This window comes from Cognatundibacterium jejuense, assembly GCF_014284255.1.
Taxonomy (GTDB): Bacteria; Pseudomonadota; Gammaproteobacteria; order Burkholderiales; family Burkholderiaceae_D; genus Undibacterium; species Undibacterium jejuense.
The window spans coordinates 1-57671 of record NZ_JACOFV010000016.1 but is presented as its reverse complement, the minus strand read 5'-3'; the positions used below and the strand labels follow the sequence as shown (position 1 = coordinate 57671).

At 46.0% G+C, this 57671-nt stretch carries 44 protein-coding genes and 2 riboswitches (1 of these 46 running past the window's edge); of the genes, 17 read left to right on the top strand and 27 right to left on the bottom strand.

What is annotated here, in order from left to right; all coding sequences use genetic code 11:
- Positions 1-219, bottom strand: partial view of an FAD-binding oxidoreductase gene (locus H8K32_RS16155; RefSeq protein ID WP_186913584.1) — the start only. 1398 nt of this gene lie to the left of the window's left edge; the window shows 219 of its 1617 coding nt (coding positions 1-219); it begins with the start codon at positions 217-219; the stop codon falls past the left edge of the window.
- A gap of 132 nt (positions 220-351) precedes the next feature.
- On the opposite strand from H8K32_RS16155, the gene H8K32_RS16150 reads away from it, so the two are divergent.
- The 4 genes from H8K32_RS16150 (at position 352) to H8K32_RS16135 (ending at position 7396) form a co-directional block, all read left to right on the top strand.
- On the top strand, positions 352-1410 hold the full coding sequence (locus H8K32_RS16150; protein ID WP_186913583.1) for an AraC family transcriptional regulator: 1059 nt from the start codon (positions 352-354) through the stop codon (positions 1408-1410).
- Between the two features lie 356 nt (positions 1411-1766).
- Entirely contained in the window at positions 1767-2798 is a 1032-nt protein-coding gene (locus H8K32_RS16145) for a M29 family metallopeptidase (protein ID WP_186913582.1), read from the top strand.
- Between the two features lie 294 nt (positions 2799-3092).
- The gene (metG, locus tag H8K32_RS16140; RefSeq protein ID WP_186913581.1) at positions 3093-5195 is read left to right on the top strand and encodes a methionine--tRNA ligase; all 2103 of its coding nucleotides are present in this window, start codon (positions 3093-3095) and stop codon (positions 5193-5195) included.
- A 377-nt stretch (positions 5196-5572) separates the two neighbouring features.
- Positions 5573-7396 carry an aminopeptidase P family protein gene (locus H8K32_RS16135; RefSeq protein WP_186913580.1) on the top strand — a complete coding sequence of 608 codons (1824 nt, stop codon included), beginning with the start codon at positions 5573-5575 and terminating at the stop codon, positions 7394-7396.
- Positions 7397-7519: 123 nt separating this feature from the next.
- Here the strand turns inward: H8K32_RS16135 and H8K32_RS16130 are convergent, their stop codons facing one another.
- The 10 genes from H8K32_RS16130 to pstS (H8K32_RS16085) all read right to left on the bottom strand — a co-directional run bounded on the left by H8K32_RS16130 (position 7520) and on the right by pstS (H8K32_RS16085) (position 20428).
- Positions 7520-11089, bottom strand: coding sequence for a PAS domain S-box protein (locus H8K32_RS16130; protein ID WP_186913579.1), 3570 nt, complete (start codon positions 11087-11089; stop codon positions 7520-7522).
- Complete coding sequence (locus H8K32_RS16125) at positions 11089-12237, bottom strand: FIST signal transduction protein (RefSeq protein ID WP_186913578.1); 1149 nt, start codon at positions 12235-12237, stop codon at positions 11089-11091. Before H8K32_RS16125 ends, H8K32_RS16130 begins: the two co-directional genes overlap by 1 nt.
- Before the next feature lie 112 nt (positions 12238-12349).
- Positions 12350-13429: an HD domain-containing phosphohydrolase gene (locus H8K32_RS16120; protein WP_343068047.1), complete on the bottom strand. Its 1080-nt coding sequence runs from the start codon at positions 13427-13429 to the stop codon at positions 12350-12352.
- A 151-nt stretch (positions 13430-13580) separates the two neighbouring features.
- Positions 13581-14876, bottom strand: coding sequence for a phosphate regulon sensor histidine kinase PhoR (phoR, locus tag H8K32_RS16115; protein ID WP_186913577.1), 1296 nt, complete (start codon positions 14874-14876; stop codon positions 13581-13583).
- Positions 14877-15119: 243 nt separating this feature from the next.
- The gene (gene phoB, locus H8K32_RS16110) at positions 15120-15806 is read right to left on the bottom strand and encodes a phosphate regulon transcriptional regulator PhoB (RefSeq protein ID WP_186913576.1); all 687 of its coding nucleotides are present in this window, start codon (positions 15804-15806) and stop codon (positions 15120-15122) included.
- The gene (gene phoU / locus H8K32_RS16105) at positions 15806-16525 is read right to left on the bottom strand and encodes a phosphate signaling complex protein PhoU (RefSeq protein WP_186913575.1); all 720 of its coding nucleotides are present in this window, start codon (positions 16523-16525) and stop codon (positions 15806-15808) included. The genes phoB and phoU overlap by 1 nt, the downstream gene beginning before the upstream one ends.
- Before the next feature lie 38 nt (positions 16526-16563).
- Positions 16564-17343 (bottom strand): phosphate ABC transporter ATP-binding protein PstB, encoded by a 780-nt coding sequence (pstB, locus tag H8K32_RS16100; protein ID WP_186913574.1) that lies wholly within the window; start codon positions 17341-17343, stop codon positions 16564-16566.
- Between the two features lie 13 nt (positions 17344-17356).
- The gene (pstA, locus tag H8K32_RS16095; RefSeq protein ID WP_186913573.1) at positions 17357-18229 is read right to left on the bottom strand and encodes a phosphate ABC transporter permease PstA; all 873 of its coding nucleotides are present in this window, start codon (positions 18227-18229) and stop codon (positions 17357-17359) included.
- On the bottom strand, positions 18229-19161 hold the full coding sequence (pstC, locus tag H8K32_RS16090) for a phosphate ABC transporter permease subunit PstC (protein ID WP_390311783.1): 933 nt from the start codon (positions 19159-19161) through the stop codon (positions 18229-18231). The genes pstA and pstC overlap by 1 nt, the downstream gene beginning before the upstream one ends.
- A 223-nt stretch (positions 19162-19384) precedes the next feature.
- The gene (pstS, locus tag H8K32_RS16085; RefSeq protein ID WP_186913572.1) at positions 19385-20428 is read right to left on the bottom strand and encodes a phosphate ABC transporter substrate-binding protein PstS; all 1044 of its coding nucleotides are present in this window, start codon (positions 20426-20428) and stop codon (positions 19385-19387) included.
- Positions 20429-20627: 199 nt separating this feature from the next.
- Here pstS (H8K32_RS16085) and ppk1 point away from each other — a divergent pair, with 199 nt between their 5' ends.
- Complete coding sequence (gene ppk1 / locus H8K32_RS16080; protein WP_186913571.1) at positions 20628-22850, top strand: polyphosphate kinase 1; 2223 nt, start codon at positions 20628-20630, stop codon at positions 22848-22850.
- Positions 22850-23329 carry a phosphohistidine phosphatase SixA gene (gene sixA, locus H8K32_RS16075; RefSeq protein ID WP_186913570.1) on the top strand — a complete coding sequence of 160 codons (480 nt, stop codon included), beginning with the start codon at positions 22850-22852 and terminating at the stop codon, positions 23327-23329. Before ppk1 ends, sixA begins: the two co-directional genes overlap by 1 nt.
- Before the next feature lie 95 nt (positions 23330-23424).
- Here sixA and H8K32_RS16070 read toward each other — a convergent pair whose 3' ends face one another.
- The 3 genes from H8K32_RS16070 to H8K32_RS16060 all read right to left on the bottom strand — a co-directional run bounded on the left by H8K32_RS16070 (position 23425) and on the right by H8K32_RS16060 (position 25722).
- Positions 23425-24297 (bottom strand): UDP-2,3-diacylglucosamine diphosphatase, encoded by an 873-nt coding sequence (locus tag H8K32_RS16070; protein WP_390311769.1) that lies wholly within the window; start codon positions 24295-24297, stop codon positions 23425-23427.
- Between the two features lie 2 nt (positions 24298-24299).
- Entirely contained in the window at positions 24300-25064 is a 765-nt protein-coding gene (locus tag H8K32_RS16065) for a GNAT family N-acetyltransferase (RefSeq protein WP_186913569.1), read from the bottom strand.
- Between the two features lie 175 nt (positions 25065-25239).
- Positions 25240-25722, bottom strand: coding sequence for a hypothetical protein (locus H8K32_RS16060; RefSeq protein ID WP_186913568.1), 483 nt, complete (start codon positions 25720-25722; stop codon positions 25240-25242).
- A gap of 183 nt (positions 25723-25905) precedes the next feature.
- Here H8K32_RS16060 and pstS (H8K32_RS16055) point away from each other — a divergent pair, with 183 nt between their 5' ends.
- The gene (pstS, locus tag H8K32_RS16055; RefSeq protein WP_186913567.1) at positions 25906-26946 is read left to right on the top strand and encodes a phosphate ABC transporter substrate-binding protein PstS; all 1041 of its coding nucleotides are present in this window, start codon (positions 25906-25908) and stop codon (positions 26944-26946) included.
- 93 nt (positions 26947-27039) lie between these two features.
- On the opposite strand, the gene H8K32_RS16050 is transcribed toward pstS (H8K32_RS16055), so the two are convergent.
- Positions 27040-28359, bottom strand: a complete 1320-nt coding sequence (locus H8K32_RS16050; RefSeq protein ID WP_186913566.1) for a cytochrome c — start codon at positions 28357-28359, stop codon at positions 27040-27042.
- Positions 28360-28460: 101 nt separating this feature from the next.
- Positions 28461-29198: a c-type cytochrome gene (locus H8K32_RS16045; protein ID WP_246447422.1), complete on the bottom strand. Its 738-nt coding sequence runs from the start codon at positions 29196-29198 to the stop codon at positions 28461-28463.
- Between the two features lie 546 nt (positions 29199-29744).
- On the opposite strand from H8K32_RS16045, the gene rpoD reads away from it, so the two are divergent.
- Positions 29745-32714: an RNA polymerase sigma factor RpoD gene (gene rpoD / locus H8K32_RS16040; RefSeq protein WP_390311774.1), complete on the top strand. Its 2970-nt coding sequence runs from the start codon at positions 29745-29747 to the stop codon at positions 32712-32714.
- An 811-nt stretch (positions 32715-33525) separates the two neighbouring features.
- Here the strand turns inward: rpoD and H8K32_RS16035 are convergent.
- Together H8K32_RS16035 and pnuC are read right to left on the bottom strand one after the other, a co-directional pair.
- Positions 33526-34095 carry an AAA family ATPase gene (locus H8K32_RS16035; protein ID WP_186913565.1) on the bottom strand — a complete coding sequence of 190 codons (570 nt, stop codon included), beginning with the start codon at positions 34093-34095 and terminating at the stop codon, positions 33526-33528.
- The gene (gene pnuC, locus H8K32_RS16030; protein ID WP_186913564.1) at positions 34083-34673 is read right to left on the bottom strand and encodes a nicotinamide riboside transporter PnuC; all 591 of its coding nucleotides are present in this window, start codon (positions 34671-34673) and stop codon (positions 34083-34085) included. The genes H8K32_RS16035 and pnuC overlap by 13 nt, the downstream gene beginning before the upstream one ends.
- 180 nt (positions 34674-34853) lie before the next feature.
- Between pnuC and H8K32_RS16025 the strand changes: the two genes are divergently transcribed.
- Both H8K32_RS16025 and H8K32_RS16020 read left to right on the top strand, forming a co-directional pair.
- Positions 34854-35342: a pilin gene (locus H8K32_RS16025; RefSeq protein ID WP_186913563.1), complete on the top strand. Its 489-nt coding sequence runs from the start codon at positions 34854-34856 to the stop codon at positions 35340-35342.
- 360 nt (positions 35343-35702) lie between these two features.
- A complete protein-coding gene (locus H8K32_RS16020) occupies positions 35703-36302 on the top strand; it encodes a response regulator (protein WP_186913562.1) in 600 nt (199 codons plus the stop codon).
- 69 nt (positions 36303-36371) lie between these two features.
- On the opposite strand, the gene maiA is transcribed toward H8K32_RS16020, so the two are convergent.
- Both maiA and H8K32_RS16010 read right to left on the bottom strand, forming a co-directional pair.
- A complete protein-coding gene (gene maiA, locus H8K32_RS16015; protein ID WP_186913561.1) occupies positions 36372-37028 on the bottom strand; it encodes a maleylacetoacetate isomerase in 657 nt (218 codons plus the stop codon).
- 86 nt (positions 37029-37114) lie between these two features.
- Positions 37115-37810, bottom strand: a complete 696-nt coding sequence (locus tag H8K32_RS16010; protein WP_186913560.1) for a fumarylacetoacetate hydrolase family protein — start codon at positions 37808-37810, stop codon at positions 37115-37117.
- Between the two features lie 106 nt (positions 37811-37916).
- On the opposite strand from H8K32_RS16010, the gene H8K32_RS16005 reads away from it, so the two are divergent.
- Both H8K32_RS16005 and H8K32_RS16000 read left to right on the top strand, forming a co-directional pair.
- Positions 37917-39239 (top strand): TRZ/ATZ family hydrolase, encoded by a 1323-nt coding sequence (locus tag H8K32_RS16005; RefSeq protein WP_186913559.1) that lies wholly within the window; start codon positions 37917-37919, stop codon positions 39237-39239.
- An 84-nt stretch (positions 39240-39323) separates the two neighbouring features.
- On the top strand, positions 39324-41108 hold the full coding sequence (locus H8K32_RS16000) for a M14 family metallopeptidase (protein ID WP_186913558.1): 1785 nt from the start codon (positions 39324-39326) through the stop codon (positions 41106-41108).
- A gap of 118 nt (positions 41109-41226) precedes the next feature.
- Here the strand turns inward: H8K32_RS16000 and H8K32_RS15995 are convergent, their stop codons facing one another.
- A complete protein-coding gene (locus H8K32_RS15995; protein ID WP_186913557.1) occupies positions 41227-41883 on the bottom strand; it encodes a DUF1345 domain-containing protein in 657 nt (218 codons plus the stop codon).
- 343 nt (positions 41884-42226) lie between these two features.
- Between H8K32_RS15995 and H8K32_RS15990 the strand changes: the two genes are divergently transcribed.
- The 3 genes from H8K32_RS15990 to H8K32_RS15980 are packed head-to-tail and all read left to right on the top strand — an operon-like array spanning position 42227 to position 44417.
- Positions 42227-42547 carry a hypothetical protein gene (locus H8K32_RS15990; protein ID WP_186913556.1) on the top strand — a complete coding sequence of 107 codons (321 nt, stop codon included), beginning with the start codon at positions 42227-42229 and terminating at the stop codon, positions 42545-42547.
- Positions 42544-43398 (top strand): HDOD domain-containing protein, encoded by an 855-nt coding sequence (locus H8K32_RS15985; RefSeq protein ID WP_186913555.1) that lies wholly within the window; start codon positions 42544-42546, stop codon positions 43396-43398. The genes H8K32_RS15990 and H8K32_RS15985 overlap by 4 nt, the downstream gene beginning before the upstream one ends.
- 47 nt (positions 43399-43445) lie before the next feature.
- The gene (locus H8K32_RS15980) at positions 43446-44417 is read left to right on the top strand and encodes a GGDEF domain-containing protein (protein ID WP_246447421.1); all 972 of its coding nucleotides are present in this window, start codon (positions 43446-43448) and stop codon (positions 44415-44417) included.
- A gap of 192 nt (positions 44418-44609) precedes the next feature.
- On the opposite strand, the gene gcvP is transcribed toward H8K32_RS15980, so the two are convergent.
- The 4 genes from gcvP to H8K32_RS15960 all read right to left on the bottom strand — a co-directional run bounded on the left by gcvP (position 44610) and on the right by H8K32_RS15960 (position 51987).
- Entirely contained in the window at positions 44610-47498 is a 2889-nt protein-coding gene (gene gcvP, locus H8K32_RS15975; protein WP_186913554.1) for an aminomethyl-transferring glycine dehydrogenase, read from the bottom strand.
- Positions 47499-47592: 94 nt separating this feature from the next.
- Positions 47593-47970: a glycine cleavage system protein GcvH gene (gene gcvH / locus H8K32_RS15970; RefSeq protein ID WP_186913553.1), complete on the bottom strand. Its 378-nt coding sequence runs from the start codon at positions 47968-47970 to the stop codon at positions 47593-47595.
- Between the two features lie 60 nt (positions 47971-48030).
- Entirely contained in the window at positions 48031-49158 is a 1128-nt protein-coding gene (gene gcvT / locus H8K32_RS15965; RefSeq protein ID WP_186913643.1) for a glycine cleavage system aminomethyltransferase GcvT, read from the bottom strand.
- Between the two features lie 74 nt (positions 49159-49232).
- Positions 49233-49363: riboswitch (glycine riboswitch) on the bottom strand.
- Between the two features lie 11 nt (positions 49364-49374).
- A riboswitch (glycine riboswitch) is annotated at positions 49375-49500 on the bottom strand.
- Positions 49501-49590: 90 nt separating this feature from the next.
- Positions 49591-51987 (bottom strand): penicillin acylase family protein, encoded by a 2397-nt coding sequence (locus H8K32_RS15960; protein ID WP_186913552.1) that lies wholly within the window; start codon positions 51985-51987, stop codon positions 49591-49593.
- A gap of 449 nt (positions 51988-52436) precedes the next feature.
- Between H8K32_RS15960 and H8K32_RS15955 the strand changes: the two genes are divergently transcribed.
- A complete protein-coding gene (locus H8K32_RS15955) occupies positions 52437-54248 on the top strand; it encodes an ABC transporter transmembrane domain-containing protein (RefSeq protein WP_186913551.1) in 1812 nt (603 codons plus the stop codon).
- 218 nt (positions 54249-54466) lie between these two features.
- Positions 54467-55999: a transglycosylase SLT domain-containing protein gene (locus tag H8K32_RS15950; protein ID WP_186913550.1), complete on the top strand. Its 1533-nt coding sequence runs from the start codon at positions 54467-54469 to the stop codon at positions 55997-55999.
- Positions 56000-56095: 96 nt separating this feature from the next.
- On the opposite strand, the gene H8K32_RS15945 is transcribed toward H8K32_RS15950, so the two are convergent.
- Both H8K32_RS15945 and H8K32_RS20455 read right to left on the bottom strand, forming a co-directional pair.
- Positions 56096-57349, bottom strand: a complete 1254-nt coding sequence (locus tag H8K32_RS15945; RefSeq protein WP_186913549.1) for a hypothetical protein — start codon at positions 57347-57349, stop codon at positions 56096-56098.
- 173 nt (positions 57350-57522) lie between these two features.
- Positions 57523-57671 (bottom strand): ExbD/TolR family protein (locus H8K32_RS20455; protein ID WP_425507617.1); only part of this gene is annotated, 149 nt, incomplete at its 5' end.

Genomic DNA, 57671 nt, shown 5'->3' with positions numbered 1-57671 from the left:
CAAACTCTGGCCCAAACTATGTTGCACCCGCACCTCCGGACTGGTATCAATCAATGGATGCGGTGTTAAACGCGACGTCGGTACACTGGCGATGACGCTAGCTTTGCTGGCATCCTTTTGCAGCACACCCTGCCCGATGCGTTCTTGCAAAAAACCCAGTGCATCAGCATTCACTGCAAATTCGATACTATCGTCACCCCAGCCGTTCCATCGTCGCATACATGCCCTTTTGAATTGATCTGTGGGAAATTTACACAAATGACGCAGATTTCCCTTGTTATACTTGTCGGCTAGCTTACCTAGCGTAGCAACACACGTATTGCGCTTTTATGACAAGGATCTTGTGGAAATATGCCAAACAACCTGACCAGTTCTTTGCACCGCAGCCCGCCTGACGGTCGGGTAGCAGCTGCGTATGTACAACCACTATTGGAACTGGTCACAGAACGCGGCCTATCTTTAATCGCGCTGGCGGAAAAAGCGGAATTGCCACCGCAGTCGCTAACTAACATGGGCGAAAGCATCGCAGCCAGCGCTTACGTGCGTTTGCTCGACGCTGGTGCGGCGCTATGCAATGACCAGCACTTTGGTCTGCATGTGGGTGAGCGTGTCAAACTTGGTACCTACAATGTGTACGGCATGATTTTGATGAGCTGCAAAGATTTCCGGCAGGCATTCCAACAGACGATGCGCTACGAAGGATTAGCGCATGATCTGGGGCGTTCAGTATTAATTGAAAATGCCACACAGACCGAATACCAATGGCATAGCCACTTCCCGCACGCCAGCCGACATCTGGCCGAAAGTGTGTTTGCTGGAATCCGAGTATTTGGCAACTGGTTTGCTGGCACGACTTTACCTGCTGTTCCAGTATTTTTCAGGCACAGCGCACCATCGGACATCAGCGAGCATCATAGAATTTTTGGTGCAGACGTCGTTTTTGGAAAGCCACTTGATTGCTCAACGTTTCCAACGGCGCTACTGGACTGGGCCGTTCCCAACGCAGATGTCAGCATGTACCCCCTGCTTCAGCAGCATGCGGAACAACTTTTAAAACAAAAGCAAGCTGCGGAGCATGACGGTAGCATCATGGCCTTAGTGCGGGTCGCGATTCGTAAAAACTTATCACGCGATCTGGCGCGCTTACCTACGATCGCACTGGAATTAGGTGTCAGCCAAAGAACATTGCAACGTAAGCTGGCCGACGCAGGCTTCAGTTTTCAACAGTTACTCGATGAAACCCGCCTCTCCGTCGCGCAAGAGTATTTAAGGCAAGCAGCGTTCAGCCTCTCAGATATTGCGTTTATGCTTGGCTATCAAGAACAAAGCGCGTTCCAACATGCGTTTAAGGAATGGACAGGCATGACGCCTAAGTCTTATCGTGATCAACAATCAAAACGTAGCGGATAAAAGTTAAATGCGGAGACTGGTTTCCCAGCTCCGCATTCATGTCAGGACGGCGGCTTGTCCACTAAACGCAGACAAAGCACACCTCGCTGCCGTCATACATATCAGTTGTATGTACAGCAGGTACGAAGAATCATATCAAAAAAATATGACATTGGCATGACTAAAATCAAGAAAATAAGTATTTTTTGGTATCAAAGTTACATCTCAACGTAGCAAATCGTAAAATACGCAAAAACCATGACAGGGAGCCTTGCATACCACTCTGGTAAAATGCTGGTCCGGCATTCGACATTTCGATGTTACTAAGAAATGTGCCCCGCTCACTACGTAATCCGCTTATTTTTAAGAAATACCTCATGTCATCACTCAGCTCCAACTTTGAAACCCGTGTCGCCAACAGCCACGCACATTTACAAAACGTGCTAGAACATGCTTTTCAACATACGGCTGCACACAAAGCGGTTCTGGTATATGACGAAAGTTGTGAATTAGCGCGGGTATTAGCAAGCGCCTATCGTCTCTGCCTGCCGGAAGCCCTGTGTATCAACTTTGATGAGACAGCGCCCTCTGATATTTTAGAAACGCTGGCTACACTGCAAAGTGGCGATCTGGCGATTCTGGTGCAGTCTACAAATTTCCGGCTGGAAGCCTACCGATTGCGGGTCGAATTATTTAAGCAGGGTCTGAAAGTCATCGAACATCCGCATCTGGGACGCATGGAAGGTGCTGAAATCGATTATTACATTGATGCCCTTGCCTATGATCCGGATTACTATCGGGTGGTCGGTCGTAAGCTGAAAGAAAAAATTGATCAGGCCAGCCACGGCGTAGTAGACAGCGACGGTGCGCAATTGATTTTCAGCGGAAAATTTGAACCCGCCAAGTTAAACGTCGGCGATTACAGCGAAATGAAAAACGTCGGCGGCCAGTTCCCAATCGGTGAGGTATTTACCGAATCAGTCAACCTGGAAGATGTCTATGGTCGGGTGCGCGTATTCATCTTCGGCGACACCACGTTCAGCATTAATCAGCCTGAAACACCAATCACCTTGATCATAGAAAAAGGCCAGGTCGTTGCCACTGAAGATTCCACACCAGAATTTGATCAGGTATTGACCAACATCCGGGCGGACGACGGCGTGGTCTGGGTCAGAGAACTCGGTCTGGGGATGAACCGCGCCTTCAACAAAGAGCGCACGGTGCGTGATATTGGTACTTATGAACGCATGTGTGGCATTCACTTGTCGTTGGGTTCTAAGCACGGCAGCTATGCCAAACCCCATATCAAACGCGGCGAAGGCCGTCACCACGTGGACGTCTTTGCAGTGACAAAATCAGTCAAATTTGGTGACGATGAAGTGTATCGTGATGGGCAATGGGTGGTCTGATACGAGCCGTATTTAACGACAAGATGTGCTCCCCTACGACGTTAAAGGCTATTTTCAGAGTCAAATCAACAACACATTAAAAGTAGCTTGAGCGTTGTTGGTTGCCGTAGAAAGGTATTTTCTGCACGATCAGAGAATCAAGGCAGCGGCTTTACCTCAATATTTCGCCTAAATTAGCGCAAAAATAATCGTTTATGCCCTCTGAGCGCAGACTTCTGCGCTGACGGGTGTTCTCTGTCAGAGATTCGCTGTTAAAATAATGCCCTTGTCCGTTAATCCTAAAAGTGCATCAACATGACTCGTAAGCTGTTCGTTACCACTGCTCTTCCATACGCTAACGCGCCCTTCCACCTTGGCCATATCATGGAATATATTCAGGCTGACGTCTGGGTAAGGCATCAGCGAATGTCGGGTAACGAGGTACACTTTGTTGGTGCTGATGACGCGCACGGCGCACCGATCATGATTGCCGCTGAAAAAGCAGGCATTACGCCACAAGAATTTGTGGCACAGATTGCGGCTGGCCGTAAGCAATATCTGGATGGCTTCCATATTCAATTTGACAACTGGCATTCTACGGATGGCCCTGAAAACCATGCTTTGTCACAAGACATCTATCGTAAATTAAAAGCTGCTGGTTTTATCACTAGCAAGACGATAGAACAGTTTTACGATCCGGTAAAAAATATGTTCTTGCCTGATCGCTACATCAAAGGCGAATGCCCAAAATGTGGCGCCAAAGATCAATATGGCGATTCTTGCGAAGTGTGCAGTGCTGTGTATGCGCCAACGGAAGTTATCAATCCTTATTCCGTCCTGACTGGTGCGACACCTGTCATGAAGTCTTCTGAGCATTTTTTCTTCAAATTGTCGGATCAGAAGTGCGTTGACTTTCTACGTGGCTGGGCTTTGCAAGACAATCGCTTGCAGTCAGAAGTTGCGAATAAATGCAAAGAATGGCTGGAAGGCGAAGGCGGTCTGGGCGACTGGGATATCAGCCGCGATGCACCGTACTTTGGTATTGAAATTCCTGACCAACCAGGCAAATACTTCTATGTCTGGCTCGATGCGCCAGTCGGTTACCTCGCTTCATTAAAAAATTACTTCGGCAAAACTGGTCGTGATTTTGATGCGTTTATGGCAGACCCGACGACCGAGCAGATTCATTTCATCGGTAAAGATATTACCTATTTCCATACGCTGTTCTGGCCAGCAATGTTGAAATTCTCTGGCTATAAAACACCTGACAATGTGTATGCGCATGGTTTTGTGACGGTATCTGGCGAAAAAATGTCGAAATCCCGCGGCACGGGTATTTCACCTTTGCGTTATCTGGAAATCGGCATGAACCCAGAATGGCTGCGCTACTACTTCGCCGCCAAACTGAACGCAAAAGTCGAAGATCTGGATCTGAATCCCGATGACTTCGTGGCGCGTATCAATTCCGATCTGATTGGCAAATACATCAACATCGCTTCACGCGCCGCTGGCTTTATCAGCAAGCGCTTTGATGGTGTGGTTACCACTGACTGGGCACATGCAGATGATGCATTCCTTGGCAATTTGTACAAAGCGGCACCAGAAATCAAAGCCTTGTATGAGGCGCGCGAATATGGCAAAGCCTTGCGCGCTGCCATGGAGCAAGCCGATCTGGTCAATGCCTACGTGGATGCCAACAAGCCTTGGGAACTGGCGAAAAAACCAGAGAACGATGCCAAATTACAAGAAGTATGCAGCCGCCTGCTCGAAGCTTTCCGTATTCTGACGATCTTCCTGAAACCAGTATTGCCACAGCTCGCAGCTCAGGTCGAAGCACAACTGAATATTGCGCCATTGCAATGGGCTGATGTGACGGTAGCAATGCCGCATCAACATAAGATTCATCCTTATGCACACTTGATGCAACGTGTAGATCCTAAGATTTTTGATCAATTGTTTGATGCGCCGGTAGTGGCACCTGCCACAACTGCTGCGCCCGTTACTACGGAGGCTTCTGCTGTCGCCAATACAAACAGCACAGTTGCTGGTAACCCGAACGATATCGAGCCGTTGGCAGAAGAAATCAAAATCGATGACTTTGCCAAAATTGATCTGCGCATTGCAAAAATCGTCAATTGTGAACATGTTGAAGGCTCAGACAAATTATTACGCCTGACTTTAGATGTCGGCGAAGGTCGCACCCGCAATGTATTCTCTGGCATCAAATCAGCATACCAACCTGAACAGTTGATTGGCAAATTCACGGTGATGGTCGCCAATCTGGCTCCACGCAAAATGAAATTCGGCATGTCTGAAGGCATGGTACTGGCAGCTTCCGCCGCCGATGAAAAAGCCAATCCAGGTCTGTACATCCTCGAAGCCTGGCCAGGTGCACAGCCTGGTATGCGCGTAAGATAAGTATACCTTACACTGAGTAATTAGTTCTCATAAATTGGCGGTCCGAATAGACAATTCAGACCGCCAATTTTTTTATGTCTGCGTGTTTAAAAAGTACAGCGGTATTTTCTTGCCACTTCAATAAGTGCAAAATCTGCACGGCGGGTGCAGCCTTCGCTGAGCTTACCGATTAGCTTATATTGGTAGGTTGTACCCGCCCTTGGCTTTCAGCATTAAATTAGGCGCATCCAGAAATTTTTCCACTGCAATTCAGAAGTTATGCGTGAATACTTAAGAAAATGACGAAATTGGCATATTCGGCGCATCAAAATTCACTTCAAGTATACTAGTCCACTTGAATAAGCATTTGTAGATACGTACTCCTGAAAGAACATGTCATGAACAGCCCAAGCAGCCCTAACGCCATCACCTCGTCGATTCCTGCCCGCTTGCTGCAATTGCGCAGCGCCATGAAGCAACATGGTATTGATGCCACCATCATTCCTTCTGCAGATCCGCATTTATCTGAATATCTACCGGATCGCTGGCAGGGACGTAGTTATTTTTCAGGCTTCACGGGTTCCGTCGGCACCTTGATCGTAACAGCTGATTTTGCTGGCTTATGGGTCGATAGCCGCTACTGGAGTCAGGCAGAAAAAGAACTTGCGCCAACTGGCATACAGATGATGAAAATAGCGTCCGCTGGCTCAACCGCGCATATAGACTGGTTGACGGAATCGCTCCTGGCAGGACAAACCGTTAGCGTTGATGGCATGGTGCTGGGGCTCATGACTGCACGGCTTCTTGAGCAAAATTTAAAAGCCAAAGCAATACATTTAAAAACGAATATCGACTTACTGCAAGAAATCTGGAGCGACAGACCTGGCTTACCCTCGTCACCGATTTTTGAACATCTTGCTCCGTTCGCGGTCATTTCTCGTCAGGAAAAATTAGTACTGGTACGCGAACAAATGCGCGCCAAAGGCACTGAATGGCACTTCGTTTCAACCGTCGATGATCTGGCGTGGCTATTCAATTTACGCGGCAGCGATGTCAGCTATAACCCAGTATTCGCGGGACACGCATTGATAGGAATGAATGACGCAACTATCTTTGTAGCGGACGACAAAATACCTCCTGCTTTACAAGCAATTCTTGCGCAAGATCATGTCAAGATCGCCAGCTACAATAACGCAGCAGATGCACTTAAAGCTTTGCCAGCCAATAGTAGCATTCTGATCGATCCACGCCGTATCACACTAGGATTTCAGCAAGCGATTCCAGCGGGTATGCGTGTAGTCGATGCGATCAATCCCTCCGTTTTTATGAAGTCACGCAAAAATGCACAAGAAGCAGCATTTATCCGTGAAGCCATGGAACAAGATGGCGCCGCCTTGTGCGAATTTTTTAGTTGGTTAGAAGGTGCTTTAGGTAAAGAGCGCATCACTGAACTCACCATCGATGAAAAAATCTGTGAGGCACGTGCACGCCAACCCCACTTTATTTCACCAAGCTTTGGCACTATCGCTGGCTTCAATGGCAACGGCGCCATGCCGCACTACAGAGCGACACCAGAATCACACGCAGTCATTGAAGGCGATGGCTTACTGTTGATCGACTCTGGTGGTCAATATCTGAATGGTACGACGGACATTACCCGTGTCATGCCTATTGGAACAGTTTCAGAGGCACAAAAGCGTGATTTCACGCTCGTTCTGAAAGGGATGATCAATTTGTCCAGAGCAGTGTTCCCACGTGGCACACCATCACCGATGCTGGACTCATTGGCACGGGCTCCGATCTGGGCTGAAGGTATCAATTATGGCCACGGCACTGGTCACGGTGTTGGCTACTTCCTCAACGTTCACGAAGGCCCACAATCGATTTCAGCAGCTCTTCCGGAAGCACATACCGCAATGGAAGAAGGCATGATTACATCGAATGAACCTGGCATTTATCGCCCTAATCAATGGGGTGTTCGTATCGAGAACCTTCTGCTGAACATTTCTGCTATGCAAACTGAGTTTGGTGAATATTTACAATTTGAATCGCTGACCCTCTGCCCTATCGACACGCGCTGTATGAACATCGGCATGTTGAGAGAAGATGAAATTAAATGGATCAACGGTTACCACGCACTGGTATTTGAACGTTTAAGCTCACGCGTTTCAGGTGCCGCACTGAACTGGCTAACGGAGCGTACTCAGGCAATCGTCAAATAAAATCTACACTCACTAAAAATGCCACAGCGGTTATTCAGCTGCGGCATTTTTATTAAATGACATACGCAACTGTGATGCAAGCGGGACAATTTTGGAAGATAAATTGACCTAAAAAAATGCTCATTATTCAGAAGCCAGATTGGCGTAAGCATCCAGAAATTTTTTCAATTCCACGGTCAACAGTTTTAATTCTCCAGCAATTTCAGTCAGTAATTCTGATGTGCCTTCGAAATTCTTATCCTTACCTTTCTGCTCTAACTTAAAGGCTAATTCCTCTATGGGATAAGCACAAAAATTACCCACGACGCCTTTCATCGTATGTGCGGAGCGATGCAAGAGTTCTGGATCCTTAGCTGTGACAGCATCAGAGAGTTCTGCAATATACTTATTACACACGTCAAGAAATGAATGTCCAATAATGTGAACAATCTCTGAATCCGCTGATTGCAAAGCATGTGCATAATCAAAATGGGGGAACTCCGCTGTGCGCTCATACGATACTTCAGTCATGTTTATATTCCTCTCTATTACCATCGGTGACGCGAGCTGCTGGTACTGACTCAAGAAGTTTTGCAAAAGTGCGGCTTTAATCGGTTTGGATAGGTAATGATCCATCCCTGCGTCAAGACACCTCTCCCAGTCACCGGGCATTGCATTTGCAGTCATAGCAATGATAGGTGTATGTTTGCGATCTTTTTGCTGCACCTCTAACGATCTTATCTGTTGAGTTGCTTCTATTCCACCCATTTCGGGCATTTGCATGTCCATTAAAATCAGATCAAAATTTTCTTGCTGAAACTTCTCCAAAGCGACCAGACCAGTCTCAGCAAGCACAGCGGTATGGTTCCATTTTTTCAACAAAGACAAAACCAGCTTTTGATTGACCAGATTATCTTCAACTACCATTATTTTTAACGGTGCCAAGCCAGGCGATATTTCCGAAGCCGGCACTTGTTTTCTGATACCTCGTGACGCATTGCCGGACATAGCGGTAACAATTGAATCCAACAGCTCATGCTGACTAACAGGCTTAGTTACGTAATCTCGTATTCCCATATCCCGACATTTACGTGCATCATCCGGTGACCCCGCAGAAGACAAGACAACGACTTTTTGCCGTACACAACCATTAACGGCTTGTAGCTCCTGTATAAAATGGAATCCATCCATCTCTGGCATGCAGACGTCGAGAAGAATAAGATCAAAACAATTTTCACCTACTTTTTCGTCAGATAGTCTCGCCAAGGCATCAGCACCGGAACTCACTGCAACCGTATGCATACCCCATTTTTTTAAAGTGTCTGAGAAAAAATGTCTGTTAATCGCATTATCGTCAACAATTAACACTCTCAAACCAGAAACATTTGGCACTGCAACTTCAGATATAAAGCCTACGCCCTCTTCAAAGCGAGCGGTAAAATAAAACGTACTCCCCTTACCGAGCACGCTATTGACCTCTAATATCCCGTGCATACTTTGCACCAGACGAGAGGAAATAGTAAGCCCGAGACCGGTACCACCATATTTACGGGTCGTCGATGCATCGGCCTGGCTAAACGCACTGAAAATACTTGCTTGCTTATCCAAAGGGATACCAATACCGTGGTCCGTCACCGAGAAGTAAATATCGAGCGATTCCGTGCTTTGATGGACAAGCTGAACGTCAAGGATAATTTCACCTTGCTCACTAAATTTAATGGCATTCCCAACTAAATTAGTAATAATTTGATGCAAGCGCCCGGGGTCACCAAGAATAACATCAGGAATTGCACCGTCAATTTTATAAACTAACTCGATGCCTTTTTGAGAAGCTCGGATTGCCAACGCCTTAAGGCAAGAGGCAAGTAACTCACGGATTTCAAAATCGATCTTTTCAAGTACTACTTTGCCCGATTCAATTTTGGAAAAATCCAAAATATCATTGATGATGCCGAGTAAAGAATAAGAAGAAAATTTAACTAACTCGAGATATTCTCTTTGCTCAGGTGCAAGATAAGAATCCAAAGCCAGTTCGGTCATTCCTATGATGCCATTCATGGGCGTTCTGATCTCATGACTCATCATGGCCAGGAATTCACTCTTGGCGGTGTTGGCCGCCTCCGCATCTTCCTTTGCCTGTATCAATGCAGACTCAAATCGCTGACGCTCAGTAATATCACGACAAGAACCATAGATGCTGCCATCGGGAAGTAAAGCAGCATTTAACTCCACTGGAACTAATTCGCCATTTTTCTTTAATAGTGAAATTTCTATACGTATAAATTTTTGTTCTAACAGGCGATGCAAGAAACTTTTTTGTATTTTTTCACGCTGTTCGCGAGGAAGTAAATCATAAATACTTTGACCAATTAACTCTTCCCTAACGTAACCTAACATATTAAGCGCAAGGTCATTCACATAGGTCCAACGCTCTTGTGTATTGGCGACAAACACTGCATCGGCGGCGTGATCAAGTAACATGCGTTGCTTAGTTTCACTTTCGCGTAGCGCCTTATCAGCTTTAATCCGACTGGAAACATCTTGAAAAGCCGCCACCGATCCAACAATAATGCCATGTTCAAAAATAGGCGAAACAACAATCGCTACCGGAAACAAAATGCCGGATCGGTGCTGAAAATACTCCAACTCTGATCGGAATACCTTACCCGCTGACACTGCCTGATCAATTGCGCAGTCTTTCATTTCCACACAGCGACCATCTGGTTGAATCGCATGAATAAGGTCATGCATACGCTGACCAAGTAGCTCAGAGGCGTGATAACCGAGTATTTTTCCTGCCTCAGGATTTACGAACGTACAGAATCCTTTGGCATCGAGGGTATAGACGCCCTCCCCAAGGGTATCCATGACGTTTTGCAACAATTGCTGGCTAGTCTGAATTTTTTCACGTAAGCGTAACTGCTCAGTAATATCAGTGCGAATTGAGATGTATTGATAAGGCTGATTATCCTGATTCAGGAAAGGCACGATGGTTGCATTGGTCCAATAAAATCCTCCTTCTTTATCGACATTGCGGATTTCACCATGCCACACATTACCGGATTGAATGGTGTGCCACAGATTTTGGAAAAATTCTTTGCTGTGGAAACCAGAATTGACGATGCGGTGATTTTGACCGATCAATTCTTTCGCTTCAAATTTACTGATGGTGCAAAATTTTTCATTTGCATAGATCAAGGTGCCTTTTGCATCTGTGATGCTGACAATAGCATGCTGATCAAGCGCAAATTTTTGTTTTTCAACCTCTGCTAAGGCACGTTGAACATCTTTTCTGGCGTCGAGTAACTCGGTAACCAGGCCGGACAATAATTGCGACAAGCCTTCAAGACTACGATCATCATCAAGATGTTTACCCAATTGAGCAAGAACTTGATTGGTGGTATTGCGTAAAGTTACCAGCACCTGCTGACGTGCCTCAGCATCTTGCCTTAAGGTTTCATTCGCCTGACTCAATTCATTGGAACTCAACTCCAGACTAAGTTTTCCCAACGCCAAATCGCGATCGGCCTGATGGTAGGTTTCCTCAACATGCGATAAAAACTGCCGGAAACCTGCAAGCGCGTTTTTTGCTGAAGCACTGATTAACTCAGTAGACGCCAGCGTTTCAAATTCTGACAATACAGCTTCAAGTTGAACTTCATCTGCGATGCCAAGCAACCTTTTGTACTGGCGTGAAGATAGCTTGTGTGGCATCAGCTTAACTCAGCCAAATAGGTTATGGTCATCGTCTGATTATGTAGGCTACATGCTTCCAACTTATATCCGGGGCAAATCTCACCGTTCGAATAAAAACCACACAGGACTGTATTTTTTCCCAGGATGTCCTGAACAGCTTCAACCTCTTCGTCGACGCGTCCACCCATCACTAATTTTCGCCCTACACAACTAACCAGCAAACCCAAACTCTGTCCGCTTGGGCTTGGTAAGCCATCTACTGTTGCATGCGCTGCCATTTCAGCCCCATCGACCAAATCATTGGTATGCGCGTGCATTAAACGCAGGTAACCGTCGGGGTTAATCGCACCAGCTAAAATCAAACTTCCATCACCTTCGTTGATGCCAAGAATAGTGCGTATTTGCCCCAATGATTCGCGACTATCACCTAGCATTTCGAATGGGAATAACAAACCCGAACCAGGCAAATCCTTTGCATAGTCGCCCAAATAGCGCTTATACACATCGAGTGCAGGATTGCCATCAAGTTCATATAGAACGTTACCCACACATTTTGTTACTTTCCTGGTTGGACCAAAAGCCCTCCACCCGCCGAAGCTACCATGTGAGAACAGTAATTTTTCGCCTTTCAAGCCAATTGCTACGACATCAGACGTCGACACACCTTGAGGTGAAAGAATGAACGTTTTAGAAAATGCCCCATCATCACCAGCCAAACCACCGGTAACCGGCAAGCTGGTCCCAAGAACATTCACCATTCCCTCAATCAAGGCGCTACCATTGATATTTACCCCTTGCCCGAACAACATAACCGCCTTTAAATCTGACGATTGCAATTGATGTGCCAATACCTTACCGGCCTGAAAGGATGCATCCATCTCCTTGAGTTCAGCCGTTGCCACCTGAAAACTCGCTGATTCAAAATGTATTGCCGTAATGATTGATGTCGAATTGCTGACTACCGCGGAAGATATTTCCCCAGCCGTGGTGCAGCCGACCATCTCTGCCGCAGGAAACGCAGATTTCAGTATTCGAAAAAAATCCGGATGAGAAAAATGCTCAACGCAGCCAAAGACCAGTATTAACTGCGGAGAGATTTCTGCTAAGTGCGATAGCTTTCCAACGATCCCAGAAATATCCTGAATTGCGATTTGTGATATTTTCATATTCAGCTCACGAAATTGAGAGATTTGACGCAGACCATGATCTACATCGTTTTTGCATAGGGTATTGCCACAGACACGATAAATTTTGATAATTTTTGAAAAATAGAAACGATTACAAATTCCACTCAGCGCCAAAAGTTTTTTTGTCGTCGTTTTCTTCGCGGTAGCGATTTTTAATTTCGAGAATTTGTTCCAAGCCAGCATTAAAAGCTGCAATGCACTTGGGATCAAAATGATGTCCTGCACCTTCTTCGAGAAAAGCAAGGGCTTTATCTATTTCCCACGCTGCCTTATAAGGACGTTCGGAAGTAAGTGCGTCAAATACGTCCGCAACGGCGACTATTCTCGCAAACAAGGGAATATCATCGCCTTTCAAACCTCCAGGATAACCACTGCCATCATATTTTTCATGGTGAGCTAAAGCGATAACGGCCCCCGCATTTAACATCTCCGAGCTACTACCAGCAAGAATTTCATAACCCAGGCTAGCATGCCGTTTCATGATCGTGAATTCATCGACTGTGAGCTTGCCAGGTTTCAGCAAAATACTATCAGGGATACCTACCTTGCCAATGTCGTGCATGGGAGCGGCTTCCAGCAACAATTGCTGATCAGCTTCTGACAATCCAAGATGTTCGGCAATGATTCTGGAATAATTCGCCATACGCAAAATATGGGCACCGGTTTCTGGGTCGCGGGAGTCTGCGGCTTTGGATAAACGGAAGATCGTTTCTCTCTCTCGAGCGCGAATTTCAGACGTGGCCTTTTTAACTTCAACGTCCAGCCAAATGGCTCGATCTTCAAGGAAGCGTTGACTCTTGCGCAATGCCAGCATATTTTTGGTGCGTGCCAAAAATTCGATTTTATCAATAGGCTTGATCAGGAAATCATTTGCGCCAACATCTAAGGCTTGATAACGCAATGCCAACTCGTTATTGGCAGTAATCATCAACACGGGGATATCATGGCATCCGGGTAATTCACGGAAACGTCGTATAAACTCAACGCCATCCATGGTCGGCATCATGTAGTCGACCATGACTAAATCAGGGACATTACCAGCACACCAGAGCAAAGCAGGCTCAGGCTCTATAAAAGAAACAGAATTACAATTGTCTATTTTCTTTAGTAAAAGACACAACAGGGTCACGTTGATCTGCGCATCGTCAAGCACTAAAACGTTCATCTCCATTGAACATCCTCCCACGCCGAACCCAGTTCGCCAACGACCTGTTTAATAATCTCAAATTAGTTTGAGTGTACCGTATTTAGAACCCATAACAAGCCAGGTATAACAAAATTTATACATTCTGGCATGCTTGAATAACAACGATTTTATATTTTTAGGCGTCAATGACAATTGCCGGTGGGAATTGAACTGCAAATTTACTACCTTGATCAGGCACGGAATCAATGAATAAATTCGCGTTATGTCTCAATAAAACGTGCTTGACAATCGCCAAGCCCAAGCCTGTTCCCTGAGTTTCACGCGAGCGGCTTTTATCGACGCGGTAAAAGCGTTCAGTCAATCGCGAAATATGCTCCGGACTAATTCCTATGCCATTATCGATCACCAGAAATTTAGGGCCTTGCGGGGCATTGCACCACTGAATTTGGATTTCACCGTGCTCTGGAGTGTAACGGATTGCATTTGTGACCAGATTGGTCAATGCGCTACGAATTTCATCGGTGCTTCCACGAATATCCGGCCCCTGACAATCAAGCGTGATTTTGTGTCGACCAGCAGAAAGTGCATGAGCTTCTTGTAAAATTTGCTCAAGCAGCCCCCGCATATTAATTGATTCCGTCCTCAACAGATGATCCATCGACTCGAGCCGTGTCAATGTCAGCATATCCTCAACCAGACGCTGCATACGCTCGCCCTGTTCGGACATCAACTTCAAATGCGCATTTCTGGTAGGAATATCGAGATCCGGCTGCAATGAAGCAATTTCTAAAAAACCGTTGATCACCGTCAAAGGGGTACGCAATTCATGCGAAGCGTTGGCAATAAAATCGCGCCGCATCATATCAATACGCTCAGACTCTGTAACGTCATGCGTGACCAGAATTTGCCGGCGGTTTTCAAATGGAATAATGTGCGCAATCAGCTTGCGGTCGCGAAATGATAAGGTCAAAGGAGTGTCGTAGCGCCCCAGAATAATATAGTCCATGAACTCCGGACTGCGCACCAGATTGGTTACGCGCATACCCTTGTCTTTTGTCAGACTCAATCCAAGGTGGCGTTCAGCGGCGGGATTACACCATTCTAGAAACAGAACGTCATCCATAATCACCACGCCGTCAGGCAACAAGGTCATCGCCTGCCGGAAACGCGCTAACCATTCAGTGAGTTCTGTTTGATTTTTTTCGTCGCCACGGCGTAGTTTATACAATCTGGAAAAAATATCAGTCCATGCACCCCAGCCGTCTGGTAAGCGGGAACTAGTGGGATGATCGAGCCAGTCTGCCAGTCGTTGCAGATAAAAGAGTTGCACAAGTACCAACGATGCCATTGCCAGGATACCCAACAACAAACCTATAACGGTACCCCACATATAACAAGCAGCCGCAGTGCCCATTGCCACTAACAAAATACGTACTGAATTCGAAATCCAGAATATAAGGCGAGACGACATGTAATATCCCTGATATTTTTTTAATTGGGAGTATGGATAGAGAACTAAAAGAACAATATGTCTTCTTAAATAAGTCTTATCAGTCTGAAGATCTTAATGTCTTAAGATTCAGAGGGATCGTAATGCAATCAACAATAGCCAGTAGATTGCATTAGCGCTCATTTACAACTCATCTACATTTAATAGAATGCGAGCCAGGAGGATTTAAAGTAAGCACAGCATCCCCCCGACAGAATTTTAAGATTACTTCTCAGACAACATATAGCCGACGCTCCGTACTGTTTTAATCAAAGACTCGGCTGATTTCAATACTTTTCTCAAACGCAAAACGTGAACGTCTACAGTCCGCTCTTCAATCACCACGTGATCACCCCAGACTTTATCGAGCAATTGGCTGCGTGAGAATACACGCTCAGGATGCGCCATAAAAAACTTTAATAGCTTATATTCAGCATGCCCGATATCGACTTTTTGTTCTTCGATTTTTACTGTACAACTGACCGGATCAAGCACAACAGTTCCTGCAGTTAAAGCTGTCTGTGAATGTTCAGGGCTCTTGCGTCGCAAAAGAGCTTTAATGCGGGCAGTCAGCTCGCGCGGTGAAAATGGTTTTGTAACGTAGTCGTCAGCGCCGTGATCGAGACCGGCAATCTTATCTTCTTCCATGCTTTTAGCAGTGAGCATGATGATAGGAATTTCATTGAACTGACGATCAGAACGAATTTTAGATAACAAGCGTAAACCGCTTTGGTCAGGCAACATCCAGTCCAGCAAAATCAGTTGTGGCGTACGACGCTGGATAAAATCCCAAGCGTCTGCCGTGTTGTTGACGGAAAATGTGTTCCATCCGGCAGCACGCAAGGTAAAGCTCACCAGCTCAACAATTGCAGGCTCGTCTTCGACGATTAATATTGTGGTATCAGCAGCCATTATCCGTTATCAACTTTTTGATCTTGTTTAATTGCGACATAATCAGAATGTCGGATATCTTTACCTTCAACGATATAAATCGTATGTTCAGCAATATTTTTTGCGTGATCTGCAATACGCTCAATGGCTTTGGCAACCCACAAGGTATTCAGAGAAGATGTAATCGTGCTTGGATCTTCCATCATGAATGTGATCAGATTACGCATGATAGAACGGAAATCATTGTCAATAATTGCATCTTGTGCGATTAATTGCACCGCTTTGGCGTCATCCAGTCTGGCAAACGCATCCAATGAATGATGCAACATGTCGGCGACACTGCCAGCCAGCACGCGCACTGTTTCATAACCATTAAACATTGCAGTACCACGGCGATTAGCATGCGCCTCTTTGGAAATCCGAGCAATCTTCGTTGATTCATCACCAATACGCTCGAGGTCGGTAATCACCTTTCCTGTCGCCATTACTGTGCGCAAATCATTTGCTGCAGGTTGACGCTTAACAATCAGGTGGCTACACATATCGTCAAGGGAAACCTCAAGGCGATTGACTTCCAGATCGGATTGAATGACCGCCTCGGCCTGATCAGCATTACCAGTGCGAAAACATGACATCGCATCATGGAAATGACTTTCCACGAGCCCGCCCATTAACAATACCTTAGAGCGTATCGTCTCAAGGTCATGATCATATTGTTTTGAAGAATGTTCGCCAGTCAAGGTAGTCTCCTGAATTCTGTATCACTAAGGATAGGTTATTAACCGAAACGGCCGGTAATGTAATCTTGAGTTTCTTTTTTCACCGGATTCATGAAAATATGATCCGTCTCGCCAAACTCAACCAATTCGCCCAAATACATATAGGCAGTATAGTCAGAGCAACGTGCCGCCTGTTGCATGTTATGTGTCACAATGGCGATTGTATATTCTTCTTTCAACTCACTGATCAGTTCTTCGATTTTTACCGTAGAAATAGGATCCAGTGCTGACGTCGGCTCATCTAACAATAAGATTTCTGGTTTCACAGAAACGCCACGAGCAATGCATAAACGTTGCTGCTGACCACCGGATAAGCTCAAACCACTTTTGTGTAATTTATCTTTCACTTCAGTCCAGATCGCTGCTTTTTTTAATGCCCATTCAACGCGTTCGTCCATTTCGCCTTTCGACAAATTTTCATAAAGACGCACACCGAACGCAATATTGTCGTAGACAGACATAGGGAAAGGTGTTGGTTTTTGAAACACCATACCAACCTTGGCGCGCAACAGATTAATATCCTGATCAGCGTCCAGAATATTTTTACCTTTATAGATAATTTTTCCCTCGGCACGTTGACCTGGATACAAGTCATACATGCGATTCAAAGTACGCAACAAAGTTGATTTACCGCAGCCTGAAGGCCCGATAAATGCCGTCACTTTTTTATCAAAAATATTTAAATTGATATCGCGCAAACTACGGGTAGCTCCGTAGAAAAAATTCAGCCCATCAATCTCGATTGCTTTTTTTTGTGTATTTGCTGGTGTAGTAGTCATATCGATGTCCAGATTAATGCTGTGATTTTTGATTAAATAATGTACGTGACAAAATATTCAGACCCAGAACGCTAAACGTAATGAGTAAAGCACCGCCCCAGGCAAGGTCACGCCAATTATCGTAAGGACTCATTGCAAACTGATAAATTACCACTGGCAAGTTTGCCATGGGCTTATTCATATTTCCATTAAAGAACTGGTTATTCAACGCGGTAAATAACAATGGCGCTGTTTCACCGGAAATCCGCGCAACAGCCAACAAAATGCCGGTAATCACGCCCGCTTTTACAGCACGCAAACGTATCATCAGAGCCACCTTCCAACGTGGCGCACCAAGTGCAAATGCTGCCTCCTGGAGACTAGCTGGCACCAGCCCCAACATATTATCAGTGGTGCGAACAACTACAGGAATCGCAATCAAAGAAATCGCAATACTCCCTGCCCAACCCGAGAAATGCTTGACGTTTGCAACGTAGATTGCGTACACAAACAGGCCAATAACGATCGACGGTGCAGACAACATAATGTCAGTAACAAAACGTGTAACGGCACCAAACATGCTCTTGTTGCCGTATTCCGCCAGATAGATACCAGCAAGAATACCGATAGGAGTAGAAATCAATGTAGCACTGCCGACCATCATAAAACTACCAACGATCGCATTCATCAAACCACCACCTTCGCTACCAGGCGCTGGGGTGCTTTCGGTGAACATCGCAAAATTAATTGCCGACACACCTTTAATTAACAATGTAAATAAAATCCACATCAAGAATGCGACGCCCAGTGCCATCGCTGCAGATGATAAAAAGATCCCAACTCTATGCACCCACAAACGGCGACGGTAGACCGGGTTATCAGGTGACTGTGTCAACGTGTCGTTCATTATTTTGTTCCTTCTTTACGGCTCAGACCCAACAACATTAATTTAGCGGCAGACAACACAATGAATGTGATCACGAACAAAATTAAACCCAACAAGAATAATGATGACACGTGTAGTGGAGTCTCAGCTTCCGCAAATTCATTCGCCAATGTCGATGCGATACTATTACCGGCGGCGAAAAGTGACCATGACAATTGATTCGCGTTACCGATCACAAACGTAATCGCCATGGTTTCACCCAAGGCACGCCCTAAACCCAACATGACGCCACCAACTACACCGATTTTGGTATAAGGCAAAACAATTTTGCGAACCACTTCCCATTTTGTACAACCCAGACCATAAGCAGATTCTTTCAACACTGGTGGAACAACTTCGAACACGTCGCGCATGACTGAAGAGATGAATGGAATGATCATAATCGCCAAAATAATACCGGCAGACAAAATACCGATACCTATCATAGGCCCTGAGAACATAGCGCCAATGACCGGTAAATTACCCAATGTCGCGTGTAAGACTGGCTGAATATATTTCGCAAAAAGGGGTGCAAAAATAAACAAACCCCACATGCCGTAAATAATACTTGGCACGCCAGCCAATAGTTCAATCGCAGTGCCCAATGGACGCTTGAGCCAGGCAGGGCAAATCTCAGTCAAAAACAAAGCAATACCAAAGCTGACCGGAAAGGCAATCAACAACGCAATGATAGAAGTTGTGAGCGTACCAACAATCGCAATCAAACCACCGTATTTATCATTAACAGGATCCCACTCTACGGTAGAGATAAATGCCAGACCAAATTCCTGCATCGCAGGAATGGCGCGCATAAACAACGAGAAAATAATTCCAAGCAAAACCACCAACACAAAAGCGGCGAAACTCAGAGTTAATTTATGGAAAAAGAAATCTTGCCAACGTTGGCGACGCATCACTTTAGCCAGCTTTTCATCACTGAGTTGGTTACTTTGTGAGTAATCTGGACTGGAAATGCTAGGACTTGCTGAAGGTACGGTCATATTGACAGAGGACATTGGAGTTGGCATAGGTGCTTTTTCACTGAAAGGCAATTCAACACGGATCGAATTGCCTTTGCAAGAATCGTTCAACTAAATACAAAAATAAACTTGACCACTAACTATGGTGAATCCTGATTTACCAGACAGCTTTACCAGATGCATCCTTGATATTTGCTTTCCAGCCTTCTTGGATTTGCTTCACCAGTGCTGGAGGCAATGGAACATAATCCAATTCAACCGCCATTTCTGCACCATTTTTAAAAGCCCAGTCAAAGAATTTCAATACTTCTTTTGCTTCAGCTGGTTTATCCTGAGATTTGTGCAACAAGATAAATGAAGCACCAGTCACAGGCCAGGATGCTTTACCTGGCTGGTTGGTGAGCACCAAGAACATACCAGGTGCTTTCGCCCAATCAGCATTTGCTGCGGCGGCTTTAAAGCTATCATCTTCTGGCTCGACAAACTGACCATCTGCATTTTTCAGCTGCGTATAAACCATTTTATTTTTCTTCACGTACGCGTACTCAACATAGCCAATGGTGTTTTTGATACGCTGAACGTTAGCGGCCACGCCTTCATTACCCTTACCACCCAAGCCAACAGGCCATTTAACTGCAGTGGAAGAACCGATTGTGGATTTAAATTCCGGGCTTACTTTACTCAAAAAATCTGTCCACAGGAACGTTGTACCAGAACCATCAGAGCGGCGAACGACGGTAATGTCTTCCGCTGGCAGCTTCAGACCCGGATTGATTGCAACGATCTCTGGTGCGTTCCACTTGGTAATTTTGCCTAGATAGATGGAAGCCAGAACCTCACCCGTCATTTTCATCTTGCCTGGTGCAACACCATCCAAGTTTACGATAGGCACGACTCCACCGATAATTGCCGGGAACTGAATCAAACCTTCCGTATTCAATTCATCTGCCTTCAGTGGCATATCTGAAGCACCGAAATCAACCGTTTTTGCTTTAATTTGCTTAATACCACCACCAGAACCAATAGACTGATAATTCAATCCGTTACCTGTTGCTTTTTTATAAGCATCAGCCCACTTTGCATAAATCGGATAAGGGAATGTTGCTCCAGCACCAGTAATATCAGCAGCTTGCGCAACATTGATTGACGCTGCAACACCTACCATAGCGACTAAAGTTTTAATAACACGATTGATTTGCATATTCACCTCAAGATTCGATTGCAAGGGGGGATTTTCTAATGCCGCAACTCTACAATCCAATTATGACAATACGATGACTTCATGAAATATTTGTGAAATATTTAATTTTCTTATCACGTTTTTTGTCATAAAATTGTCATGCGAAGCAACTAAAATAAGGTCGTATATATATGCAAGCCTTTATGACAAGCAGGGAAATATGCCAAATCAAGAAGTAAATCCATCGACCGCAAATATTGTGACAAAAAAAACAACTCGGGAAGATGGCGCCGTCATTACCAATTCTGGTGAGCAAAAAAAGTCATCAAAAAACACCCCCCTTGCCACCACACAAGCGGCACCCACGGAACTATCAAGATCAGTGATATTTCTCGATCGTGAGATGTCGCAAATTGCCTTTAATTGGCGCGTTCTGGCACAAGCTGAAGACCGTACTATTCCATTATTAGAGCGCCTGAAATATCTTTGCATCGTTGGTAGTAATCTGGACGAATTTTTTGAAGTCAGAGTAGCCAGCCTCCTGGCGCAAAATACCGTAGATGGAGAACTAGTCCAGCACCCAAATTTTCAAGCCAGCCTCAAACGCATCAGTACCGAGTGCCATCAACTCGCACAACGTCAATACGAATTACTGAATCAAGAAATTCTGCCGCAATTATCCAAAAAAGGCATTAACCTGCTGCGTCACTCGGAACGAAATGAGGCGCAGCGTGCATGGGTAAAACAGTATTTTGAACGAGAAGTACGCCCACTTTTAACACCAATCGGTCTTGACCCAGCTCACCCTTTCCCGCAAGTCGTTAATAAGAGTCTCAATTTCATCGTTTCTCTCGCAGGAAAAGATGCATTTGGGCGCGGCACCGGAATTGCCATCGTGAAAGCACCGCGCGTGTTACCGCGGATTATACGGTTGCCAGATGAACTCTCTGAAAAGGGCATGTCATTTTGCTTGCTCTCTTCTGTTATTCACTCGCACATTGCCGACCTGTTCAATGGTCGCGAAGTGATTAACTACTCTCAGTTCCGCGTCACCCGCGATAGTGATTTATGGGTAGATGAAGAAGAAGTAAAAAACCTTCGTCAAGCTTTGCAAGGAGAACTGCAGACGCGTCAGTTCGGTGCTGCAGTCAGGCTCGAGGTTGCCAAAAACTGTCCCGACGATTTGGCACGCTTTTTATTGGAACAATTTTCACTCAGCGAAGATCGCTTGTATCCAGTCGACGGTCCGGTCAATATGGTTCGCCTCGGCGAATTGGTCGACCACGTTAAGCAAGCTAATTTGCGCTTCCCTCCTTTTTCTCCAAAGGCGATTGCGAAATACTCTCACACAGATATTTTCACTCTGCTGCGCAAACAAGATATCTTATTGCACCACCCGTTCCAACCATTCCAGACGGTCATCGATTTTATCCGTTCCGCCTCGCTCGATCCTAGCGTCGTAGCGATCAAGCAAACCATTTATCGCACGGGAATGAACTCGGATTTGATGGAATCCTTGATTACCGCGGCGCGACTGGGCAAAGAAGTCACCGTCATTGTTGAATTGATGGCGCGCTTTGATGAAGAAGCGAATATTAATTGGGCAGATAAATTACAACGTGCAGGAGCACAAGTTGTGTATGGCGTCGTAGGACTCAAAACGCATGCCAAACTCGCACTGGTTATTCGCCGTGAAGAAGGCGGAATCCTGCGCCACTACGCTCATTTAGGAACGGGCAACTACCACCCGTCCACTACCCGTTTTTACACGGATTTTGGTTTACTTACTGCCCATCCAGCAATGGCGGCGGAAGTCAATGAAGTGTTCATTCACTTAACTGGCCTGACCAAACCAAAGAAATTAGATTACCTATGGCTGGCACCGTTTGCATTGCAGCCGCAATTAATCAAAGCGATACGAAACGAAGCGCGCATTGCCCGCGAAGGCCGCCCAGGCAGAATCATTGCTAAAATGAACTCCCTATCTGATGAATCTGTCATTCGCGCTTTATACGCCGCCTCCGCTGACGGGGTGAAGATAGACCTGATTATTCGTGGCGCCTGCACTTTGCGGCCTGGTGTGCCAGGATTATCGGAAAACATCCGGGTACGCTCGATCATCGGACGCTTCCTCGAACATAGCCGGATTTATTATTTCCGCAACGACCTGGCACATGACATTTATCTGGCCAGCGCCGACTGGATGAACCGCAATTTGTTCCGCCGCATTGAAGTAGCGTTTCCGGTATTAGACAAATCGCTGAAAAAACGTATTCTTGCTGAAGGACTTGATCCCTATCTGAAGGACAATATGAACGCTTGGGTGCTCGACTCCAATGGCCATTACGAACGCAAGAAAGCACGCGGACAGCAAGCCAACTTCTGCGCCCAGCAATACCTGATGCAACAATTAGGCTCCCTATCAACTGCGGATAATGAATAATGGACTTGATACTCTGGCGACATGCGGAAGCCGAACCGGCAACGGAAGAAATCACAGATGAATTCCGGAAACTCACCGGCAAGGGATTAAAGCAGGCCAGTAAAATTGCTTACTGGCTTGACAGTACATTGCCAGAAACTTGTCGCATTCTGGTCAGCCCAGCTGTACGCACGCGCGATACCGCCGAAGCGCTGAATGCCAGTGGAAGAAAATTTAAGGTTGCACCTGAGCTGGCCCCTGACGCAAAAATCGAGGATGTGCTACGCCTGGTGAACTGGCCGAATAGTCGCGAACCAGTCATGATCATTGGCCATCAACCCTACCTCGGCCAAGTGGCAGGTGAGTTGCTCGGACACCCTTTACAAGAATACAGTATTCGCAAGGGCAATGTCTGGTGGATCTCACAAAAGCAAAGGCAAGGTGAACAATTACAAACCTACCTTAAAGCGATCATGTCGCCAGATTTGGTTGTTAAGTAAAATATAGGTAACCTGCTAACCGAATTTATTCGAAGCATACAAAATAAAACGCCCCAAAAAATGCAGGGGCGTTTTACTTTAGAAGACTTGTATTTTTATACCGCGATGCTTATTTCACCATCTATTTCAACATCCGCATCCATATCTCCAACTGGCAGATTTGCAGGAATCGCATGCATAATGTCATGCCAGGTTACTAAGCTCAATTGTCCCTGAGCATCCTCAACCAATGCCGATAAACTCTCGACCCAGTCACCATCATTGCAATACAAAATGCCGTTAATGTCTCGAATTTCGGGCTTATGAATATGGCCGCAAATAATGCCATCCACTCCTTTTCTACGCGCCTCGTCAGCTAATGCATCCTCAAACTGAGTGATATAACTCACCGCATTTTTTACTTTTAACTTCAGATATTGCGACAGCGACCAGTAAGGCAAGCCGGCTCGGGCACGCCAGTTATTGAATACCTGATTGAATTTCAAAATTACCGTGTAGAGACTATCCCCAACATACGCCAGCCATTTAGCACAAGCAATTACGCCGTCAAAACGATCGCCATGCAGCACCAACATACGGCGACCATCTGCCGTCGTATGAACCAGCTCATCTCTGACTTTAATGCCACCAAAATCCAAGTCGATAAACTGGCGGATAGACTCATCATGATTACCAGGAACAAAAATAACGTTGGTTCCTTTTTTAGCTTTCTTAAGAACTGTTTGCACAACATTGTTATGCGTCTGGTCCCAGTACCATCGGCGTTTCAATTGCCAACCGTCAATAATGTCACCCACCAGGTACAGGGTTTCAGATTCAGTTGCGCGCAGAAACTCTAACAGTTTTGCTGCCTGACAACCGCTAGTCCCAAGATGCAAATCAGAAATCCAAATCGTCCGGAAGCGAGTAACATCTCGCTTCCCTGTTTTGTGCATTTTCTTACTCAGGAACTGTTCTGCTGGCTTCACAATTACTGATCTCCTGTATTGTAATGACGCGCATAACGATCATCCAGATTCGCCAATGGCAACATCACAAACAAATCAGCACTATGGAAATCAGGATCCCATGCAGGATCTCCGCACACCCACGCGCCTGCGCGTAAATAACCTTTTAATAACGGGGGTATTCTCGCTTCGATGTTGCTAGTATCGATTTCGTCCAGTGGGAAAGGGACATGTGGTGTCACGCGATACTCTAAGGGACAAAAGTCTTTTTCAGTTAAGCTACGATAAATCGCAGCGGCATTCTGACCGCCGTCAGTAAGGCTGATACTTGCACAACCAATCAAATGCGAACAACGTTCACGACGCATATAAGCTGCCAGGCCTGCCCACAGCAGCATAATCACAGCACCGCTACGATAATCCGGGTGAATGCAAGCACGCCCCGCTTCAGCGATAGAATGACGAACGTTTTGCAGACGGGACAGATCAAATTCGGTTTCCGAGTAATAGCGACCAATTTCACGCGCGGCGTTAGGCCCCAAAATCCGATAAGTGCCGACTACCTTCAGTGTTTTGGTGTCACGCACAATTAAATGGTCGCAATGAGCATCAAACTCGTCTTTATCCAGACCATCTGGATTGGAAAGGGCTGATAAGCCCATACTTTCAATGAATACTTTGTAGCGCAAACGCTGCACTTCTCTCACTTCTTCTGGCGTCGTCGCCAGGCTTAGATTGAGTTTGGAAAAACTGGGATTAGCATCCGCGGGTATCGTGAGTAATCGCATTCATCGTCCTTGTTATGTCTCAAGATGTCGTTGGTTCAACGAACGAAGAATAGAGGACGATTACTTCAACAAGATGACAGATTCATGTCGGTTTTATGACAAACAAAAAAACAACAAGCCTTCAAAACAGAACATGTCTTGAAGGCTTTTCAGAAAAAAACTCTGAACAAAAATATTATTTTTCTTTTTTCGGACGACCAGCCTTAAGAGGAGCTAATTCGCTAATGAGTTTTTTCAACGCAGGCACATCGGTTTTATTTAACAATGCCAAACCTATGCGCAATAACTGACTTTTCTTGACTTCAACACCCGCTTTCAGGCATGCGCGTTTAACGTGCCCCAATACAGCGTATTCAGCCTCTGGCATAGTGAAACTATCCCGTATCAACTTGGCTTTTTTTACCTTGTCGACAACTTCAACTGCCGATTTAGGCACATCAGCTTTCGCCGCGACTCTTCTGACAGTTGCCTTGGCAACGCCATTTGCTTTTGATATTGGTTTTTCCTGCGCATTTTTTTTCTCAGAAGCAACAACAGGCTTCTTTGCAACGACTTTTTTTGCTACAGGTGCTTTTACAGCTGCAACCTTCACTGCAGGTATTTTTACTGCTGTTGCTTTTGCTATCGGTGCTTCTTTTTTGCTTGTAACGGTTGCCATTTGAGCCTCCAAGTTAAATGCGTATAAACAATATAAACAATATGTGCATAAACAACAAGGCTTAAGCATAACCGCTTCAGATGACAAGCACATTACCAAAAATACACTCAAGCAATTCATTTACTGTCATGCGATAATCGCGCCGACAATTCTGCCACTATTGCTTTTTATTATCAAAAAACTATGAAATATTCATACTACCTACTCTCTGTTGCCCTATTGCTTACGCAATCAGTACAGGCTATCGAATTACATGGTGCAGGGTCCTCTGCTGCTGCACCACTGTATAAGATATGGGCGGAAGCATATGCTAAAAATGTTGACAGTAATATCGCTTATGAAGCATCCGGTTCGTCTTCTGGTATAAAAAAGATAAAAGAAAGCAGCATAGACTTTGGCGCAAGTGATGTTGCCTTACCACAGGCAGATCTGAAAAAATCCAAACTTATCCAATTTCCTTCGGCAATTTCTGGCGTAGCGGTCGTCATCAACCTGCCCGGCTTAAAATCAGGTGATGTAAAACTAAATGGCGACATCATCGCTAAAATTTTCTCAGGTCAAATCGACCAATGGAACGACCCCGCAATTGTTGCATTGAACCCGAACACCCGCTTACCATCAAAAACAATTTTGCCTCAGGTGCGTCAAGATGGATCAGGCACTACCTACAACTTCACAGATTATCTCTGCAAAGTAAGTAAAGCATGGCAATCTGGATTCGGTAAAAACTTTACTATCACCTGGGATCCCAAATTTACTCAAGTCAAAGGTAGTACCGGAATTTCTGCCGCGATTCGTAAAAATCCTTACACCATCAGCTACATCGATTACAACTATGTGCTCCAAGATAAACTCGATGTAGTGCAAATTCAAAACCACGATGGTCGTTTCGTGATGCCTTCACCTGAAGGTTTTTCAGCTGCATTAGCAGCGAGCAGCTGGAAAGCACAAGGGACGTTTGAGGAAATGTTGACTGATAAGCCAGGTCCAAAAACCTGGCCAATTACGATGGGCACCTTCATTATTCTGCAACAGGCGGCCAAAAATATCGACAAATCAACTGCCACCTTGAAGTTCTTTACTTGGGCATTTATGAATGGCGATCGTTTCGTTAATACCGTTGACTTTGTGCGCCTTCCAGATCCGGTACAAGCCCGCGTGTTTAAGGAAATGACCACTGTAACCGATACAACTGGCGTTCCATTGAAGTGGAGTCTGCAATAAGTTGATGCCATCCATACCCAATTAGGCTAAGTGAATGACGAAAAAAAGGAGAGCGATAATTATTCGCCCTCCTTTTTTTATTTCACTTGCTCCTTAATTCACAGGCGCATTCCGATAACGATTTACTTCCGCCACAGTCACGGCACCTGCCTGATTCCCCCAACTATTACGAATATAAGTGAGTACCAGCGCGACTTCATTATCATTGAGCACCGGACCGAAGGGAGGCATGCCATATGGCCTGGTATATTGCCTGGAAACAGGTGGAAAGCCACCAGTCAAAGTAATACGAATCGAATTCGCGATATCAGGCATAGTGACAGAGTTATTTTGCTTCAGTGCTGGGTAAATACCGCTAACTCCCTCCCCCGAAGTTCCATGACAATCAGCACAATGTGTCTTATATAAAGCAGCACCCTGCGTCATCAATTGGGAAAATACTTGCTGAGAATATTCGGTTTTATAAGATTGTGTTGAGTCTGGCTTTGAAGCTAAAGACCTTAAATACGAAGTCAACGCTTCCAGATCAGTAACCTCCAAATATTGCAAACTATTGGCAAACACTTCTGCCATCGGTCCGGACATCGCGGCATTGTTTGCAATCGCGCGATTAAATAAATTACTGGATTCAGTCTCACTCAACTTTGCCAGATGTGCTTCATTCATGCGCAACAAGGAAGGCGCGTACCACGCAATCCCTGGCATTGGACCACCATCCAAATCCTGCGTTCCGGCATTGGCACCAAGCGTATTGCGACTACTATGACAAGCACTACAATGTCCTAGCCCATTCACCAAATAGGCGCCACGATTCCATGAGTTGGATTTTTCGGGAACAGTTTCGTAAGCGTGAGGCTTAAAATACAAGGTTCGCCAAACAGCCAGCAAAGCACGCTGGTTGTACGGAAATGCCAATTGATGCGACTGTGATATCTGACTTACTGCAGGAATACTTTTGAGGTAAGCAAACATAGCGTCAGAATCACCACGCGACACCAACGTGTAATTAGGATACGGAAAAGCCGGGTACAACAAACTACCATCGCGAGCCTTACCAAAATGTAGCGCACGCCAGAAGTCATCCGCCGTCCAACTCCCTATTCCTGTTTGTACATCGGGGGTAATGTTAGGAGAAATAAAATTACCAAATTCTGACGGTATTAACTTCCCACCAGCATAAAGTGAAGCACCACGGGCAGTATGGCATACCATACAATTACCAACCCGCGTTAAATATTCGCCACGTTTAATCTGCTCACTAAGTGCAATATCGTTCGTCAAGGTAGACTGACGCTGAGCATGATCTTCATTGACATCATCATGGATAAGATAACCGACTTCGTAAACATACCACCCCAAACCGAATACCAGCATCACCATTCCTGACATAAAATACTTTATCGCTTGTGTCATCACTTATCCATCTCTGTGATTGTATTCAAATTCATGGCATTCATTACGCGCATAAATCGCCCCTAAAAACGTCTCTAAAAATGCTGGCTTAGACGGATAAATCAACTGCCCGGTATACTGCCGCAAGCCAGAGGAAAGTGGCCTTTAACTTTATCGCTGAAGGCCTCCGCTATACCATCGTCAGCCACGTATTGCATTGCCAACCAACCTGATAGTGCGCCAATATCTTCGGGTCGCAATTTTTTTGCAATCGACTGCATACAATCGGGTACAGCAGCATGTCTGCTCCCTGTCTGCCACGCACCTATTTGGGCAATCAGATAGTCCCTGGGCAATCCTGAAATACCTGGGACAAACGGCGCCAGCCCTGTCAATTTTTGACCGTGACAACTAATACAAGCCGGTATCTTTTTTTGCTCATCACCATGCAGCACCAATTGACGCCCACGCTCAAGCAAACCGGGCTGTATATCTGGCTTTTGCGGTGCTGCATATGGCGGATGTAGATTCGAAAAAAAAGTTGCAATTTCATGAAGATAGTCATCACTCATATTTACAACCATGTAAGTCATCATGGGGAATGTCCGCTTACCATCGCGGAAATTTTTGAGTTGATTAAACAAATACCCTTCTGGCTTACCAGCAATTCGTGGATAGTAACCATCGGTTCCTGCACGTCCTTGCGCTCCGTGGCACGAAGTGCAAGCCTTTAATCGCTGTTCAAGTGTATCGGGTACATTTTGCGCACTCGCTGTGATTGAAAACAACAGCGCTATCGACAGAAAAGAAAGCCGATACGAGAAACGACGCACGGATAGAAAGTTGACAAAATTTGACATTGTTGAATGCGCAAAGAAAGAAAGAATTAAAAAAAAACAGATTAGCAGCTTATCAAAAAAGCCATGCGAGTTTTTAACGCCGCTAACTTGAGACCAATAAAATGACGTCTCCGCTCACATTAAAACCTTTTCAGTGTCAAAAAAACTTATACATCCAAACAAGATCCAGACAATATTTAATAAAAAATAATGTGTATTTTATTTATGCCAGATTACGTCATTTTTTAGCAAAGCCTTATTTCACAAGGCTTTTGGAGCAACAACTAATATCGATACACAATATTGCATCAATTTTCTTTTCAAGAAATGCAGACAATCCTTGTCAAGAAGTGCTAAGCCGAGGATAATTCTGCCCTCGCGTCTCTTTCCGAGATCTAGTTTGAGCAAGATGAATGAATCGCCTTCATCAGCGTGGCCCGCTTTTACCAGCGGGCTTTTTCGTCCGTGTCGGCCGTTGATCAGAAAATATGATCGTCAACAGCCTATCGCCATTGCCATCGCCATATACTATTGACAAGCTTTTGTTGTCGCACTCGATTTTGTTACATGAAAAACAGCTTAACTGACTCAACTATTTCTATTCCAAAAACAGGCTCTACTCTCACTTTAGGTAAAAAAACCCTCCAGTTGAATCGTCCTGCTACTGCCTCGCAGCCAAGTGCTGTGAAGCCAGTCGACGTCCCAAAAGTGCAGAACGAACAACCACAACAGACCGAACCCCTGTTGGAAGTGGATGCAAGCGCATCCGCCGTTCCCGCAATTACCGTGATGACCAAACGTCGCTCACGTATGCAGGCAGTCACGACTGAGGCCATCATCGCGCCAGCAAAAGCCTGGACAGCCGAGGATATTGAAGCCATGGCCGCCATGCCTTTTGACGCTGCTGAACTAACAGCAGAGCCAACTGCAAATGATGAACCTGTCACGCAAAATGACAACGAAGTAACCGCAGCAAGTGACGTAGCTACTGACGTAACAGAAAATTTTGCCAAGCCAGAAATCAAAGCGGAAGTAAAAGCAGAAATTCGGGCCGACTTAAAAGCTGGATTACAGACACTCTCAGGTGCTGACATCGCCAAACCGCGTGCCGCTGTTATACGTAAAACGGCACCAAAAGTCGCAAAAAAATTATTGCTATCCGATCAGCAAGCGTCCAAACCTGTTGTGCCAACAATCAAACGTGAAGCGCGCATAGGATCAGGTAAATTTGCACCTGCAGCGCCTGTCACAACATTAAAGCCAATGGCAGCTACCACCACTATTCGTGCTGCAGCACCTGCGGAAAAAGTGATGGCAACCCAAGCAGTTGCAGCGACACTGATGTCCAAACCTGCTGCTGTTCCGGTAATGACTCGGGATACTACTCCAGTTGTCGCGGATAAATCGTTTTTCGCAGAATCAATGAATGCAGTACCCGTCACCAAGACGATGGCTGCGCCTTCGATCGCAGTTGAAAAAATCAACGTCGTCTCAACAGAAAATAACATTAACACCGTTGACACTTCAAAATACGTATTACAAGCCAATAAAGAGCCTGCAAAACGCGGTCGCAAGCCTTCTGAATTTCAATTTGAAAATGATGAAATCCAGGCCTTAAATGCAGCCGAATCTGCCGAGTTAAAACGTGCTGCCCGTGCCAAGTCAAAAAAACCAGGTACATCAGCCAACACCGAAGAACAACTCGAACAATATCGCAAGCAATTAACAAAATTAATTCGCTTAGGTAAAGATCGCACGTATTTGACTCACGCTGAAATCAATGACCATCTGCCAGAAGAATTAGTTGATCAGGAAACGATACAAGACGTTATCAGCACCCTCAACGATATGGGTATTGCAGTCTACGATCGCGCCCCTGATGCCACCATGATGCTGCTCACCGACAACGTCGCAACCGCGGTCAGTGATGATGAAGCCGAATCCGTGGCCGCTGCAGCGCTGGCGACCGTCGATTCCGACTTCGGTCGTACTACCGATCCGGTACGTATGTATATGCGTGAAATGGGCGGCGTCGAATTACTGACACGCAGCGGCGAGATTGAAATCGCCAAACGCATAGAAGAAGGTCTCAAAGACATGGTGCAGGCAATTTCTGCCTGCCCGGGTACGATCAAAGAAATTCTGATCATTGCCGATAAAATTTCGGCTGATGAAATACGTATTGATGACATTATTGATGGCTTGATCAGTCCGGAAGATAACGATGCAATGGCATTGGCAATCGCCGACAATGACGAGGAAGATGAAGACGATGATGAAGCTGTATCAGACAATGTCGGCGGTATCAGCGATGAACAACTGTTGCAATTAAAAACTATTTGTCTGCAAAAATTCGCTATCGTCGCTAAAAATTTCGAACTCATGCAATTGGCGCGCGAAAGAGATGGCTACCAATCAGCCGCTTATGTCACTGCACAACAAGCAATCTCTGCCGAATTGCAAGGCATGCGTTTTACTGTAAAAATCGCAGAAAAATTGTGCGACACCTTGCGTAAGCAAATGAAAGATTTACGTAATACTGAAAAGCAAATGCTGGAATTGCTGGTTAATAAATGCGGTATGCCACGCAGCTATTTTGTCGATATGTTGCGCACACATGCAACCAATGCAGCCTGGCTAGAACATGAAATACAAGGCACACAAGCCTATGCTGCCGTGCTTGGACGTCATATTCATGCTGCACGTGAATTGCAACAAAAATTTATTCAGTTGGAACAGCGTGTAGAACTGCCATTGAGCGCATTGCGTGACATCAATAAACAGATGATCGCCGGTGAAAAACGCTCAAGCGAAGCGAAACGTGCCATGACTGAGGCAAACTTGCGTCTGGTCATTTCCATTGCCAAAAAATACGTCAATCGCGGCCTGCAATTTCTGGATCTGATTCAAGAGGGTAATATCGGCTTGTTAAAAGCTGTAGACAAGTTTGAATATCGCCGCGGTTATAAGTTCTCAACCTATGCCACCTGGTGGATACGCCAAGCGATTGCCCGCGCGATTGCAGATCAGGCGCGCACTATCCGTGTACCGGTACACATGATAGAAACGATTAACAAGATGAATCGCGTCCGCCGTCAGCTATTGCAAGCCACTGGTTTAGAGCCAGAGCCAGCTGCGATTGCGGAAAAAATGGGCTTACCTGAAATCAAGGTACGCGAGATTCTTAAAATCGCAAAAGAGCCAGTCTCGCTTGACGTACCTATCGGCGACGATGGCGATTCGCAATTGGGCGACTTTATCGAAGACAGCATGACCATGTCACCAATGGCGGCAGCAATGCAAGCGTCGGTTCAAGAGAAACTAAAAGAAGCACTTGACTCTCTGAGCCCACGCGAAGCCAAAGTATTGCGCATGCGCTTCGGCCTGGAAACTACCAGCGAATTTACCCTCGAAGAAGTGGGCAAACAATTTGAAGTTACCCGTGAACGAATTCGTCAGATTGAAGCCAAAGCAATGAAAAAATTGCGCCACCCAGGCAAGGCGGATCACTTGAAGAGTTTGATGGAAAGCCAGTAAGGTCAACACTCTACAAATAAAAACCACTCAATGACGAAAGTCTGAGTGGTTTTTTATTTTCATCGATGAGTAACTAAAAATAGACAAAGTTGTTTAGAACGGGAGCAAGCCACACTACGCTTGAGTCTGAACTGCTTTGGCGGGTCGTACGCACACGACACGCGGATCTATGCTTTTCTCAAGTCTTTATGTTCACTTTGTTATATGCGGCAGCCACATCATCAATGCCGCACCGAAAATTCCAATATGGGAGCAGCACTCGGGGGGATTCGGCAGATGTAATGGTGGTGATGGAAGTCAAAAGGTGATAGCTATTACGTTTCATTATTGGAATCAGTTGATGAAATTTAATGAACAATGATTACTTCCATGGGGACGAGGACATGTCGACCGTAGAGGTTACGTCGGCGACGACCCTGACCGTATCACTGCCGCCCTACTCAAGGGTAATCAACGCATTCATCTTCCCGTCGGGAGAGTGCAACGCGTTGCACTCCAACCAGGAGCCCACTGGAATGGGCAACCATCACCTCAACCGGAGATCATCAACCTGTTTCAGACGGGACCTGGTGTTTAATTGTTATCGCCAAGATGTCACGACTGAGAAAAAAATTGCAGGGGTAAAAAACAGTCGCAAGAACATTTTTAACGCTACACCCAACTGGCTTGCGAGTCACTTTCAATAAACGTTTAAATAGCCTCAAGCACTTAAGATGCTAGTTAAAAAAATCAAATGATGGAACTTAAATATTGGAATCACTCATATTACAGTGACAGTAATGAATACAAAAACCACGACGCAATGATAGTATCATTGCGTCAAAAACGATAAAGCAAACTCCACCTGCTGCACACGATCTTTAAGACTTCCCTCAATGAGCATATGCGGAATTTCACGCTCTTCTAAGATCTCCAACAACTGCTCATGAATCATCTGCCTGACTGCTGGCGACTCGCGTTGCAGGCCGTCCGGCATCCATGGAAAATCAGGAGCTGTCACCAATGTGAATGCGTATTGTTCTGCGTGGGTCGACGATAAATCGACTAAATCTGGTTCCGCCTCGTCAAAATAATGCTTGCTATATATCTCAGTCATTAATGGTGTCGTATCGCAAAACAACCATTCACACGCATCGACCATCGCTTGCTCCTCGTGTTGTACTTGCGTCCTTGCAATCAGCAATTGCTCGTTCGCATTTGGCACTCGCGCTTGCACTTCGACGAATTCACGCAAATATTCTGGCACCCACAGCGTTTTGTAATGCGCAGCCAGCGCCTCCGCCAACGCGGACTTGCCTGAAGATTCAGCGCCGAGTATTGCGATTTTTTGCACCAACTTTATTGAGAGATCAGCCGATGAATTTTTAGTTATTTTTGACATGCTTTACTCCAGGAACGTAAGCCCATGACGGCCATCACAACAAACACTGCATACAATAAAGCAGTCAACTGTAAATTTTTAACCACATATAAACCGACATATAAGATGTCGACAATGATCCAGACGATCCAGTTTTCCAGTTTTTTACGCGACAATAAAAATTGACCCAATAAACTTCCTGCTGTGAGAAACCCGTCGGCATAAGGCACATCGGTATCGGTAAATGTCTTCAGAAACCATACCAAGGCCACAAAGGATAGCAACCAAAAAAAAACTGAAGTGATCTTATGTTGCCAGGTCAGACGCGCCACATATAAAGGAGTTTCTCCATCAATCCCCCGCCACCACTGCCACCATCCCCACATTGAAACCAGAATGAATACGAACTGCAAGCCCATATCGCCGTAAAGTTTGGCATCAAAAAACACAGCAGCATACAAACCGGAAGAAACGATAGAAAACAACCAGCCCCAATGGATCTGGCGTATAGTTAATGCGACGGTGATGACAGACAGCAAGAATGAAACAAGCTCCATCCAACTCGTACTAAATCCCCATATTGTTAACGTCTCACTCATCATAATTTTCGCTTTTTTTGAATGCCGCATTATCGGTCAAAGTATCGCTGGTGTCATGCTAACTTGCATTGCACTCGTTCGTTGTTGACGACGTTGTTCTATGTTCTATGCATTAAAATGGGTGAGCAACTATTGCGCATTTCAATTATATTGTCTGCATATTCGTCATATTCTCAGCCTATGAAAAAACACAATGGCTTTACATTGATAGAAATGTTAGCGGTTATCGCAGTTATGGCGATACTCGCCAGTATTGCTATGCCCTCGTTCTTATACAGAATCGTGCGCAATCAAATCACACTGGCACTGCCCTTAGCCGATCTCGCAAAAAAACCAACCGAAGCCGCCTGGTTAGCTGCACTCCCCTTCCCTGCCAATAACACTGAAGCAAATCTGCCTCCAGCGGAGAAGATCGTCAGTAGTTACATCAGTGCAGTCAACGTAGAAAACGGTGTCGTCAACATCACTTTTGGTAATCAGGCCAACAATGCGATCAAAGGTAAGATACTCTCGTTAAGACCTGCCGTGGTAGAAGGCACCCACCTTGTTCCAGTGAATTGGATATGTGCAAGTGCGCCAGTTCCGGGACAAATGACGGTCATGGGGGAAGATAAAACAACGATTGCAGCGGATTTTTTACCCAATCAATGCCGCGCGAAAAGTAATTAGTTTCAGCTTGTTCATTTTCTAAAAATGACGGCACATAAACGAAGAAAAATCATTAGACTTGCAAATCTGTTACATAGGTAATGATTTCTTGTAGTTGAATGTTATATTTTGCAAAAACTCGACGTTTTACGGAATTAGTCGGTAAGAAAGCAAATTTCTGGATATGATCATAATTACGACTGTGAAAAATCAAAATTAGGTTTAAAATTGATTTTGATGTTATTTTTTTAAATAAAATTTGGGCTTCAAACTTGAATAAGCCTGCGTCTTAACATAAGATAAAGATCAAGAAGTATGCAATCGAAAGCGTTAGGGGGAACACTGATGAAACATGAACACAGTAGAGCGCCCGGCTTAATAATGAGCAACATTGTTGCTGTGAATGCGAAGCAAAATTCGAGCGCACGCGTACATTCTGCAAACTCGGTATTCTTGAGTTGCTTCAACCATGATGGAGGATCTTCTGCATCCAATGCAGATGACATCATTGATTTTCTTGAAGAAGACAATCAAAATTTTGCACCAAGAGCAAATCTTCATCCTTGGAAAATTCTGATTACCGATGATGATGCCAATGTACATGAAACAACCTTACTTGCACTCAGCGGCGTTCGCATTCATGGCAGACCGCTAGAATTTTTACACGCTTATTCTGCAAAAGAAGCAAAAGGTATTATCATTGAGCACCCTGATCTGGCGCTCATCTTATTAGACGTCGTGATGGAAACGGTTGATGCAGGTTTGAAGCTGGTACAAGTGATACGGGATGAATTGCACAAAGCAGACTTGCGCATAGTGTTACGCACGGGTCAGCCTGGCTATGCACCTGAAGAACAAGTGAGCCATCAGTTAGCGATCGATGGATATACGACCAAATCAAAGCTAACCCGCTCATTGTTGATTTCTGTTTTGAACGATACTCTCGCTGGACCAGACAAAGATCCAGGCTTAGCCAACTAACCTTTAAAAACAAACCCGATGATTGACTTTTGACGTCAGTCATCGGGTTTGTTTTTTACGCCCCTGAATTTACTCTGCGTCTGGCTGATTGGCTGGCATCGCGCTTACGAAAGCCGGATGTTCAAGGCAATTTTGATTAATCTGCATCAACGTCGGCAAGGCCGACAAATCACAATTAAAGCGTTGCGCATTGGCAATTTGTGGGACTAAAAAACAATCCGCAAATCCTGGCGTATCTCCAAAGCAATACTTCCCAGCTTTTCCAATCTTTAATAAGGTCTGCTCCAAAGTCGCCAAACCTGTTTCGCACCAATGACGGTACCATGTGTTTTTCTGCTCATCAGTTACACCTATAGTATTGGTCAGATACTTTAAGACCCGCAAATTATTAATCGGATGAATTTCACAAGCGATAGCCAAAGCAAATGCACGCGCTTCGGCACGCAAAAGAGGATTGGCAGGCAACAAAGGATGCTGCGGGTACACTTCGTCGAGATACTCAATGATTGCCATAGACTGCGTCAGAACCCTACTTTCCCCTTCGTATTCGTCGACAAATGCTGGCACCAGGGCTTCTGGATTCAGGGCTTTAAAAGCCTCAGACAGTTGCTCTCCGCCATTCTTCACCAAATGAATTGCAGTTTGTTCGTAATCCAAACCTTTTAAATTGAGTGCGATGCGCACACGGTAAGATGCTGAACTTCTAAAGTAGCTATACAGTTTCATGATGTCCCTTACAAATTTTATTCATTCGAATGTTACGCGTTATCATTGCATTAAATACCACGCAAAGTTTTTTACGCTCGCCGGAATCAGATAATTTCCACTTTCAAAGGTTCTACACCGCCGATACTCGCTTCCAGTACGTCGCCACGAACAACCACAGCCACACCCTCCGGCGTACCAGTAAAGATCAAGTCGCCAGGTTGCAGAGTATAAAACTGAGACAGTTGAGCGATAACCTCAGAAACATTCCAGATCATTTTATGGATCTCACTGTGCTGACGCGCAACACCATTGACGTCTAAATGAATCGCTGCAGATTCAACTTTACTCAACTCTGCCACCGGAACGAGAGGACCAACCGGTGCTGAATAATCAAAACCCTTACCTGTACACCATGGTCGCCCCTGCTGCTTTGCTTCCGATTGCAAATCGCGTCGGGTCATATCCAAACCAACTGCATAACCCCAAATATACTGCGCAGCATCGGCCACAGCGATGTCACGCCCGCTTTTTCCGATAGCGACCACCAGCTCAACTTCGTGATGCAAATTCTTTGTCATCGGTGGGTAAGGCATCTTGCCCGTTGTACCAGAGGCAACAGCCAATATGGCATCGGCTGGTTTCATGAAAAAAAATGGCGCTTCACGCCCCGTGCCGCCCATTTCTTTTGCATGTTCGGCATAGTTGCGTCCCACGCAATAAATTCTATGCACAGGAAACAATGCGTCCGATCCAGCAACCGGAATCACTGGCGCTACTGGTGCTGCAAAAGTTAGTTCCATATGCTCTCCGTATTAGTTGAAGTTAATTATTTTATTTGAGCGTTCTTTGTAAATTGAACGAACTTAAATTCGACAGATATAATGCAAGTTCACCATGAGGACTGCCATGACACAAATTACCTGCCTTCATCCCACCTATTTATTACCAATAGAGCCAGACACGACCGTTCTGTTAAAACACTCACTGGTCATGGAAGATGAGAAAATCATCGCTATTTTGCCAGAATCTGAGGCAAGAAAGATTTACCCAACTGCAAATCACATCAATCTCGATAAACATGCCCTGCTACCAGGGTTTATTAATCTGCACGCACATTCAGCAATGAGCCTGTTGCGCGGTCTTGCGGATGACCTGGCATTAATGGAATGGCTCAATGAGCATATCTGGCCAGCAGAGAAAAAACATGTCAATGACGAGTTTGTTTTTGACGGCACAGTCTATGCAATGGCAGAAATGATACGTGGCGGCACGACGACTGTGAATGACATGTATTTCCATAATGACGCCGTCGCGCGTGCCGGCATACATAGCGGCATGCGTACCATCGTTGGCTGTAGCGTACTTGAGTTTCCTACGGGATATGCGCAAAATGCTGATGAATATCTGGCCAAGGGAATTGCTGCAAAATCAGAATTTGAACATCAGCAAGGTATTTATTTCAGACTCGCGCCGCATGCACCTTACACGGTCGCAGACGAAACCTTCCGTAAAATCATTGCTCTATCAGAGCAACATGAGATGGGGATCCACTGCCACATTCATGAGACTGCGCAAGAAATTACCGATAGTCTGAAACAATATGGCGTAAGACCGCTTAAACGCCTGCACAATCTCGGGTTATTGAGTAACAAATTGATCGCCGCGCATATGGTGCATGCGAACGATGAAGAAATCGTTACGCTGGCACAAACCGGAGTACATATTGCCCATAACCCAGCCAGTAATTTAAAACTTGCTTCCGGTTTTGCACCAATTCATGCAATGCAAATGGCTGGTGTGAATGTGGGCATCGGCACCGACGGTGCGGCCAGCAATAATAAGCTTGATCTGCTGGGCGATTTGCGCATGGCGGCTTTGCTCGCGAAAGCGCAATCCAATAACCCAACGGCATTGGGCGCACATGCCGCACTGAAAATGGCCACGTTAAACGGCGCCAAGGCATTGGGGCTCGATAAAGAAATCGGCAGCCTGATTCCAGGCAAGTTCGCCGACCTGATCGCCATCGATCTGAGCGACATTGAAACCCAACCCTTGTTTGATCCGGTTTCTCAAATTGTCTACGCTGCCAGTCGCGATCAGATCAGCCACGTATGGGTACACGGACAATGTCTGATGTTTAATCGCGGCTTAACCCGTTTGGATCAAGAAGAACTGCTCAACAAAGCTCATTGGTGGCAGCAACGCATTTCTGATCAAACCCCACAATAGGACATATTTCATCATCTACGCATAGTGTAAGATAGTCGGTTCATTTCCGAAGCTTTATCCGAACCACCTCTTACACTCGCAAAAATGATAAAACGTCGTCCTGTCACTCTTGCTTCAGCCTTTGCTTTTGCACTTACTATCTCAAGCAATTCGACTTTTGCCCTGGAAAATCTCAGCACTACTGCCGAACAATCAGGATTTCAAAAAACCGGTCGTTACGAAGAAGTAGAAACCCTTTGCCGTAATTTCCAAAAAAATTATCCAAAGATGGTACGTTGTCAGGAAATTGGCCGCTCAGCAGAAGGCCGTCCTATGATGGCAATCATTGCGACACGCACCAACATTTTTGTGCCCTATCTGGCAAAAGATAAACAAGTTCCGGTAACGCTGATACAAGGTGGCATTCACGCAGGAGAAATCGATGGCAAGGATGCAGGTTTTCTGGCACTAAGAGAAGCACTAAACAATACTGCAGCAAAAAATGCGCTCGACAAACAAGTCCTCATCTTTATCCCGGTTTTTAATGTTGACGGGCATGAGCGCTTTGCAAAATGGAATCGCCCGAATCAACGCGGCCCGGAAGAAATGGGCTGGCGTACAACAGCACAAAATTTCAATTTAAATCGCGACTATGTCAAAGCCGATACACCTGAAATGCAGGCCATGCTCAGACTTATTAATCAATGGGATCCATTGGTCGTCGTCGATTTGCACGTCACAGACGGCGCCAAATTTGAGCATGATATTTCGATTCAGATAGAACCATCTCATGCGGGTGATAAGGTACTCCAACAATCTGGAAAAACTTTCCAACAAAATATCATCGCTGATTTGTCTGCACAAGGATCGTTGCCACTTCCGTTCTACATGGCCTTTGAAAAAGAAGATGATCCTATGTCAGGTTTTGCAGACGGCGTTGCGTCACCACGTCTCTCGCATGGCTATTTTCAATTGAGAAATCGTTTTGGCATCTTAGTTGAAACACACTCATGGAAAGACTATCCAACCCGCGTCAAAATCACCAGAAACACCATCATTTCGGTACTCGATCAAGTCGCAAAAAGTGGTGCAGATTGGCGTAAGCAAAGCCTGGAAGCTGACATGCGTTCTGCGAATTTAGCAGGTCAAACTATTCCATTGACCTATAAAACGACTGATCAATTTCAGATGATTAATTTTCGCGGTTACGCGTACACCAGAAAACCATCGGACATTTCCGGTGCGTTGATGACGCGCTACGACGAAACTAAACCTCAGATCTGGAAAGTCAAACTACGCGATGAAGTGGTACCTGACACCATGATCAATTTACCCAAAGGCGGCTACCTGATCCCTGCTGCGTATGCCAAGTTTGTGGTGGAAAAATTGCGTGCCCATGGCATTCAGTTTGAAGCGCAAAATGCAGCTTTGAACGATGTTGCTATTGAGCGCTTCAACACGACGAGCGCGACGATCTCGCCGGATTCGTTTGAAAGCCATCAAACGTTGAAATTACAAGGCAATTGGGTGGATGCACAACATAACTTTGTAAAGGGCGCGTTATTTGTTCCAGCAGCGCAGCCTAAAGCGGCATTGGTTGCAGCGATGTTTGAACCGGCATCACCGGATTCTTTGGTTAGCTGGGGCTATTTCAATAATAATTTCGAGAAAAAAGAATTCATGGAAGCCTATGTCGCCGAAGATGTTGCACGGGAACAGCTAGCTGCTGATCCAGCATTAAAACAGGCATTTGAAAAGAAATTAAAAGACGATAAAGACTTTGCCAAAAACCCTGCTACACGACTGGAATTTTTCGCCCGCCGTCATTCATCCTGGGATCAGGAATATCAACAATACCCAGTGTATCGGACGAATATTGCGCCAAAGTAAGCGTTTTTCTTTTGCGTAGCACAGCGCTTCATGCCCCCCAAAAATGCCACTGAGTGGCATTTTTAGCTTTGAAAACCTGTCATTCAACGGTGACGCAAAAAGCAAGAATTAGATCAGCTTAATTACCCACCAGACTCGCTGCAATATTGATAGAAAACCCTAATACCGCCACGTTAAAGAAAAAACTGAGTACCGATTGCACTAACACTGTTTTACGTGCGCTATGCGATGTCACAGCGACATCCGAAGTCTGCGCTGCAACCGCAATGGTAAAAGAAAAATACAAGAAGTCCCAATAATCGGGCTTTTGTTCATCATCCGGAAAACGCAAGGCACGTCGCGACTCTGGTGATCGGTAAAACAATAAGGCGTAATGAAAGCAAAAAACCACTGCGACTAACAGCCAGGACCCCAGCACTGTCATGCCTGTGAACAAATATTTCATGGCACGCACCTCTGCACTTAGATCTTTTGTCCCAGACAACTCAACCACAATCGCACCGACACTGATCATCGCAGACAAAGAAATCAGCGCCAATACGGTCACAGCACTTTTGTCCTCACGTATAGCCATTGCTTTGACCCGATGATGATTCGCCCGCATCATTAACCATGCCATCAACAACAAATAAGCCCAGACCGCAAGATTCCAGGCAAACAGAGCCCTGGTAGTCCAGAGCCATGCAGTTGGCAAAAAGAATACGCTGATAAATGCGATTGAAAACGATATCAGCAAGCGAGGGCGATGAAGTAATAAATTTTTAGCGGAATGCATCAATAAGTGAACAAAGAAAGGAGTGAATAAAATGCGCCACAATATTTATAAAAATGCATTATATTTCTATGCATTTCCAAGAAAGAATTTTATGCTGGGTGTAGTATAAGCCTAGCGGTGATCAGTTTAAGACTAATGAAAACAAGCTGTGGTTTTCCGTTTTGTTAATAAATTGCTACCAATTTTACTATTTTCGATATTGTATTGCTTAATAATTACCTGTCGCTAATGACTTGATATACTAATTCTCCACATGGCATTCTCGTGCGATATTTAAATTGCTGACTCAATGCCTACGTATGGCTTTGGTGACCCGGACACTACTCTGAGGAATAGATTCGCTATGAGCAAACACAGTCAATATTTGGTGCTGGCTAAAGTTACTGAGGGCATGGTGCTCGCTGATGACCTGCTAGATAAAGTGGGTCACGTTCTGCTTCCCGCCGGGGTCACGCTGACTGCCAGTATGCTCAAATCGCTCGCACATCACCATGTGCAACAGCTTTGCATCGAAAAAGAGACTGTTAATGAACAAGAAGTCGAAGCTGAACGGCAACTTAAATTAGGGCGCATCGCCTATCTATTTCGCTTACAGCCAGATCAGGAACCGGCTAATGCTTTAAAACAGTACCTGATTCATTACCGCGAGGGGGAAATACTATGACCCATCAAGAGGAAACCCACGCACATCTGGAAGCGATTGTTAAACACCTCAAAGACTTACCTACCCTACCCGAGGTCGCGCAAGAGCTATTGACTGAACTTGACGACGATGAAAGCAGCTTAGAGTCAATTAGCGAAAAAATCGCGATGGATCAGGCGATCACCGCTAAAGTCCTCAAACTTGCCAATTCATCGCATTTTGGCGTCAATTCACGCGTGGTAACGATACAACAGGCCACGGCGATGCTTGGCGTTCAAAATATCAAAAATCTGATCCGGCTGACGATTATGGTCAACCGTTTCCCGGTTACAAACTGCCCTGGATTTGACTTTCGGGCATTTTGGCGTCATGGGATAGCGACAGCCAACTGCGCTGAATTGATTTCAAGGGCACTGCATATGAAGCATGATTTTGCTTTCACGGCAGGTCTATTGCATGACATCGGGCGTCTGGTGTTAGTGACACATTGCCCGGCCGAATATGCAGAAGTGATCCGTTACAGAAATCAAAACGAATGTGAATTACTGGAGGCGGAGCGGCATATTCTGGACGTTGATCACATCGAAGCGGGCGTTGTTCTGGCGCACCTATGGAATTTTTCAGATGCGGTACAAGACGCAATCAAAGGACATCATAATCCTGATATCCCTGGCATCAACGCACTTGCCTCGGTTGTGCATGTTGCAAACGTGATTGTCCATGCTCTGGATCTGGCTCAACAAGAAAATGAGCTCGTCCCCTTGCTGTCCGCGCACGCTTGGGATACGCTAGGGCTTAACGAAGCCGACTACATTGCTATTTTCAAAGAAACGGAAATGCGCTTTGAAGCTTTAAACCAAATTTTCATTTGAACGCAAGTTGACTCATGTATCTGGAAAAAACAATTTTGGAACAACTGATGTATTTCAAAAATACAGAATATCGAATTGAAGACATCCACTTATTTCGCGATCTTGATCAAGAAAATCTGGCTTTAAGTCACGACATTATTAAAGATTGCCCCGTCGTCAAAGCGTGTAAGGGACAAGTCGTTCTCGACGCCAATAGCTCTGGCTCCAGGCTGTTCATTGTGCTACACGGCGCTCTTGGAATCACCAAGCTCAATGAAGACAATAATCACATTGAAAACTCCATCACCCAATATTTGCCAGGCGAATGTGTCGGTGAAATTTCAGTTTTAGATGAAGAAATTCACTCCGCTACCATTTCTGCGCTGTCCGACAGTGAGCTGCTGGTCATCGAGGCGGACATCTTATGGCGCCTGATCGATGAACTCAATGGCGTAGCACGAAATCTATTGCAATTATTATCATTCCGCATCCGTGCTGCCAACGCGCAGATTCGCAGCCGCCAGAAAGTCGGTGAATTTTATCGCCAGCTTTCGATGGTCGACGGACTCACAGGCTTGCATAATCGCGCCTGGCTGAACGCGCAGTTACCTGGCCTGATAGAGAACGCACATGCGACTGGCAACGCCCTCAGCATCATTATGGTCGATCTGGATCACTTTAAGCGCTTCAATGATGAACACGGTCACCTGTTAGGCGATGACGCCTTACAAACGGCAGCGAAGGTCTTAAATGCTGGCTTACGGCCCACCGATTTTGCCGCACGTTATGGTGGAGAAGAAATGATGGTAATCCTGCCGGGTACGGCACAAAAAGCCGCAATTGGGGTTGCCCAAAGACTTTGCACCAAACTCAGCAAGACAAGAGTATTTTTAGATAATCGCAAGCCTCTCCCGCACATCACGGGGTCATTTGGGGTGGCGACGCTGGAACCAGGCATGGATAGCGCGCAGTTGATGACCGCAGCAGATACGGCCCTTTACAGAGCAAAGGATGGCGGGCGGAATCAGGTTGCTCTATAAATAGCAGCGTAAATATTCCACTTACCTTAAATTTTTGTTGGATTTCAGCGATCGTCAGCAAAAATTATAAGCCAATAAAAAACGCGTAACACTTCAATTTGAGTGTTACGCGTTTTTAGTTCATCAGCCTGCATTCGATCAGCCTGAAGAAATTCAGGCTGAATTTCAAGCTGAATTTCAGGCTAAATCACATTACTGATAGTCAGACAATGGTACGCAAGAGCAGAACAAGTTGCGATCACCGTAGACGTTATCGGCACGTCCAACTGGCGCCCAATACTTCTGATGACGCAAAGTTGCCACTGGATAAGCCCCAGTTTCACGGCTATATGGACGATCCCATTCGCCAGAGATCAGCGTTTCGATTGTATGCGGTGCATGTTTGAGCGGATTGTTTTTCGCATCAAATTCACCACTTGCGACTTTAGCAATCTCTTCACGGATGGCGATCATCGCATCAATGAAACGATCCAACTCAGCTAAGGATTCACTTTCTGTTGGTTCTATCATCAGCGTACCTGGCACTGGGAAGCTCATAGTTGGCGCATGGAAACCAAAGTCGATCAGACGTTTTGCCACGTCTTCATTGCTGATGCCTGTTGCATCGGTCAATGGACGCAGGTCCAGAATGCACTCATGCGCAACCAGACCATCATGGCCTGAATACAGCACTGGATAATGTGGCGCCAGGCGTTTAGCAATGTAGTTCGCGGCCAGAATCGCTGTCTCTGTCGCTGCTTTCAAGCCTTCAGCACCCATCATGGCGATATACATCCATGAGATAGGCAAAATACTGGCAGAACCAAATGGTGCAGCACTCACAGCGGAGATGCCTGCTTCACCACGCAAATAGCCGGTCGATTTTTGGTTAGGCAAGAATTTTGCCAAGTGCGCACCAACAGCGACTGGACCAACACCTGGACCGCCACCACCGTGAGGAATACAGAACGTTTTGTGCAAGTTCAAATGGCTGACGTCACCACCAAAATGACCTGGCGCTGCAACGCCAACCAGCGCGTTCATATTCGCACCGTCAACGTAGACTTGGCCACCGTGGCTATGCACAATTTCGCACAATTGTTGGATACCTTCTTCAAACACGCCATGCGTTGAAGGATAGGTCACCATCACCGCAGCGAGATTAGCACTGTGCTTTTCAGCTTTCGCTTGCAGATCTACCAGATCAACGTTACCACGCTCATCACAAGCAACCACAACAACTTCCATACCAACCATCGCGGCAGATGCCGGATTAGTTCCATGTGCGGAAGATGGAATCAGGCAGATATTACGATGTGCTTCACCACGAGACGCGTGGTAGGCCTGAATGACTAACAAACCGGCGTACTCACCTTGTGAACCTGCATTTGGTTGCAGAGAAACAGCTGCATAACCAGTAGCCGCGCACAACATTGCCTCCAACTGATCGATCATTTCGCGATAACCAACAGTCTGATCGTTTGGTGCAAACGGATGGATATTTGAGAACTCTGGCCAGGTCACTGGGATCATTTCGCTGGTCGCGTTGAGTTTCATGGTGCAAGAGCCGAGCGGAATCATGCTGCGATCCAAAGCCAGATCTTTATCGGACAAGCTACGCAAATAACGCAACATTTCATGTTCAGCGTGATAGCGATTGAATGTAGGATGGGTCAGGAAGTCGCTGTTGCGAATCAAGGATGCCGGAATTGCTTCCGCACCATTGCTGACTTTTGCTTCGACTGTATTGAAGTCTGGTACAGCTTTACCCAAGGCAAAGATAGTCCAGATATTCGCTACGTCATCACGACTCACAGTTTCGTCGAAGGATACACCAACCTGTGTCGCGCTGATTTGACGTAAATTGTAGCCCTTTGCTACCGCCGCTGCATGGACAGCTGCCGCATCAGCAACATTGACTGTCAGGGTATCAAAGTACGTGTTATTCGCCAGTGTCAGGCCGATCTCTTGCAAGCCAGCAGCCAAAATGCCGGTGTAGCGTTGTACACGTTGAGCGATCTGACGCAAGCCTTGTGGACCATGATACACAGCGTACATGGAAGCAATCACTGCTAACAACACTTGTGCTGTACAAATATTGGAGGTCGCTTTTTCGCGGCGGATATGTTGCTCACGTGTTTGCAAAGCCAGACGATAAGCTTGTTTGCCTTGCGCATCAATCGTCACGCCAACCAAACGGCCTGGCATACTGCGTTTGAACGCATCGCGTGTGGACATATAACCTGCGTGTGGACCACCAAAACCAAGCGGCACACCAAAACGCTGGCTGTTACCAACTACCACGTCAGCACCCCATTCGCCTGGTGGCGTAATCAAAGTCAATGCCAGCAAATCTGCAGCGGCAATAACCATGCCGCCTTTGGCATGAATCGCTGCAGCGTATTCACGAAAATCGCGAATTTCGCCATCAACGCCCGGGTATTGCAATAAGACGCCAAAGCATTCGTTATTCAAAGCATCTGTACCGTGGCAGGTGCGAACTTCGATACCCAAAGGTTTTGCACGGGTAGCAATCACTTCGAGTGTTTGCGGTAAGACGTCTGCCGCAACATAAAACACGTTAGAGCTGGATTTGCCAACGCGCTGCAACAAAGTCATCGCTTCTGCTGCCGCTGTACCTTCATCCAACATCGATGCATTCGCGATATCCATACCAGTCAGATCTGTGATCATGGTTTGGAAATTCAGAATCGCTTCGAGACGGCCTTGAGAAATTTCTGGTTGGTACGGTGTGTATGCTGTGTACCACGCCGGGTTTTCAAACACATTACGCAGCACGACGCCGGGAGTGTAAGTATTGTAATAGCCTTGACCGATGAAAGATTTCAGGACGCGGTTTTTACCTGCCAATTCTTTCAACTGCGCTAAAGCAGCTTGCTCAGATTTTGGTGCAGTAAAACTTGCCAATGGCAACACGTCGTGGCGACGAATATTCGCCGGCACAATCGCATCGATCAATGCGGTACGGTTAGGGTAGCCAAGCACTTCCAGCATTTTTGCTTGTTCAGCATCGGATGGCGCAATATGGCGAGCGATGAAAGCATCTTGTGCTTCCAGTTGATGTAATGAAGGACGGGTCATGATATGAGCAGAATTGGAAATACCGAGGAGATAAGAAAGCGGCACGGACAAAAGCAGACTGGCGGCCGCGCCGCCAGTCTGCTATCAGATTAAATTAGCCGATATTTTTAGCATAAGCTTCAGCGTTCATCAAAGCGTCAACATCAGCGATGTTGGTTGGCTTCAATTTGAACAACCAGGCAGAGAATGCATCAGTATTAATGGACTCTGGCGCATCACTCACTGCATCGTTCACTGCGACCACTTCACCAGACACTGGTGCATAAATATCACCCGCTGCTTTAACAGACTCCACCACTGCGCAGTCTTTACCTGCAGTCAATGCAGAACCAACTTTTGGCAAATCAACAAAAACGATATCACCCAACGCATCTTGCGCGAACTCAGTAATACCAACGGCAATTGTACCGTCTGCTTCAACGCGTACCCATTCGTGGGAGGATGTGTATTTCAATTCTGCTGGGACATTCATGGTGGGCTCCAAATAATTAAATTGTAAATAAATTGTGTTGATTTTGTATTCGATACGTACTCAGGCAACGAGTACTTTGCCATTACGCACAAACGGCAGCTTTACAACGGTTGCCGCTAATTGCTTGTCACGGATAACGACCTGAACGGTGTCACCAATCGCAACGCCCATCGGCAAACGTGCTAAGGCAATCGCCTGCTGCATGCTTGGGCTAAAAGTACCACTGGTGATTTCACCATCACCGTGGGCAGTAATGATTTGCTGATGAGCGCGCAAGATGCCGCCTTTTTCGCGCAGAATCAAACCAAGGAATTGTGCTTTTTGACCTTGTTCTTGCAGGGCTTGTTTGCCGACGAAGTCACGTTCGCTAACCAGATCGATGGTCCATGCCAGACCCGCATCGAGAGGATTGACAGTTTCATCCATGTCCTGACCGTAGAGGTTCATACCGGCTTCTAAACGCAAGGTATCGCGGGCACCGAGACCGGCTGGCTTCACGCCCACCGCAACTAAGGCATTCCATAAGTCAGTGACACGTTCTGCTGGAACAGCGATTTCAAACCCGTCTTCACCGGTGTAACCAGTACGCGCCACCATGACTTCACCAAAAGAGGTGTTCTCAACGATCACAGCATTGAATGGTTTGATTTCTGCACTAGCAGCTTTGGTTTCTGGCAACACTTCCCAGGCCTTGGCACGTGCATTTGGACCTTGAACAGCAACCAATGCGAACGCATTAGCGCCGTCGCGGCGTTGGGTAATGGTCAGGCCACTGTTGGTTTCGACGTTACGGGCATTCATCCATGCCACGTCTTTTTCGGCGGTACCCGCGTTGACAACCAAGCGGAACCAGTTTTCACTGAAGAAATAAATAATCAGGTCGTCAATCACAGTACCTTCAGGTTTGAGCATGCATGAATACAGCGCTTTACCTGGAACTTGTAATTTATCGACATTGTTAGCAACCAGACCGCGCAAAAAACTGCGGACATTGTCGCCACGCAGATCAACGACGCACATATGGGAGACATCAAACATACCGCAATCAGTGCGCACCGCGTGGTGTTCTTCGATTTGGGAACCGTAGTTGACTGGCATATCCCAACCGCCAAAATCGACCATTTTTGCGCCAGCCGCACGATGGGCTGCGTTGAGAGGAGTTGCCTTGAGTGGTGTCGCTTGCGTCATGTGAACCTCATTACCAAAATAGAAGGGACGAACAAACACACGCTGATGGACGACGTCCATCGCATGCGAAAATCGCATACCCCTCTGTCCTGGTACCTGAGAGATTACGAGAGCATCTTCAGCGTATAGCTAAGTTGCCATCTCGTGCGCACCTTCGGTGGGTAGTCCGGCTCATGTGCCGCTACCACTCTCCAGAGTGTGGGGAGTATTTAACCTCCCCGTTGATCGGTCCTTTTGCCTGAGAGTTTTTGGGTATTAGCCCCTTCGGCGGCAGTTTTACTTTTAAGTGGTTTTTCAACAAAAACCGACTAAATTCAAACTGCTCTCTCCCGATCAAGTAGCGCGATTATATAAGGCTTGCATGAGCTTGGATATATTCAAAACCAAATAATTGCTGAAAGCCGGTTTAAATTAGTTTTAAGATAATCATATTTAATGAGATTGCAACACCAAATGCTCTCGTGCATGCGCTTGCACATCAGCACTATTTGTATGTTCATTTACATAGTTGCCATTCGCAAACATTTCAGCCTGATCATTGTAGTGGACATCAAACAACACACCACTCTGTCCGACCGGATTAATGCCCAGCGCTTTACTGGTATCTGCAAAATCAATCAAACGGCGTGTCGATGGCCCATATGCCACATTCCAAGGGGCAGGCCCGATGGGGCCAGACAAGTTATTTGGAACTTCTCGACCACCCGGAACAACAAATGGCCCGATATTAAACAGCTTATCCAAAGGTTGTTGCTGCCCCAAAGGATGACGATGCGTCAGGGTATGCGCATGTCCCCATAACCATCGCGAACTATCCGCACCTAAGGTCGAACGCAAATGGACAAGGCTATCATTCCATGCTGCCAACACCATTGTTTGACGCGCATCCATATTGACATTGGCTGCTTTACCCCACCATGGAGAATGTGGGTCATCGAGCAAACGTGGTACGGCAAAGTCCAGTGCACGCGTTCTCAATAAGTTCTGAAATTGTGTTGCCCCCACTTTTTCAACCATAGCGTTATGCGCAATCTGATAAATCAATTGACTAAACAAAGTTGGAGCAATGCTTTTGGTTTGAAAATTTCCATCCCATTTGCTCAAACTGTCCAGAAGACGCTTATCTTCCGGCGTAACCAATACCTGATTTAATATCGGTAGCAAGGGGCGTAACACGCGCGATGCATAATTTGTTTGAACATCAAGCTGCAATGCCTGACTGTTTTTGGTATCCCATTTCACACCTGGCTGGCTGAGTAATTGATCAAGCCTTTGTCCGCGGTCGTATAAATTGTAATAACCTGGAATAGCAATACCACTTGGCGACACTGGCTGAAAATTCGCTGAAACGATGTAACCACGCGCCGGATTCTCTTCATGCGGGTTATCGGCAAAATCATAAAATGCCGTTTTATCCGCGTCAGCGGTGGCGCCATCAAGAATAAAGCTTGGATTGATATTGGCTGGTCGCTTTACCAGCTTGGCTGCCGCCCACCATGCAATGTCACCCTTGGCATTCGCCCACACTACATTCAGACCCGGAGCGCCAATTTTACTCGCGGCTGTCCGTGCTTTATCCAGGGTATCCGCACGATTTAACTGATAAAAAGCGTCTAGCACTGGATTGTCGGCCTCCAGAAAAGTCCACCACATCGCAATCGGTGCGTCTCCGTAATTGTCTTTAAATGCATCGGTGATGATCAACCCATGCGGCGACTTGCGCAACACCAGCTTGACTGGGGCGGCTCCCTTAACCTGAATCGTTTCTTCTCTGCTAGTCAAATCCACCCACTGATCATGAAACATGACCTGATTTGGATTTTGCGGATTGATTTTTTCTGCCACCAAATCGATATCATCGTTTTGAAACATCGTCAGACTCCAGCCAAATTGCTGGTTATGCCCCAACAAGGCCATAGGATTCAAAACCTGAAAGTGACCATACAATTCAAAGCCGGGGGACGACAACTGTGCCTCATACCAGACCGCCGGCGCCGAATAAGCGATGTGAGGATCGCCCGCCAACAAAGGCTTTCCGCTTGCAGTATGTTTGCCGGAAACAACCCAGGCATTACTACCTTCTAGTTGCGGAATCGCCAGTTGTTCTATGCCTGCCTGACTCAATTGTGCAATCTTATCGAGTTGCATCCAGTCATGCTGCGCGAGCGCGGGTACGGTTTGCATCACACCTGAAGGATGCCAGTCCAGATCAAACACCTTTAAATAGTCAGCACCTAACTTATCGCGAATCGCCGTTAATGCTGGCTCCGTCCGAAATGCAGCAGCAAAGCTGTACGCCATATATCCCGACACAGCAATCGTATCCTCGATCGTAAATGGACGTTTGGGAATATGTAAGAGATCAAATTCCAGTGGCGCAGGGTGCGTTGCCTGGAACTGATTGATGCCATCCAGATAGGCAGTCAACGCTTTAATGGATGCGGAATCTTTATCCAGCTTTGCTGTGTACCCATCGGCAAAAGCGCGCAAACCCAAGGTGCGGAATAAGCGGTCCATGTCAAGCAACTTAGGGCCGAGAATTTCCGCTAACTCGCCACGCGCGAGGCGTCGCACCATTTCCATTTGAAACAAGCGATCCTGCGCATGCACATAACCCAAAGCACGATACAAATCGGCTTCATTTTGCGCCTGAATATGTGGCACACCACGTTCGTCATAACTGACCTGCACATTGGCAGACAGACCCATCAGTAAGGCACTCCCGTCGCGCTGCACCCTTTTGGTGTGCAAATACCACCCCAATGCAATAAACATTAAAACAAGTAGTGCCAGCAGTACCAGCGCACTTCGCTTCAGAAGTCGTCTCATTGTCAAGCTTTCCGCTTTTAATTTTCGGTTAAGGGAGTATAAAGATTCTACACTTAACAATAATTTCCCTGCACACAGAAATCGATGTAGCATGAACTTCGTGACAAAAATCAACAGACAACGTTGCACTTTAGTGAAAGTGCCACATTTGCAGCAATCATTTCAGACTGCATAACATCGACGACATGTTTATATCGATTTCCTCAGATCACTTACGCCCCAATCAAAAATTTCACCCAGGATATAGAAATTATAAAAAATGAAAATTTCGTCGTTGCACTACGTTACATGGCAAGCCAAGCGATAATGAGCTCTTGAAATAATAAAGATGACCATCAACTAGCGTGTCACTGCGACAGAGATACAACTGAAATTTGGCATCCACGCCCACTCAAATTTACTCGAGTATCTGGCGCCTACTCCCACCCTGCACTACTACATACAATTGCATGAGCACACCTAACTCTTCCCCGGCAAGTCAACGCAGCAGCCTGAGCACGTTGAAAGGCTTACTTCCTTTTCTGCGTCCCTATCGTGCACGCTTTTTTGTAGCAGGAATCGCGCTCGTCGTCGCAGCATGCGCCACCTTAGCCATTCCAGCGGCTTTCAAACAAATGATAGACATGGGATTTGGCGGTACGGGTGACCATAGCATCAAACATGTTGACCTGACATTTCTTGCCTTGTTTGGCGTCGCAACAGTGCTAGGCATCTCTACGGCAGCACGTTTTTACATGGTGTCCTGGCTAGGTGAACGTGTTACCGCTGATATTCGAAGCAAGGTTTATTCTCACGTCGTCACGCAAAGCCCACAATTTTTCGAAACCACGCAAACAGGCGAAGTATTGTCACGCCTGACTACTGATACGACACTGATACAAACAGTAGTAGGTACCAGTATTTCTATGGCGCTACGTAATATTCTGCTGTTTATCGGTGGACTGGTGATGCTATTCGTCACCAGTATCAAACTGAGTTCCATCATCATTGTGATGCTAGCTTTGGTGGTGCTTCCTATCGTGATATTTGGCCGCAAGGTGCGCAAACTATCACGCGATTCACAAGATAAAATCGCCGATGCTTCTGCTATCGCCGGAGAAATTCTGAATGCCATGCCAACGGTGCAGGCGTTCACACATGAACATATCGAAGCCGATCGATTTTCTGGCTCGGTAGAAAACGCCTTTCAAACTGCCATGCGCAGAATCCGTGCGCGTTCACTGTTGACCATGATCGCCATCCTGCTGGTATTTGGTTCTATTGTGTTTGTCTTATGGCTGGGCGCGCATGCAGTACTACAAGGCAACATGAGTGGCGGCGAACTAGGTCAATTTATATTATATGCGTCCTTAGTTGCAGGCGCTTTGGGTGCTCTATCCGAAGTTATGGGCGACGCCCAACGCGCAGCAGGTGCGACTGAACGATTACTTGATTTAATGGCGGTCGAGTCGCCGATACAAAATCCTGCATCGCCAAAATCGCTACCACAGAACGCGTTTAAAATTCAAACTGGTGCCACGCTGAGTTTAAATGACATCGGTTTTCACTACCCATCACGCCCCAACACGCAAGCGATATCCCATCTTTCACTGCAGGTCGCTGCCGGTGAAACGGTGGCAATTGTCGGTTCGTCGGGCGCAGGAAAAACCACATTATTTCAATTACTACTGCGCTTTTATGATCCACAACAAGGTTTTATCGAACTCAATGGCATCAATATCCGTGATCTGACCTTGCATGACTTGCGCGATGCAGTAGGTGTCGTTCCGCAGGAAACCATTATATTTTCAGCTAATGCCATGGAAAACATACGCTACGGCAGAGCGAATGCGAGCGATGCAGAAGTCATTGCCGCCGCCAAAATGGCCGCTGCACATGAGTTTATCGAAAAACTTCCGGAAGGCTACCAATCATTCCTGGGCGAACGTGGCGTTCGTCTGTCTGGCGGTCAACGCCAGCGCATCGCTATTGCGCGGGCGTTATTGAAAAATCCGCCTCTATTGCTACTCGACGAAGCGACCAGCGCTTTGGATGCAGAGTCGGAGCGTCTGGTGCAAGGTGCATTAGAAGTTGCCATGCGCGACCGCACGACCCTCATCATCGCCCACCGATTGGCAACAGTCCAACGAGCGGATAGGATCATCGTTATGGACCAAGGGAAAATTGTTGAAACCGGCACGCATAATTCATTGGTCGAACAGGGCGGGGTTTATGCGACGCTCGCAGCATTGCAATTCAACCTGCACCCAGACAGCGAATAAAGCAACAAGGGGAAACTAGCCACGAACCGATATCAGCTAATTCTAAACCAGCAAACAAGTTCGCGCTGGTTCAAAGCTGCACCAGTTTGCTGTTTTTTTGTGCACACACTCTAGTCATTAAACTGACATTTTCCTTGACGTGAGCTTTACCAAATGCGTACACTCTCACGATCTTGCATTCTATCTCGACGCTGGTCGATGAGCCCCTGGTCCTGCCTATGAAACGATTACGCCCCTCTGTTCATCTTGCCGTTGTGTCCGCACTTCTGATATGGACACTACCGCAACACAGTTACGCGGATACGCAATCCATTGTCGCCCTCACCAAAACGCCTGTATTTAATGATAGCAAAGGCTTCCAAAACTCCCCAGCCGATCTTTCTGCTCATACACCGACTGAAATCCCTAATTTCACCTATAACAGCAAAGAAAGCGATTTGTGGGAACGAGTACGTGCCGGTTACGCCATACCTGATCTGGATAATAAGCTCGTCAATAATCAGGTCACCTGGTACAGCACACGCACCGAGTACATCCTCCGCACAGTTCAACGAGGATCACGCTATTTGTACCACGTGGTTGAAGAATTGGAGAAACGTGGGATGCCAACTGAATTGGCATTACTACCTTTCATTGAATCCGCATTTAATCCGCAAGCAATTTCGACCACCAAAGCGACTGGCATGTGGCAGTTCATGGCGGCAACCGGTAAGGATTTTAATCTTAAACAAAATATGTTTAAGGATGAACGCCGCGGTGTCCTTGATTCTACCGACGCCGCATTGAACTATCTCGAACGTCTGCATGGCATGTTCGGCGACTGGCAGCTGGCGCTCGCTGCCTATAACTGGGGAGAAGGTTCGGTACAGCGTGCGATTAAAAAGCAGCAAGCCTTAGGTTTACCAGTTGATTTCGACAGTATGTCGGCATTGATGCCGCCGGAAACCCGAAACTATCTGCCTAAGCTGCAAGCAGTCAAAAACATTATTGCCCATCCTGAACAGTTCAATCTCGCTTTACCAAAGCTTGAAAATCAGCCGTATTTTGTCAGTGTCGATAAAACACGTGATATCGATGTCCGGGTTGCGGCACAACTGGCTGAACTGTCTCTGGACGAATTTAACGCGTTAAATCCGCAATTTAATCGTCCAGTAATTACTGGCAGTAGTAACACCAAAATTTTATTACCTACCGATAATGCAACACTATTCAAAGAGAATTTAAGCAAGTGGCAAGGTCCATTATCGAGTTGGTCAACACTTTCAGTACAAAAAACTGAAAAAATCGAAAACCTGGCATCCCGCATAGGTGTTAAACCAGAGTTATTGCGAGACGTGAACCTGATCCCAGCAAAGATGCTGGTAAAAGCAGGATCAACGATTCTGGTTCCAAAATCTGACAAGAACGAAGATAAAGATATTGCCCCGGAATTGGCAGACAAAGCACAGTTGGTGATTGAAAAGTCAGTTGCCACGCGACAAATCACCTATAAAGTCGGTAAACGAGATAATTTGAACTCGATCGCCAAACGATATCAGGTCAGCGTTGCCGAGGTACGTAGCTGGAATAATTTAAAACACGATTCCGTCACGACGGGCCAAACCTTGCATTTACAGGTGCCCGTTTTTAATAAAGCCGCCCGTACAACAGTGGCGTCACACGGTAAACCAGCAGTCAGAGTACAAGCGACGATGCGCAATTCCCATACAATCGTTGCGCACGCGAAGACGCCAAAAAAACGTCACGGCTAAAACAATTAAGATGATATAAAAAAGGGAGACAATTAAATTGCCTCCCTTTTTTTGCGCGGCGGGTTGCCCTCCGCCCAGATTCAACTATCGAATCAATTACTTACCAGATTGGTTAGCATAAATAATCCAGTAGCGAGCCAGATCTGCAGTACCATCATTGCCTTGGACTGTTTTCAAAGTTTTGATCGCAAACGCTTTTTTACCAGCTTGCAATTGCGCAATACCTAAGTGTAACTTCGCGTCATCAACGTGCTTCAGGCTATCTTTCTTGATGCCCTCTTCCATCATCGCCAGACCTTGGTCAAACTTACCAGCAGTAACATTAGCATAACCAATGTTCAATAAGCCTGTACCATCTTTGCTTTGCTGCGCATCAGCCTGAGCTGCCGCCAAGCCCTTATCGGCTTCCGCCTGAGCTTTGGTTGCCATATCGCGCAAACGCTTGTGACGCTCTGCATCAGCACCAGCACCCAAGGCACCAGCCTTGTAACCAGCGTCGATTATTTTGCTGGCTTCAGCTGGGAAACCGGCTTGAATGGCCATCAAAGAAGAATCCATAAAATCAGACGTTTTGGTCACTTGACCGAGCGCGATTTTCAAACGATACAAATCCAATTTCAAACGTTCAGAGTAGCCAGGTTTGCGCTCGATATTGTTGAGCAAGTTAACCCAGTATTCTTTTTTGTTGTAGTAGGTGATCATTTTTTCCAGCGCACTGGAATATCCAGCCATATCTTTTTGTTTCAATGCCGCATTGGCATAGAACTCCAGATTCGACAAGCTTGGCGCACGACCGGCTTTTTCATCAGCGGCCATATCGGCCATGACTTCTTTTAAAGCTTTAGAACTATCGCCACCTTGATTCATTGCTTGAATCATGTATGGACGCAAAGACTGATCGGTACCGCCTTCAGCAAAATAACGGTTGTAGGTAGAAGCCGCTTTGGAATAATTGCCTGCTTTATAGTAAGCATTCGCCAAAACCTGAATCATTTGCAATTGCTCTTTGGATGGCAACTTCGCAGCAGCTACAATCGCTTCAGCTGAACGTATCACCGCGTCATTGTCACCCGCAGCAGATGCAATCGACAAACGCATACGTTCTATCGTGAAATTCTCATTCACTGTCTTACCACTAACGCTATCAGCTTCATGGATTTTTGATAAAGCGTCTTTGTACTTTTTCGCTTTATACAACTCACTGGAAGCCTGGACAATACGGCCAATTTCAGGGCGCATTGCTTCATCTGCGTGGGCAGTATTGGCAGCAATATTAGTTAATTCTGGCGCGGCAGCAAAACCAATCGCTGCAACCAATACAGCGATACGAGACAAGCGAAGTTGCTTCATATGTTGATCTCTCAATCAATAAATTAAATAAACTCAAAAATCGTGCAGATTTCCCAAAAAGAGAAAGCACCGATCTCTGCAAATATGAAAAAAGGCAGGGGTTACCCTGCCAATTTTCTATCATACATCAAGACTTAAACATTGAAGTGCTCAAATCACATTAAATGTACAGATCACTTCAAGAACTGCTCGTTGCCGACCATACCGATTTTGGTCACACCCAGACGTTGAGCTGCAGCCATTACAGCAGCGACCGATTTGTACGGTACGACTGCGTTCGGACGCAGGTGAACTTCTGGCTGATTTGGATTGCTTGCCACTT

What these genes read in the sequence shown, in the direction of transcription:
- H8K32_RS16125 (WP_186913578.1), bottom strand. Translation starts at nt 12,237, where the DNA reads ATGAAAATATCACAAATCGCAATTCAGGATATTTCTGGGATCGTTGGA.
- H8K32_RS16025 (WP_186913563.1), top strand. Translation starts at nt 34,854, where the DNA reads ATGAAAAAACACAATGGCTTTACATTGATAGAAATGTTAGCGGTTATC.
- phoB (WP_186913576.1), bottom strand. Translation starts at nt 15,806, where the DNA reads ATGGCTGCTGATACCACAATATTAATCGTCGAAGACGAGCCTGCAATT.
- H8K32_RS15950 (WP_186913550.1), top strand. Translation starts at nt 54,467, where the DNA reads ATGAAACGATTACGCCCCTCTGTTCATCTTGCCGTTGTGTCCGCACTT.
- pnuC (WP_186913564.1), bottom strand. Translation starts at nt 34,673, where the DNA reads ATGAGTGAGACGTTAACAATATGGGGATTTAGTACGAGTTGGATGGAG.
- H8K32_RS15945 (WP_186913549.1), bottom strand. Translation starts at nt 57,349, where the DNA reads ATGAAGCAACTTCGCTTGTCTCGTATCGCTGTATTGGTTGCAGCGATT.
- H8K32_RS16000 (WP_186913558.1), top strand. Translation starts at nt 39,324, where the DNA reads ATGATAAAACGTCGTCCTGTCACTCTTGCTTCAGCCTTTGCTTTTGCA.
- metG (WP_186913581.1), top strand. Translation starts at nt 3,093, where the DNA reads ATGACTCGTAAGCTGTTCGTTACCACTGCTCTTCCATACGCTAACGCG.
- pstS (WP_186913567.1), top strand. Translation starts at nt 25,906, where the DNA reads ATGAAATATTCATACTACCTACTCTCTGTTGCCCTATTGCTTACGCAA.
- pstA (WP_186913573.1), bottom strand. Translation starts at nt 18,229, where the DNA reads ATGAACGACACGTTGACACAGTCACCTGATAACCCGGTCTACCGTCGC.
- H8K32_RS16005 (WP_186913559.1), top strand. Translation starts at nt 37,917, where the DNA reads ATGACACAAATTACCTGCCTTCATCCCACCTATTTATTACCAATAGAG.
- gcvP (WP_186913554.1), bottom strand. Translation starts at nt 47,498, where the DNA reads ATGACCCGTCCTTCATTACATCAACTGGAAGCACAAGATGCTTTCATC.
- sixA (WP_186913570.1), top strand. Translation starts at nt 22,850, where the DNA reads ATGGACTTGATACTCTGGCGACATGCGGAAGCCGAACCGGCAACGGAA.
- H8K32_RS15985 (WP_186913555.1), top strand. Translation starts at nt 42,544, where the DNA reads ATGACCCATCAAGAGGAAACCCACGCACATCTGGAAGCGATTGTTAAA.
- H8K32_RS15955 (WP_186913551.1), top strand. Translation starts at nt 52,437, where the DNA reads ATGAGCACACCTAACTCTTCCCCGGCAAGTCAACGCAGCAGCCTGAGC.
- maiA (WP_186913561.1), bottom strand. Translation starts at nt 37,028, where the DNA reads ATGAAACTGTATAGCTACTTTAGAAGTTCAGCATCTTACCGTGTGCGC.
- H8K32_RS15990 (WP_186913556.1), top strand. Translation starts at nt 42,227, where the DNA reads ATGAGCAAACACAGTCAATATTTGGTGCTGGCTAAAGTTACTGAGGGC.
- H8K32_RS15995 (WP_186913557.1), bottom strand. Translation starts at nt 41,883, where the DNA reads ATGCATTCCGCTAAAAATTTATTACTTCATCGCCCTCGCTTGCTGATA.
- rpoD (WP_390311774.1), top strand. Translation starts at nt 29,745, where the DNA reads ATGAAAAACAGCTTAACTGACTCAACTATTTCTATTCCAAAAACAGGC.
- H8K32_RS16050 (WP_186913566.1), bottom strand. Translation starts at nt 28,359, where the DNA reads ATGACACAAGCGATAAAGTATTTTATGTCAGGAATGGTGATGCTGGTA.
- H8K32_RS16135 (WP_186913580.1), top strand. Translation starts at nt 5,573, where the DNA reads ATGAACAGCCCAAGCAGCCCTAACGCCATCACCTCGTCGATTCCTGCC.
- gcvT (WP_186913643.1), bottom strand. Translation starts at nt 49,158, where the DNA reads ATGACGCAAGCGACACCACTCAAGGCAACTCCTCTCAACGCAGCCCAT.
- H8K32_RS15980 (WP_246447421.1), top strand. Translation starts at nt 43,446, where the DNA reads ATGTATTTCAAAAATACAGAATATCGAATTGAAGACATCCACTTATTT.
- pstC (WP_390311783.1), bottom strand. Translation starts at nt 19,161, where the DNA reads ATGCGTCGCCAACGTTGGCAAGATTTCTTTTTCCATAAATTAACTCTG.
- gcvH (WP_186913553.1), bottom strand. Translation starts at nt 47,970, where the DNA reads ATGAATGTCCCAGCAGAATTGAAATACACATCCTCCCACGAATGGGTA.
- H8K32_RS15960 (WP_186913552.1), bottom strand. Translation starts at nt 51,987, where the DNA reads ATGAGACGACTTCTGAAGCGAAGTGCGCTGGTACTGCTGGCACTACTT.
- H8K32_RS16060 (WP_186913568.1), bottom strand. Translation starts at nt 25,722, where the DNA reads ATGGCAACCGTTACAAGCAAAAAAGAAGCACCGATAGCAAAAGCAACA.
- H8K32_RS16120 (WP_343068047.1), bottom strand. Translation starts at nt 13,429, where the DNA reads ATGGAGATGAACGTTTTAGTGCTTGACGATGCGCAGATCAACGTGACC.
- H8K32_RS16150 (WP_186913583.1), top strand. Translation starts at nt 352, where the DNA reads ATGCCAAACAACCTGACCAGTTCTTTGCACCGCAGCCCGCCTGACGGT.
- pstS (WP_186913572.1), bottom strand. Translation starts at nt 20,428, where the DNA reads ATGCAAATCAATCGTGTTATTAAAACTTTAGTCGCTATGGTAGGTGTT.
- H8K32_RS16045 (WP_246447422.1), bottom strand. Translation starts at nt 29,198, where the DNA reads ATGTCAAATTTTGTCAACTTTCTATCCGTGCGTCGTTTCTCGTATCGG.
- ppk1 (WP_186913571.1), top strand. Translation starts at nt 20,628, where the DNA reads ATGCCAAATCAAGAAGTAAATCCATCGACCGCAAATATTGTGACAAAA.
- H8K32_RS16065 (WP_186913569.1), bottom strand. Translation starts at nt 25,064, where the DNA reads ATGCGATTACTCACGATACCCGCGGATGCTAATCCCAGTTTTTCCAAA.
- pstB (WP_186913574.1), bottom strand. Translation starts at nt 17,343, where the DNA reads ATGACTACTACACCAGCAAATACACAAAAAAAAGCAATCGAGATTGAT.
- phoR (WP_186913577.1), bottom strand. Translation starts at nt 14,876, where the DNA reads ATGTCGTCTCGCCTTATATTCTGGATTTCGAATTCAGTACGTATTTTG.
- H8K32_RS16010 (WP_186913560.1), bottom strand. Translation starts at nt 37,810, where the DNA reads ATGGAACTAACTTTTGCAGCACCAGTAGCGCCAGTGATTCCGGTTGCT.
- H8K32_RS16020 (WP_186913562.1), top strand. Translation starts at nt 35,703, where the DNA reads ATGAGCAACATTGTTGCTGTGAATGCGAAGCAAAATTCGAGCGCACGC.
- H8K32_RS16145 (WP_186913582.1), top strand. Translation starts at nt 1,767, where the DNA reads ATGTCATCACTCAGCTCCAACTTTGAAACCCGTGTCGCCAACAGCCAC.
- H8K32_RS16130 (WP_186913579.1), bottom strand. Translation starts at nt 11,089, where the DNA reads ATGCCACACAAGCTATCTTCACGCCAGTACAAAAGGTTGCTTGGCATC.
- H8K32_RS16035 (WP_186913565.1), bottom strand. Translation starts at nt 34,095, where the DNA reads ATGTCAAAAATAACTAAAAATTCATCGGCTGATCTCTCAATAAAGTTG.